Origin of the sequence: Shivajiella indica, assembly GCF_042683085.1 — a bacterium.
In the GTDB taxonomy this organism is placed as follows: domain Bacteria; phylum Bacteroidota; class Bacteroidia; order Cytophagales; family Cyclobacteriaceae; genus Shivajiella; species Shivajiella indica.
Window position 1 is genome coordinate 656,699 of the sequence record NZ_JBHUIV010000010.1, and the last position, 42,863, is coordinate 699,561.

A 42,863-nucleotide genomic window follows, 5' to 3' on the forward strand; every position below is an offset into this window, starting at 1 on the left:
ACATGGGGACTGGATTCCATACTCAGCATGATGATATGAACATTTGGATTCATAGCAATCATTTCCTTTGCTACTTGCAGACCATTTCCATCCGGAAGAAAATAATCGAGTAAGACTACCTCTGGTTTGAGCTTTTTGGCCAATTTCAAGCCCTCATGCACTGTTGAAGCACTGCCCAACCATGATATTCCAGCTTCTTCACCGATTAGGGAAAATACCCCTTGAACAAACAGCAAATGATCGTCAATATGTAAAATGCGTACTTTTTTCTTCATAAATCAATCTTTTTTTACCGGGATGGTTATTATCACAGTGGTTCCTCCAGCATTTGAATCAATGTGCATTTCACCTTTAAGATAAGAAACCCTATCCTGCAGGTTTTTCAAACCTATCCCATTTATTTTTCTTGTTCCTGACATGCCTTTTCCATTATCTTCCACAATAATCTCCAAATTACTTTCCTGGAGTATCAATTGGACCATGACTTCTGAAGCCTGGGCGTGTTTGATCACATTGTGAAGCAATTCACTACAAATCCTGTAAACCATCAATTGCAATGCTTTTGGTAAATCTATAGGAATATCATAATAATAATTTACGGCCAGATGATGGTTTTCACTGATCATATTGACATGGTTCTGAAGTACTTTTTCCAAACCAAGATCATCCAAATGGGGTGGGGTAAGGTTATGGCTTAGGCTTCTAGCTTCCTGGATGCTGTTGGCCACCATTTCCTTTAATTTGCCAACTGATTGGGCATTTGGATGTTCGCCTGCAATTTTATCAGCCTGAATATGGATACTGGCCAACATCCCTCCGATACTGTCGTGAAGATCTCTACCAAGTCTGTTTCGTTCCTCTTCCTGCACCCTGATAATCTGATCGGCAATGTTCTTTTCTTTCTGAAGGATTTCAATGGCCAGTTTTTCTTTTTCCCTTTTATAAGTTCCGGCTCTTCTCGCAAACGCCAAGGTGATGAATGCCGTTTCACCCATAAGTCCAAAGGCACTTCCGAAATTAAAAAGAAATTGAGGAAGGCCTAATGAAATACCGGATTGATTCAATTGAATCACCACGTTAAAAAACAAAAGCACCATTATACCCGCTAAATAAAGGCCTACAAAAGGCACTTCAGCTTTCCATTGCAAGAACAAATAGTAGAGGATCAAAAAGGTAACAACAATGGAAATTATAATTGTCAAATAGAGGAAAATCATTTTATCCTGTGTTGTAATGCTGCTGGGTTCTGACATCATAAAGTTAATCAGCAGCATTATCTGCAAAATGATGATAGCCCACACAGCATAGCCAAGGTATTTACTTTTTCCTATGGGGGGAAAAAACTTTAAAACGACAACCAGAAAAAGGACATTGGTCATCAAATTAAAAAAAGGTCGCGAATTACTGGCCCAAACCGTACTTTGAGGCCATAGATATTGGAAACCCAGTCCCCAATGACTGATCAACCAAAATAAGAGGGAAACTATATATAAGGCATAGAATATGGCGGTGGAATCCTTGAGTTCCCAGGCAAAAAAACAGGTAAAGATCAGTATCATTAACATCCAGCCTGAGGTAATGCCAATAATGAGGTTTTCACCGGTCCGTATCTCATAAAAAGAATTAATGTCTACCAACTGGGGTTCAATCAGGAATGTCTCTCCCCTTTTGTCGGCTAAAAGTAATAGTTCTATGGTACTTTTGGGTTTCAAATCCAAAGGTACCACCAGGCCTCTATCCAAAAATGGTCTTTGTTCAAAAGGGAAATAATCTCCTGTTATATACCTGGCTTTGTCTTCTCCATTAAAAAAAATTTCCAATTGATTGATATGGGGATTATTGAGCAATAAAACGTATTGTTTGGGAAAGGGGTTAGGGTTGGAAATGCTGGTTCGGATCCACCAGGCATAGGGTGTAATTCCCGCATTGAATTTTCCATTTGAAACATAAATGGAATCGGTGGTAGTCCAAGCTTCGGCAACAGATTGGCCAAGGGCCTTCTCTGTAAAATAGGTAAGCGTTTCCCTTTTTGGTAAATCACAGGAAAAGAAGAGGAAAAATATCAACCCAAGAGACAGATTGATGGAGTGAAAATATTCTCGAACAAAATTACCTTGCGTGTGCTTAATCATTGGTGAAAATAAGCAATATGGCACCTAAAATACCCAATTAAGCTTAACCCACAATCGCAAATAAAGTTTAATTAAAAAATCTTAATTTAACTTAATATTTGTAGCAGTGCTGATTAATATGGAGCTTATTCAATAAAATAAGAAAAAAATACCCTCTTTAGGGTATTTTTCATACCTGAATTTATTTTTAACTTGCTTAAAATTCTTAATATTGTTTTCTATTTCTAACAGCCCTTAGTGAATGTATACTGATGTATTGCTTCCGAACACCAAACTGTCTTCTTTTGTGTCGGGGTATTTTTTAGTAAATGCAGAGGACGAAAACCATGAGATTGTAGTCAAAACCTACGAGAGCGGTGTTTCTTTGGCTGTACCTCTGGGAAAACCCTTTGAGTTTTTTGTAGGTAAAAGTCACCTGGAAGAGGAGGAAGTAACTTTTAAATCTTTTGACAAACCATATTTATTCTGGGATGCAAAATCGGTGGAATGCTTCAGTGTAAAGGGAGATGCAAGGATTGTGTTTATTGTACTTACTGAACAGGGGCTGCAATTGCTATTGAATGAAAAAAATCCTAATTACGATGAACCTGTATTTCCGATAAGCAGATTGGGTGTACCTATTTTTAACCTGGTGGTGAAAAGGAAACTGAGATTTAATCAGGACGATCAGGCAGGTCTTCAGATTATTGAGGAAGAATTACTCCGATTTTTCAAAAAGTTTGAGATGGATGAAAGCCATCAATCAGAAATTGATTTGGATACCGATTTTCCTTTTATTCCATAGAAAAGATTGGACTTATTTTGACAATTTTTTTACCACACATAAACAAAGTTCAAATAGAATGGATTTGCCTCAAATAATGTACTTCTAAAATTAAAAACTATGTGGTCTATGTGACTATGTGGTAAAAATCAATTCTCCAAATTACCAATTCCGAAATCCGCCTTCCGACTTCTGCCTTTTTAAGGTTTCCCAATTTCCCCACTCGTTTTTTCAATCCGACTATAATATGTAACAATATGTAACAAACCTGATTTACGCAATTTTCCTTTTATTTTTTAGGACAAATGACTCTCTTAAATTCAAAATAACAAAGACTACTTCAGGTCAATCTGATTAGGGTTACTTCTAAAAGGGATTGACTATTTAAAACCAAGAAAAGTAAGGTTTTAATGTAAAAAAAATAATGGAATAATAACAGAATAAAAACTTGACCAAACAGAACTATGGTTTTAGCTTTTTTTGATTTTTATAAATAGGATTATGAACAACGACAAAAGCAAATCAACAATATTGGTACTTGATGAGCATGAAATTTTCGCAGAAGGTATCAAACTTATTCTGGAAAACAATTTGGATGTGGAAGTTAGATATCGGTTTTTAAATGGGGAAAATGTTTTAAATTATTTCAAGGAAGTGGGGCAAGCAGATCTTATACTTTTAGACCTCAATTTAACTCAAATGGACAGTTTGGAATTTATGGAGCTATTACAAGAGGAGAAGCCTGGTTTGAAAATTTTAGCAACCAGTAATCAGCAATCAGACGCCAAAATATTTCTTACAAGAAAACTTGGAGCAAAGGGTTTCATCGGAAAGGATAGTAATTTGAAAGACATGTTGATAGCAGTTAAAGAGGTACTTCAAGGGGATTTTTATTTCCCGGAGGAAGGGAAAAGTTTGGGGGGATCCTTGGACATAATGGAGGAGGTGATCAAGAATTTATGCAAGCGGTTTGAACTTTCTCGTTCCGAGATTAAAATTATGAATTTAATATTGGATAGGAAGAATAACAAAGAAATTGCCCATGAGCTGTATTTAAGTCCCTTAACAGTAAAAAACCACAGGAAAAACATTTACCGTAAATTCGGGGTTCAAAACCTTGCCGGTATTCTCATTATTTTGAAAGAAGAATTGGAAAAAGATAGGAAAGGTTAGGGGGTGAAAATTTATCTTTCAATTTTCAGGATTTTACACTCTTGAGTCTTTTTCTTTTTACTTTAGCCTTGGCTGATTTTACTTTTCCCTTAGCTTAATCCTTTCTAATCTCTCACCATATATTATCTATCAAAAAATCAGGAAATCCGTAATAAAAAACACCAAATACTGATTTTTTCAACCAGTTATTTGTTCGAAATACCAAAAAATACCCTGTACAGGGTATTTTTTATAAACCATTGGTACCATATTTTTAGAACAATGAGAAACCCATGAAAAATTCAGGTTGCTTTTTGATTTTGGCCCTATTAATTATAATTCCTTGGGATGCAAATTCCTTTACCTTTGACCTGCCATTTATTCAGATCGAAAATAGAGAAGATTACGAACTTGAGGGATATTTTTTTTCCCTTGAAGACCCACAAAACTCGGGCATTGACTGGGCCATAGAGTCTTTATCCAATGATGCTTTCCAACTATTGGATCATCCTTATCTATTCAACAAAGGCTTCAATAAATCCATTTGGTGGTTTGCTATGGCATTGGAAAACCAACTGGATCAGGAAAACACAGTGATTTTTAGTGCTGCAAGTTCAGCGCTTAAAAAGGCCAATTTATATTTATTAAATGAATCCGGGAAAATAGGTCAGATTTTGGTGAGCGGCTATGATATACCCAGTAAGGTCAGAGATATGGACAGCAGACTGAATTCATTCAGGGTGATTCTTGCCCCAAGAGAAAAAGTCATTTTATTGTTGGAGACTGATGCCAGGGGGAGAAATATCTACATGCCCTTTTTTCTGGATAATTCTGACTCCTATTGGGAATTTGAGGTCAATAGAGCAGCATTATATGGAGGAATCAGTACCACTTTGTTTTTTGCCTCTCTGTTTGCGCTTTTGCTATTTTTTTATCATAAAGAAAGGATTTACATTATTTTTATAGGATATGTTCTCGCCTGTCTTTTTTTGATTTTAGAGGAAGATGGATATGCTTATGATTGGTTTTACGGCAGCTATTTTCATCAATTGTCACAGATAGGGATTCCGCTTTTCGGATTGTTGACCTGTGCTTTATTCCTACGTTTCAACCTGATTTTTCTGGAAACCAAAACCTATAAACCTATCTTGTTCAATACGAGCAAGTCCATGTATTACATTGCAATTACCTGGTGCTTGGTTTTGGTTGGCAGTCTTTTCGTTATAGAAAATTACACCCTTCAATATGTCATTAACCGTACTGCCCATTATTTAGGGATAATTTGTGTGGTTTTGGTGATCATCACCAATGCTTTTCAACTCAATCAAAAATTGACCAGGTACATATTGGTAGCCAACCTATTTTTGGTTATTGGATTGACGATCTATTTCCTGAACAGTCAGGGGATGACTTCCTTAAATCCATTCTATCCCAACGGGATGGTGGTAGGAATATTGGTCAATGTCATTGCTTTTACTGGTGGAATTAGTTTCCGTAACTATCAGGATAGAAAGGAAAAAGATTCTCTGATACTCCAGCTTGCTGAAAATGAAAAACGACGTTTGGAAGAAAAATTCAAGATCCAGGAAGAAGAGAGACAAAAAATCGCAAAAGATCTCCATGATGACCTAGGTGCATTGATGGCTATGATAAGGCTAAAAGTGGAAGATGCTGAAATTAAATTGAACGGAATAGACGGGAGTGTTCAGGAAAACCTGGCTGAAACGGTAAAACTCATTGAAAAGGCAGGAAAGGATATCCGGTTTATCGCCCATGAGCTTATGCCTTCAGACATAGAACATACGAGGTTCAAACCCATGATCTCGGAATTGTTTGCCATGATGGAAAAGCAGGATAAACTTGATTTTAATTACCAAATAGGTGATTTACCCATTTTACCAAGACATTATAAAACCAATTTATTTCGGATCATTAAAGAAATGCTTAACAAAACCATTAAACATGCTAATGCCACAAAAGCAGATATCAAAATCTATTTTGATTATAATGACGCTGAAATTAAAGTAATCATGTCAGATAACGGAAAGGGATTTGATTATAAAAAAATTAAAGAAGTAAATAGAGGAATGGGACTTAAAAATCTGGAAAACAGGATAGCCTATCTTAAGGGAAAACACGAAATAAACAGTGGCCCTTTAGGAACAAAAATTTTAATCTGCATTCCATTAGAAATAGAAGAAAAATGAGTAGTAATTTCACAAAAGCCCGAATCATCATCGTAGAAGACAATGAAATTTTCAGCGATGGCATCAGGCGGATATTGGAGAGCAACTTAAACCTAGAGGTTAAAGCAAGTTTTGGAAACGGGGAAGATGCGTTGAACTATTTAAAAGCAGGAGAAAATCCAGACATGATTCTCCTGGATCTTTATATGCCCCAAATGAATGGTCTTGAATTTTTGGAATACGTGCAGGAAGAAAGACCAGGAATGAAAATTTTAGTAACCAGTATGCAACCTTCGGAAACCAATATATTTTTGACAAGAAAACTTGGAGCACATGGATTTATAGCAAAGGATAGTTCCCTGAAAAAAATGTTGCTGGCTGTAAAAGAGGTATTGAATGGAGATTTTTATTTCCCCGAGGAAGGAAAAAGTTTAGGTTCTTTTGATCGGGTAGATCTGACCATCAAGAAATTATGCAAGAAATTTGAAATTTCCAGGTCAGAAGTTAAAATTCTAGATATGCTATTGGATCAAAAGAAAAACAAAGAAATAGCCCAGGAACTTCATTTAAGCCCAATGACTGTCAAAACCCACAGAAAAAATATTTACCGCAAATTCGGTGTACACAGCCTTGCCGGGATTGTTTTTTTACTGAAAGAGGAGTTGGATAGGGGGTGAGTAGTGGCTGGGGGAATAGGGATGTTATTTTTTTGGTTGTCATTGTTGTCATTGTTGTCAGTTGGTCATGGCATAAATCCCTTTAGGGATTAACCACTTAGAAATCTTTCAAATTCGTGTTTCATCCCCCCCTTTTAGGGTATTGTAATTTCTGTTTAGAATAGCTTAATTGAAATATGAACACCAAACTGGTTATTTTTGAAGATAATGAAAACCTCAGGAAATCCTTGGTGGTGCTGCTGGGGAGCAGTGAAGAATACCAAATGGTCGGAGATTTTCCCAATGTCCTGCAGGCGGCAAAACAAGTAAAAGCTTTAGATCCTGATATGGTGATTTTGGATATTGATATGCCCGGAAAGGATGGTATTTCAGTTATTCCGGACATCAAGGAAACCAAACCGGAAATTTCTATCGTCATGTATACCCAGTTTGAGGATGATGACAAAATATTCCGCAGCCTTTGTGCAGGGGCAGATGGCTATATCCTTAAAAAGACTTCACCAAGTGTATTATTCCAGGCCTTAGAAGAGGTAAGAAAAGGAGGGGCGCCATTATCCCCAACTATAGCCAAAAAGGTATTGCAATCATTTCATCAGTCCCAAAACAATGCCCTAAAGTACAATTTGACACCAAGGGAAATCGAGGTATTGAAGCTATTGATCAAAGGATATAGCATCAAATACATCGCAGCAGAGTTGTTTATCGCTTATGATACCTGCAAGGCCCATCTGAAAAACATATATACCAAACTGCATGTCAATTGCGGAAAGGAAGCCATAGCCAAGGTCCTGGCCGAGCGGATTATTTTGGATTGATAATCAGTTTTTCATTTAATTCTTCATTCTACATTATTTATCCAACCTTGCAGGCTGGCCCTGGCCTAAAAATGTCCAAAGGGACATTTTCTAAACGGCCAGTCCCCCCCAAAAAAGGTGATTGACAAGTAATTATAATCAAAGTAAATTTCTTTTGAAATCTAATTATTTTCAAAAGACCAATTCTAGGTCTTATGGAATTAGAACCTTATTTTAAACTTAAACCTTTTATGTAATGTCTGCATTAAAAAATTTTCAGCTAAAAAAAACATTACCCATATGGGGGGTATTGGTGGTTTTAATGGTCTTTTCCTGTCAGGATATAAATATGGAAGACCAAAAATTGAATGATTTATCGCAATCGGACAATTCATTGTCAAATGTGGTGCCGGGAAGGTACATAGTCACTTTACACAGCAATGAGATCAATTTCCGAAAATCAGATAAGTATGAGGATGTACAGGCTGGAATGAGGAAAATGGCTCAGGACATCTTAATAAAATATGATGTTGAATATGATAAAATTAAGGCCGTATACGGACATGCCATTACCGGATTTACCTTGGAACTTACTGATGAAGAATTTAGGGGATTGAGCAGTGATCCTAAAGTGAAATCTATTGAACCAGACAATTATATATTGGAATCCTACAATCAAAGAAAAACTCCTCCTGGAAAAGATCAACCTGGTGATGATGGAGGAGGTGATGATGGTGGCGAACCTTCCGATCCAGGAACTGGGGGGACTATTCAAATTGATGCTCCCAAATATCTGGATAGAATAGATCAACGCCAATTACCATTCAGCGGTACTTACACCTACAATGAGACAGGTAGCGGGGTAACAGCCTATATTCCTGTTGGAGGAATTTGGGATATGCCAGAAGAGTTTGAGAATAGGGCAGTCACTATTGATTTGATAGGTGAAGGGGAGGAACTTAATGGATCCACAACTAATGTAGCATTGAATGTCGGGGGAACAACCTATGGCCCTGCCAAAGGAGTGAATTTGGTAGGAGTTAGGACAAATGATTCTTGTTGTGATGAAACAGGTTACTTGTCTTCCTTATTAGCTGGATATGATTGGATTTTGGCAAATGGTCAGAGGCCTGGTATTGTTCTAGTAGGGCTAGTTGGGCCTTTGGAAAATACAGCATATTTTACAGTAATTGAGAACTTGTATAATGCAGGTTTTTCCCTAATATCAAGTTCAGGAGCTTGGCAAGAAAATGCTTGTACCTGGGGAAGTTCTTATAAACCCTACATATTCACTGTGGGATTGGCCACCATAGAGGACAGAAAACAAGTATCAAGTAATTATGGTGATTGCATAGACTTGTTTACCACGACCACCGATTGGTTCGACGCAAATGGGGCATACGTAGAGATTTGGAGAGATGGATTTAATATGAATCCCAATTTTGTTGCAGCTGGAGTGGCTGCTGGTGTGGCCGCTAAATTTTTGGAAAATAATCCTATGGCTTCACCAGCTGAAGTATATCAATTTCTCAAAAACACCTCTACCAAGAATGTGGTAAGCTATTCTAATTCGGTAAATAATCATTTGCTGTATAGTGGAATGAGCATGGATGGAGCTGGAAGTATTGACCCTAATCGGGTAAATCATGTAATGGATTTAACTGGATTAGTCAGTCCAATGAAAAGAAATGAATATCAAATTCTTCTTAATTGGCAACCCATTAAAAATGAAAGTGGGACAGTGGATATTTATGAGAATGGATTGAAAATAACCTCAACAGATGATGGATACTTAATAGGCGATGGATATTGGTTTCGATTCATTTCTGGAAGAAATTTAGCTCCTAGAACTTATAAGATCTGTATTTCAGGGACAAATCAATGTTCAAATGAGGTGGTACTGACCTTTTAATTGAAGTTTAGTTGAAAAAAGCTGCTTTTTTTTCAAGAGCAGCTTTTTTTATATACCAGAATAATTAATTATTTTTAATCGTAACAGTTCCGGTTTTCATGATTGGAACAAAAATTCAACCCAACCAATCCTTGAAAAATGGAGTAAAGGGACTCCTGATAATTCAATTTCAGGCTAAGGAGAAAGTTTGACATGATGGACTTTTTATTTAAAGTGGATCTTTCGCGCCATGCTTTCGAATTCTTTGGTTTTATTTTTAATACAATTAGTGAGAAAGAATGAAATATACTTTCGTACTTCTGTTATCCATCAATTTATTTTTCTATTACAAAGCTTATTCTCAAGAAGAAGTGGAGTTTCTGATGAAGAACTATACTATCGAACAAGGGCTTCCTGAAAATACTATCCTGGATATTGTGGAAGATGAAATTGGCTTTTTATGGATAGCCAGTCCTAACTTTCTAACCCGTTTCAATGGAAATGATTTTAAGGTGTTCCGAAAATCATTTGATCATCAAGTGGATGAATCCAGTTTTAAGCTGGGCAAGCTATACATTGTGGATGATAAGCTCTGGATGATTGTGAAAGGGGGAAAACTGGAGTATATGGATCTGAAAACAGAAGAGTTTTATCCCATCACTCAATTTAGTGCTACTGGGGAAGAAATTGTAAATATTAAATCTCTATTTTTTGAACAGAATAGAATCTACTTAGGCACAGAAGCCAAAGGGTTATTTATTGTTGATCAAGATTTTAAAATGATCAGTCATTACCATGAGTCGAGTAGTCAAGCCCTCAGTTCAAATTCTGTCAATTATATATTCAAGCCAAATGATCAAGACCTTTGGGTACTTACAGATCAAGGAGCAAACAAAATTACCTGGGGTATTGTGTCTAAATATGGTGAAACAATGGAATTTACAGATGGAATAAGTTTTTCCAATGGAATTTTGGATCTCTCTACTTTTTCAGGTGGAATTTGGCGTAAATCACCTTCGGATAATTCTTTTTATTTGCCTTTCAAACAAGATTCTATAAGGCAAGGATTATTGAAAATTTCCAAAATCTTCCATGATAGAAGATATTCTACATATAAATGGGGATTTTGGATAGCAACGATTGGTAATGGGCTTCAAGTAGTTGATGAAATGGATTCCCGAATCGTAAAAGTTAAATTGGATCATGATCCTAAAGATATTTATTGCGTTTATGGATCAAAAAGTAGAAAAATTTGGGTAGGTACGAGAAAATATGGAGTTTATTCCCTTGATCCTGTCATACCTTTAGAGACTAGGTACTTACCTGAGGAATTGGATCCTGATGAAAAGCTGTCATTCAATCTAGCAGAAGATCAAGACTTTGTTTATATCTCTCAAAAAGAAGAAATATTTGTTTACGAACGGGACCTTTCCTTGAAAGGGAGAGCAAAAAGAACTGATTTTTTCAAAGAGGGAGAAACTTTAGAAATGGATAGGATTATTCCAATTCTAGGAATGGGTCGTTTTTTAGTTTCATCTCCACATCGGGGAAGTGTGATTTATAACCCAGCGAACCAAGAAATTTATCAACTGGATAAATCGATCAATCTTGCATTATCTAATTTTGGTGTAAATCAGGAAAGTACGGTTATTCTAGAAGTAAAAGAATTTCCAGGGCAACTAATTATCGGAATTGAGCAAGGATTGTTTAAACTGGATCTGAGCAATCAAACTTTTTTCAAAATTTCGGATCAGGCAGTTTCTCATCTATGGACAATTAATTCTAAGAAATTGGCAGTTCACTTCAGCAATGGGAATATCGGGGTATATGATTTCTCCAACGACCAACTCGAGCAGCAGGAATATTTGAAGGCTGTCATCCCCATGGATTTGGACATTAAGGCAATGAAGTATCAAAATGACTGGCTTTGGTTTGGGACCCTTGGCAATGGTTTGTTATTGTTGAATATTGAAAATGGGACCTTGGTAAACTTAACAAGTGAAACCGGCCTTCCCAACGATTTTATTATGGGAATGGAGTTTGCAGACACGCGAACACTTTGGTGCAGTACCAATAATGGCTTTTTCAAATTGAATTTTATCAAGTCAGATGGAACCATCAGCATTGAAGAAATATTATACTTAAACCACCGTAACGGAATTTCAATCAATGAGTTTCTCCCTGATTTTTCATATCAAAGCAAAGAGGGGAAAATATGCTTTGGTTCTGACAGGGGGATTCTATGTTTGGAAGGACAAAATTATCCATAGGATGAATACCAGCCTAAAATTTTATTTTCGCAGGTAAAAGTGAATAGCCAAGAAGTGGAATCACTTGCCGGCATACATTACCTGGACAACCTTGATTTGAAAAGTCATGAAAACTCCCTGGAGTTTTTCTTTACAGCTATTTCAAAAAACGTTCCTGATAATCTAAATTATAGTTATAAATTGTCAGGTTATGACAAAGACTGGGTAAAGGCAGGAAATAGGCGCTATGCTTCCTATACCAACCTGGACCCTGGGACCTATACTTTTAATGTCAAACTTACAAATGATAATTTTGAAGGAGCACCGGTAAAATCTTTTCAAATAACTATTCACGAGACTTTTTTTCAGACGATCTGGTTTAAATTATTAGTAGTAATAATTCTACTTTCCATTTTTTACTTTTATTACCGATTGAGAATTAATCACCTTTTGAAATTACAAAATATAAAAGAAGAAATTTCCGCTGACCTGCATGATGATTTAGGGGCAAGATTAACCACGATTCAACTGCTATCTGCAATAAACAAGACCAAGTTTAAGGATCAGCCGGAGGTGGAGAAGTTGCTTTTGAATATAGATCAAGAAATCCATGATTCATCAGAAGCGCTTCATGAACTTGTAGGAAACATTAAAATGAAAGAGGATGATTTGGAAGGTTATTTTTCCAAATTAAGAAGATATGCCAGTGAATCATTGGACCAGTCTAATCTTAGTTACCGGATCCATTTTTCAGAAAATTTCAATCAATTGACAATTTCACTATCTAAACGAAAAGATATTTTTCTGATTTTAAAGGAATTGATCAATAATATCAGGAAACATGCAAAGTCGAGTAAAGTAATTATCAGTATTGAAGAAAAACAAGATTTCCTCCTGATCAAGGTTAAAGATAATGGGATTGGCTTTGACCCGAATTCCCTATCTGTAAGGAATGGGATGAAAATTCTGAAGTACAGAGTAGATAAGTATAAAGGCAAAATTACTTTAAATTCATCGTTGATGGAAGGTACCACGGTGAAGATTTCAATTCCTTTGGATAAAGCTTCAGTCATGAAAAATTTTTGGTCTAATTTTTTTAAAAGGCTATCTAAGATTTGGACTTTTAATTAGTAGGACATGAAAAATAAAAAAACATCTACTATAAGTTCAAATGCTATTTTTTTAAATTTCATACTTGTTCTGTTGATTTTTTTGGGCTGTCAGGCAATGGTGCTTGCCCAGCGTACCTATTCAGTTAATACTACAGAAGACTTTGAAGATGTGGATTTGTCCGATAAGATATGCGCAGACAAAAATGGAAAATGTACGCTTAGAGCAGCTATTCAAAATGCAAATACCTCAAAGCTTCGTGATAAAATTTTATTTGAGCTAAACGAATATGAATCCAAAAGGATTGTATTACAAACTTTTCTACCTGCCATTATTTATCCTATTGAAATCTATGGAACGAATAACAGAAAGAAAATTGATCCTAGAGATGGGATAATTATAGATGGAAGTCGGATTGGGTTTGACCTTGAAATAATTCGAACAGTACCTGAAGCCAGTACAGGGCTTTTACTGGCCGAAAAAAGCAGTGGAAGTGTTATAAATGGACTTATATTTCAATCAATAAGAAATATGGCCATTAAGATAGATTCTCATAATTCAGTAATTCAAAACAATATTTTCGGATCACTTGAGAAAGATCCCAAAAAAGGAAACGGGGCAGGAGTTTCTGTTTGGGGGAAAAATAATCTAATTGGAGGTCAATCAGAGAATGAGGTCAACTATTTTTTTGGAAATTCTAATGGTGTAAGTTGTATAACCGGTATTTCGAATAAAATCATTGGAAACATTTTTGGATATGATTCAAAAAAAGATCAAATCCGTGGCAATGTCATAGCAGTCTTTTTGGGATTTCCCAGTCAGGACAATCTGATCCTTGGAAACTTGATATCTGGAAATACCATGGGAATGGAGATATGGGGAATTGGAAATAAAGTAGTTCAAAATAAGATAGGTACGGATTATTATGGTTCCAGAACTATAGGAAATAAAGTTGGGATTGTCGTAAACTCATCATCGCACTTAATCAGCATCGGAGGAATAAATCAGGGAAATTTAATTTCCGGAAATGAGGTGGGGATATTAATTGATACAAAAATTAGGTCTATGGCTAATTTTCAATCTGTTAGAGAAAGGTTTTTGAATATCGAAATAACAGGTAATTTGATTGGGACAGACTATTCAGGACAATTTCCATTGGGAAATGAAAATGGAATTGTTTTAAGAAATTCAGGAGGAATAATCATTGGAGGTGTTCAGGAAGGATTGGAAAATATAATTTCCGGTAATTTGAAAAATGGGATTTTGCTGATTGATTCATTTGAAAATCTGGTTTCCGGTAATAAAATCGGAACAGATATTTCAGGTAATTATGCCATTCCTAATGCAGTAGGAATCCGAATCTATGATGAAGAGAAGTTAAGTTTTTCGGATAATAATGTCATACATGGAAATCTGATCAGTGGAAATATAAATTCTGGAATTTATATTGGAAAAGAAGTGAAAAAACTAAATATTATTTCAAATATCTTTTGTGGAGGAGTGGATTTGGACTTTCCTTCTGAAAACCAAAACATTGGCATTGTTAACACCTCTTCAATTATAGGTATTTGTTTGGGAGATGAATATGGCCAAAATCAGAACATTTTTTCTAATCATAATATTGGCATTATAACAATAATGTCCTCTGATTTACAAGATCCTGTAATGAGGAAAAACAAATTTTTGAAGAATTCTAATAATGTAAAGGAATTAGATTCAGAGGATAGTATAGAATTTATTATGCAAAGTTTCATTAGTAATTATTTTAAAATAGCAGAAAAGGAGTATTTACAATTAGGAATAAACAAATTTCAATATGATTCAACTACGATATCTCAGTTACAAAGAGAGATAGATAAGTTGCCAGATTAAGAAAGTCTGAGTATCCGTAATCATACACGTAGTAGAATTTAATTTGGTTAAAGAACCCCTCGGCAAGCTCGGGGAACGGAATTTAGGTTTGGAAAATCGGGGGGAGGGAAGAAATGCGGCTTTGCCACATTTCTTCCCTCCCCCCGGAATTTAATTCAAGTTCCGGTGGCCGAGCTTGCCGAGGCCCTCCAATTGATACGTGCATGATTCCCAAGAGTCAGATTAAGAAAGAGACAAAATTGTAATTTATGAAAAGACCAGAGAAAACTTCTTTCAAAAGAATTAACCAATTCTTGAGGATTATAGGTATTCTGATACTTACTTTTTGTCTTCATGCTTTAGTATTTGCCCAAAGAACCTATACCGTAAATAGTATTGAAGACTTTGAAGATGTGGATTTATCTGATAAGAAATGTGCTGATAAAAATGGTAATTGCACACTGAGAGCGGCTATTCAAAATGCAAATGCCTCGAAACTCAAAGATATCATTCAATTTGATGTAAAGGATGGTACTACTAAAAGAATTGTACTTCAAGAGTCCTTGCCTGCAGTAATTTATCCTATTGAAATATACGGGACGAAGAATGAAGAAAAAATTGATCCTGTTAATGGGATTATCTTAGATGGAAACGAAATCGAAATATTTTATGAAAAAGATCGATATTCGGCTGAAAAAAGAGCTGGACTTTATTTGTCTGATCAAAGCAGTGGAAGTACCATAAACGGGCTTATATTTCAGTCTTTTGAGTTTAGAGCGCTTTACCTTGATTCAGAAAACAATACCATTCAAAATAATATTTTTGGGTCTGTCCAAGGTAATTTTCATGAAGGAAATAGGTTAGGGTTGTATGTATTTGGAGGGAATAATTTAATAGGTGGTCTGGTTGAAGGCGAATCAAATTATTTTTCAGGTAATTTAACAGCATTGGTAATTCAGACAAATGACAACAATAAAATAATCGGAAACGAGATTGGCTACTATTCCATTGACAACTGTATTGGAAAAAATAGTACCGGAATAGAAGTTCATGCCTTGGCTACCAACACCCTTATTTCGGGAAATATAATTTCCGGCAATACTGTAGGACTTTCTCTTAACGGTTCGGGAAATAGTGTTTACAATAACTTTATCGGCACTGACAAAACAGGTGAAAAAATAGTTGGGAATCATACTGGCATTTTGGTTGGTTTTTCTTGCAATAATTCTTCCATTGGAAAACCAGAATTGGGTAATTTAATTTCCGGAAATGAAGTTGGTATCATTATAGACCGGATGCGTGGGTCTGTTGCTACCGCGGAACAGATTAGAGATCGGTTATTAAACATTGAGATCCAATCTAATAAAATCGGGACTGATGTAACGGGAACTCATTCATTGGGGAATCAATATGGGGTTGTGGTCAAGAATACGGGAGGAGTGATCATTGGGGGAATGAAGCCAACAGAAGCCAACCTTATTTCAGGAAATCAGGAAGCTGGGATTTTGCTGCAAGATTGCTTCGAAACACTTATTCTCGGAAATAAAATAGGGGTTAATAGCTTTGGAAAAGGCGTTTTAACGAATACTATAGGTATTTTCCTTGATGATATCAAAAAGCATGGAGAATCGGAAAATATTTTGATCAAAGGTAATCAGATCAAGTCAGGCAGGGTGAATGGTATTTATATCGGAGAGGGTTGGAAAGATGTTACTATTCAGGCCAATTCCGTCACAGGATCAGGGGACACTAGCTCTTCTCATTTGACTGGGGCAGGAGTAGGATTTAAAAAATTTCATCCTTATTTCTGCTTTGGTGGTGAGGATTCCGTTCTAAGAAATGTTATTCTTTTTCATAAATATGGCCTATTGACTAATGAAAATCATTTATCTTCAATTTACATCGATAAGCTCAATGATGTTCAAAAAAATGAGCTGGATTATGGGGTAATTCCTTTGTTTTTTCTTCTTAATGAGAGTAGTACGCACCAATTTCCAAGTTATGAAAAATTACATTGGGAAGAGCTGATTTCTTTTTTTCTGGTCAGAGATTTTTTTATGGAAGGAGAACTAGAATTTTACCAAAACTATCTTGCCCGAATACCGGACTGATTTTTAAATACCCCCCAAAAAGGTGATTGACAATCATTTAAATCCTTCATAGCTTAATTCTTTTAAATTATTTCCTATTCGAAATAATGAAATCCCCAATGGGGATGCCATAGTTTCTGACTAACTAGATTATTGAAAGATAAATTCAAGAAATACATTTATTAAAAAAGGCTTAAGCAACAAAAACTAACATGAAAATACTTAATTTATTTATTTTTCTATTTTTGACTTTTGCAGCATTAAACAAAGCTTTTCCATTAGCGGATAGCGTTATTGTTAAAGAAAACCCAATGAAAATAGGTGTTCGGTTTTCTCCAAGCTTTAATTTTTTTGATTATGGAAATCTACCATTTGTGGGAATTAGGGATGATTATAAGATAGGAACAGCTTTTGGAATAGTTTTCGACTGGAATCTTTCCCCCTATAATAATATAAGGTTGGAACCTTATCTGGAACTACAAAATTTGGTAAATAATTCAACCACTTCAAATCTACCAATACAGACTAGGTTTAGAAATATTGGAATCGGATTGGATGCAATACCGTTAGTTTTAAAATTTGGGGGAAGAATTAAACCTCAAGTCTCTTTTGGAGGGCACATTAAGTATATCTTCAATTCCAAGCATGAAACTACACTTGATGAAGATCTAATTTACAATTTTTCTTTAAATACAAATAATTTACTTGTAGGCATAAATTACGGAATTGGGACATATTTTGGGAAGAGATTGATTGAAATAAGATACTATCAAGGGCTAAATGAATTTGTGTCCAATTCAAAAGTTCCCAACAGCATTAATCAAATTCAACTTATCCTGATATATTAAAATGAAAAATGTAATATTTCTTTCGGTTTTTGTAGTGTTACTTATTTTTAACTCTTGTATTACTGATAATGAAGTAGAGAATTCTTTTTATTTGAACCAAGTTGAAAAAATTGAACTTTCAATTGAAAACAAGTTTTTAATTGCTGATAATAATATAGAGAAGTTAAAATTAACGTTTAAATTCTTAGATAATGGAAATCGAGCAATTTTAACGGATACAAAATTAGAGTTACCTCTCCAAATATATTTGGGAGATTCAATTATTGAATCCTCACTGTTAGATCTTTCAAAAACCGGTAAATATAAAGTTAGAGCTTTTTTACCTTCAAGAGAAGGTATTTTCAGTAATGCCATTGAGGTAGAAGTGGTTGATCCAAGTATTATTTCAAATTTGGTTTTGGATTTTTCTGATGAAACGAGAAATGAATATGCTGTGGCAAAAAACGGAACGTTTGATTTTACAATAACGGCATATGGGGAAAATGGAGAGATTCCTGACATTAAAGATCAAATTTTAAGAAATCTTGAGCTTCAAATCGGAAACAGTAAAATTAATAAATTAGAGGATATTCAAATTGAAGAAATTGGTATATTAAAAGTTCAGGCTACTGCCTTTGGGATTAAAAGTAACATTTTAAGAATTAATTCCAGGAAAGAAAAAGCTTTTCCAATTAAAGAATTTCAAGTTATATTTCATGTTTTTGTTGAAGGCACTGACATTTCATCATCAGAAATAGAGAAGCAAATAATGCAAGCAAATATGGCATTTGGAGGGGGAGTTAATACAAATTTTAAAAGAAATATGAATGCAGTTAACGTTAACTTTAGATTTAAAGCTGCTAACAGAGATCCTGAAGGTAACTTTTTGACAATTTCAGGTTATAATAAGGTTAGCAAAAAGTTACTTCAGAATGAATTAGGACAAAATTGGTGGACTAAATTCGTTGAACTTTGGAATCCTACCGAATATATTAATGTTTTTATAGATGACGGTTTAACAGTTCTAGGGGTAATGGGTTCAGCATTCACTCCAGTTTTAAAAGATGCTGTTTTGGGAGGTTTACAATCTAATCCAGAATTAATTGAGTTGAATTTTCCATATTCAATATCATTGGCTCCTGAAGCTCTTGATGATGAATATTTTTCAAGATTTATTTTTGCACATGAATTAGGACATTATTTTGGTTTACACCATACGTTTTTAGGTTGTTCTGATGGAGATTATATTGAAGATACACGTGCACATACTGATTATTTAGGAAGTAATTTAAGATTTGACTGCAAAGGACAAGGATTTATATCTACTAATTTTATGGATTATATTGTTACTCCAGACAATTTTACTTTTGATCAAAGAGATCGAATGAATATTGTTTATGATAATGCACATTTTATGCCACGAGATTTAAAATCTCCGACAGGAAGATTAAAGAATTTTAAAAAAGGTAAACTAGATCATAGTATTAGACCAATCGTCTGCTATTCTAGATTCAACCAAATGAATTGAAATTTTATTTTATAAAAAAAACCGCCAAGGTTTCCTATCCCTCAGCGGTCAATCTTGGTACATTGTACTTGGTACTTGGTACTTTTTTTCCTCTACTTAAACGCCGCTATCCCCGTAATCTCATGCCCCAGGATCAACAAATGGATATCATGGGTTCCTTCATAAGTAACCACAGATTCCAGGTTCATCATATGGCGCATGATAGGATACTCACCCGTAATGCCCATTCCCCCATGGATCTGTCTTGCTTCACGGGCAATCTCTAATGCCATGGCCACATTATTGCGCTTGGCCAATGAAATGTGGGCAGTTGTAGCTTTTCCTTCATTCTTCATCACACCTAGTTTCCAGGTAATCAACTGGGCTTTGGTAATTTCAGTCAGCATTTCGGCCAGCTTCTTCTGGATCAACTGGAAAGAACCAATGGGTTTGTCAAACTGAATTCTTTCCAAAGCATATCTTCTCGCAGAATCATAGCAGTCCATGGCTGCCCCGATTGCTCCCCATGCGATGCCATATCGGGCAGAATCCAGGCACATCATCGGTGCTCCCAAGCCTGATTTTCCCGGTAAAAGGTTTTCTTTTGGTACTTTTACATTATCAAATACCAATTCACCTGTTGCCGAGGCTCTTAAAGACCATTTGCCATGGGTCTCCGGAGTGGAGAAACCTTCCATCCCTCTTTCCACGATCAGACCATGTATCCTGCCTGCTTCATTCTTTGCCCATACTACGGCGATATCCGCTTTTGGAGAATTGGAAATCCACATTTTGGCGCCGTTCAAGAGATAATGGTCACCCATATCTTTGAAATTGGTCACCATGCCGGATGGATTTGAACCAAAGTCAGGTTCGGTCAGGCCGAAGCAGCCCAGCATTTCACCGGATGCCAATTTGGGAAGGTATTTCTTCTTTTGATCCTCAGAGCCAAACTTATAAATTGGGTACATGACCAAGGAACCTTGTACAGATGCGGTGGAACGCATACCTGAGTCACCTCTTTCAATTTCCTGCATAATCAGTCCATAGGCGATGTAATCCAGTCCACCTCCTCCATATTCCTCAGGAATCTGAGGTCCAAAGGCACCTACTTCACCAAATTTTTTGACGATTTCATAGGGGAAATGGGCTTTCTGCGCCCAGTCTTCTATATAAGGGCTGATCTCTTTTTTAACAAAGTCCCTAATGGAAGAACGGATCAATTTATGTTCCTCCGTCAACAGGTCGTCAACCCCATAAAAATCCACTCCTTCGAAAAGGTCTTGTTTCATTGATTTCTGAATTGTGGAAGTATGCTCCATATCTGTTTTGGTTTATTGCTAATTAAAACGGAATTTTACAGCCGAAAACCCGGATTATGCTGTTTTCCTGCCCTGAAATAAATAAGAAGCGGGTTAAAAAACTACCTTATCGCACAAAAAATTAACACATGAGCCCAGCACAATACCCAAAAGACGTTTTAGAGAAAATAGAGCTACTTCAGGAAAAATTCAAGGCATCCGGACAGGACCTTTCTTCCTACCTCGAAGGCTTATTATATGCAGATTACATGACCTATTGGGATTATATCAATCTGGATATTCTACTTTCCCTTCAACAGCCCCGAACCTCCTTCAAAGACGAAAAAATCTTCATTATTTATCATCAGATCACAGAGCTATATTTTAAACTTATAATATGGGAACTGGAACAGATTGCAGATAAATCACCAATAGATGCCAAATTCTTCAAGGAAAGGTTGGAGAGAGTTAATATGTACTTCGACCAGTTGATCGCTTCATTTGCTGTGATGTGGAAAGGAATGGAAAAAGAGCAATTTCTGAAATTCCGTATGTCTTTATTGCCATCCAGTGGTTTTCAAAGTGCCCAATACAGAGTAATTGAACTACAGTCAACCGATGTGCATCATCTTGTCCAAATGGATAGGAGAGAAGCATTGAAGGAGGAGAAAGATAAAGATGTGATTTTTGACAACTTGTATTGGCAGCATGGGGCCAAAGAATTGGCCACCGGAGAAAAAACCCTGACGCTGAAGTCCTTTGAAAAAAAATATAGCAAAGAGCTTAAGGAATTGATTGAAGCTTACCAAAACAAAAATATTTGGAAAAAGTACCTGGATTGTAAAGATAAAGATGAAGAATTGAAACAATTGATGAGATCCTTGGACCTGAAAGCCAATGTATTCTGGCCCTTGGCCCATTACAAGAGTGCCGTCAGGTACTTACAGCGCGATCCGCAGGATATCGCTGCTACAGGAGGAACCAACTGGCAGAAATACCTGCCGCCCCGTTTCCAAAAAGTCATTTTCTTTCCCGAACTTTGGAGCCAGCAAGAAATGGATGAATGGGGCAAAGGTTGGGTGGTGAAGGAAGTGTTTGGGAGTGACGAATGAGGAATTAAGAATTTAGAATTAGGAATTATGAATTAATTCGGATTTCGAGAGGAGGATATTGGAGATTTTGAACCATTAAGAAATTAAGATATTAAGGTTTTCATTAAGGACTTAATGAATTCCTAAACTCCCTTAATTCCTTAATGGTGAAAACCCCGAAATCAAACTTCCGACATCAAAAGTCTTGAGTCTTGTATCTTGAGTCTTACATCTTAAGTCTAACCTCCCTATTCTCGCATTTACTTGGTACATCGTACTTGGTACTTGGTACAACAAAATATTTAAGGATAAATACCTTACCCAATGAAAAAAGAACTGCAATTACAACTGAGCCCCGAAGAGGCTTATGATGACCTATTGTTTCAGCAAGTCGCGCTGGAAAAAGCCGGATTCTCTTCTGAAAGCCCGGAGGCAATAGCCCGCCAGATCAGAAGGTCCATAGATGCCAGGGGAAGACAGGTAAGGGTCAATGTTACTGCTGAAGTTTTTATCAATGAGCCGCCAACACCTTTACTACAAACCCCAAAAGCTTATCAAAACGTCTCCAATAAAGAACAGCTCATCATCGTGGGGGCAGGTCCTGCAGGACTTTTTGCGGCCTTAAGAGCCATTGAACTGGGAATTAAACCCATTGTGATCGAAAGGGGCAAGGATGTTAGAGCAAGAAGAAGGGACCTAGCTGCTATCAACAAAGACCATATCGTCAATCCAGAATCCAATTATTGTTTTGGGGAGGGGGGGGCTGGTACCTATTCTGATGGAAAACTCTACACCCGCTCCAAAAAAAGGGGAGATATTAGAAGGATCATGGAGATCTTGGTGGCCCATGGAGCTACCGAAGAAATCCTGGTAGATGCCCATCCTCATATCGGAACCAACAAACTTCCCAAATTGGTAGCTGAATTACGGGAAAGTATCCTACAGGCAGGAGGGGAGGTTCTCTTTGAAACCAAAGTAGTTGACTTTATCCTTGAAGGAAATGAGATGAAAGGGGTAGTTACTCAAGATGGCGAAAAAATAAAAGGCATTGGCGTCATTCTGGCCACAGGTCATTCAGCAAGGGATATTTTCCATTTGTTACAAAATAAAAAAATCCTTATTGAAGCCAAACCCTTTGCTTTGGGTGTGAGGGTTGAACACAGTCAAAATTTGATTGACCGGATTCAATATCATTGTGAGGTGGATAGGGGCCCCTATTTACCGGCCTCTTCTTACGCCCTCGTAAATCAGACCTACCTGAATGGGAAGCAGCGGGGTGTTTTCTCTTTTTGTATGTGTCCTGGTGGGTTCATTGTTCCTGCCGCCACATCACCTGGAGAAATAGTGGTCAATGGCATGAGCCCAAGCCGAAGGGATAGCAAATTTGCCAATTCAGGAATGGTCGTAGCGGTGGAATTGGAGGATTTACCACAATATAAAAAATACGGTCCTTTGGCGGCCATGATGTTCCAGGCAGAAGTGGAACAAAGAGCATGGAAATTGGGAGGGGAGAGACAAACAGCTCCAGCCCAACGCTTGGTGGATTTTACCCAGAAAAAGGTAAGTTCCTCCCTTTTGGACACTTCATACCAACCTGGCTTGAAATCAGTAGATATGTATGAAGTTTTACCAAATTTCATCGCAGAGAGATTAAAACAAGGATTTTTGAACTTTGGTCAAAAAATGAAAGGTTACCTAACCAATGAAGCGCAAATCATTGGAGTAGAAAGTAGGACCTCCTCTCCGGTCAGAATACCCAGAGACAGGGAAAGTTTTGAGCATCCTATTGTGAAAAGGTTGTATCCATGTGCCGAAGGAGCCGGCTATGCAGGGGGAATTGTTTCAGCTGCCATGGACGGTGAGCGTTGTGCTGAGAAACTGATTGAAAAATATATCACTGTGAGGTAATTTACTAGCTACAATTTAAAAGCGAATTTTCTGCTATCAGCTGCTCCAACCATTGTGTACTTTGACATTTGATTTTATTATCATGTAACTGAAAAATACCACAAAAGTGGTATTTTAATTACTTCACTTTTTGGGGAAATTTGAAGCTGAATCAGATTATGATTTAAAAATATTTCTGATCCTTACTAAACTTAAACACTATGAATCCGGTATCCTGCTCTGTACCGGATTTTTTTCTTGGGATAAATGCAAAAGTGCTAACAACTTGCAAAATGTATTTCTCTTAATTTTATCACCACATAGCAACATAGTTCACATAGAATGGCCCAGTCTAAAGTAAAGTATTCAGAATTCACAAACTATATGGTCTATGTGACTATGTGGTAAAATGTATTTCCTTTCACAAATCAAACTCAGGTTTCCAGACCTGTTTTTCTCCGCTATAAAGGGATTGATTGGCCAAAGCGACAACAATGGCTGATTTACCACCATTGACCACATTGGAATGGGGAAGGTCTTTGGTTATCAAGCAACGGTAAAAATCCTCCAATGCATAATAGGAACCATCTTTTGTCGGCTCATTCAGAATTTTCACTCCCCGTTTATCCGAAGACCAAGATAAGCGGGTGGCTCCGGAAACCCCATCTACTTGTTCCAATTCCACTTTTACATCAGGTTCAGGATAAAAAACACCTTCATTGGTCAATAAGGAAACCATACCCTTACTTCCCTTTATTTTAAAGGAATAGCCATCAAATTGGTTGGAACAGGTGGCTCCAAAATTCCCTATCATATCATCTTTTTCGTAACGTAAGGTCACCTGTACATTGTCAAATGTTTCCCTGCCATCCTTGAAATGGTCTATGCCGCCCACCCCATAAACGGTACTTGGCTGGGTTTCAAAAGCCCAATGGATAAAATCCATTTGATGGGAAAGCAATTCCGCTACCAATCCACCGGAATATTCTTTGTACATACGCCAGTTGATCTGTCGCTCCAATTCCGGGGAGGGGAGAGGTCTTCTCCAGTTATGGTTTCTGTCCCATCTTGCTTCAACTTGCGTAACTTTACCGAGCCAGCCACTTTGGATCATTTCTTTCACTTTAAAATACAAGGGAGAATATCGATATTGGTGCCCGATCTGAATGACCTGGTTTGGATATTCTTTGCTGAGTTGATTCAGTTCAATGGCCTGATCAATGGAAAATACCATGGTTTTCTCCAAAAAAAGATGTTTCCCTGACTCCAATACTGCTTTGGCATGATCAAAATGGAGATATAAGGGAGTGGCAATCAAAATGACATCCAAATCCTTTTGGTCCAATAGGGAACGGTAATCCTGATGAAATTGGATGCCTGAAGGATATTTCTTCTTCGCAGACTCCAACCTCAGGGGTAAATTGTCACAGATACCTTTGACCTGAAATTGTTCCGGCATATTATTCAGAACCTGATGAAGTCCAGAACCCCTGTCACCATAGCCCAAAATTCCGATAGTAAATACCTGATCTTTTTGAACAAAGTTCAATCCTGAGGAAAAGGACAGCGGCATGATTGATCCAGCCGACAATAATGTGCCTAATTTTACAAAATCTCTTCTTTTCAATGGAATTGGTCATTTTTTGAGATTTCTAATATAAAAACTTTTAGATCAAAGCCTTAATAATATCATCCTCAATTGGATGATTATTTTAGAAAAATTGTTTTAAATCCGGACAATACATGACACTCAGTCAGGAAAGGAAATATATTTTTCCAAAATTTGATTAACATTGGATTATAATTAAAGAAATGGAATTTGTTATTGTTGATATTGAAACCACGGGTGGAAACCCAGGTCAGGGTGGCATCACCGAGATTGCTGCATTAGCTTTCGACGGCGGCAATATTATTGACAGGTTCCATACTTTGATCAATCCAGAGCGATATATACCCAATTTTATCACCGGTCTGACGGGTATTGACCAGAATATGGTTGCTGAGGCACCAACTTTTGGGGAAATAGCACAGGAATTATATGATTTTTTAGAAAACAGGGTTTTCGTAGCCCATAATGTCAATTTTGATTATTCATTTATCAAAGAGGCTTTTAAAACCAGGGGATTGGAATTTAATCAACCAAAATTATGCACGGTAAGGTTGAGCCGAAAAGTTTTTCCAGGATTCAAATCCTATGGTTTGGGCAGAATTTGTGAGCAATTGTCAATTAAAATTGAAAACAGGCACAGGGCATTTGGAGATGCAGAAGCCACAACTGTTTTATTTGATAAAATTTACCGAACCAAGCCAGAAGTTATTTTTGAGACCCTGAAAAAGAATAATGGAGAGACTTTTTTACCCCCCAATATTTCCAAAGAGAAATACCTTCAGATTCCTGAAAAAACAGGGATCTATTATTTCCACGACCAAAAAGGTCAGGTAATTTATGTGGGAAAAGCCATTAATATCAGAAGCAGGTTTAAAAGTCATTTTTCTGGTAACTCTCAGGAAAAACTAAAACTAAAATCCGAAATCCATGATATCAGTTGGGAATTGACAGGGTCAGAATTTCTCGCTTATTTATTGGAAGCTCTTGAAATCAAGCGTATTTGGCCCAAATTCAATAGAGCACTAAAATATAAAAGCAGTAATTGGGGTTTATTTCAATATGAAGACAATAACGGTTATATCCGCTTTCAGGTAAGCAAGAGTACAGGCTTACTCAAGCCGGTTTATGAATTTGACAACCATTCTGAAGCTTGGAAATTTATCACAGAGCAAACACAATCATTTCAGCTCTGCCCTAAATTGACCGGAATTCAAAAAACTCCTTCCCATTGCTATGACCATATGGTAAATAAATGTCTGGGAGCCTGTTGCGGAAAGGAATCTGTTACTGATTACAACTTACGGGTCAATGATTTCCTGGAATCTATCAACAACCAATCCGGTGCAATCCTTATCAAAGAGAAAGGGATCAGCCCGGAGGAAAGTTGTGCTTTATATTTTGAAAATGGAGTATTCAAAGCTTATGGTTTTTTTGATACCAGTTACTTTTTCTCCCATGAAGGTGAAGTCCTAGAAGCACTTACCAAGGTCAAGCATCTTCCCGAAACCAAATATATTTTGAGATCCTTTATTCCCAAGATTTCACCCCGAAATATTATCCCCATTTGATACCAGTGACATAAATAGGAGCACACGTCATCCTGAGTCGCCAACATTTCGAAAATGTTCAGAAAAGGTAATGACATCTTTTGGAACGTCATCCTGAACCGGAGCCTGCCTGTTCGTCAGACAGGCTTGCGGAGGTGAAGGATCTCCTCTTTTTCTGAGACCCTTCTCCCGAACCATCAGGATCAGGTTGACGGTTCCAATAATCTGTCAATGGTACGTAGAAAGCATCTCATTAGGATCAGTAAATTACAGATATAAATAGAAATTGAACCGCTGGAGATCCCTCGTGCCTCGGAAAGACGGGTAAACTGGTGCCATTCCCTGTCTGTCAAAACCAATTTTAATGACTCAAATTAATAAAACAAAAGTAGCCACAGCGCCTTGATTGAGTGTATACTCCCCAAATTTATCCCCATGTTTAAGCGAAAACTCTTTGGCTCCTTTACCCTCATTCAATACGATAAGCACAATTTTACCATCAGGCCTGAGAAACGCCACATTGGCCAATCCTTCAGGTTCATTGGTTTCAATCCTTAGAGAACCCGCATCCACAAATTTGGAGGCATGGGCTACGATGTAGTATGCAGGATTTCTGTAAACCGAATTGATTTTTATAGTTACAGCTCCCAGACAAAGACTACAGCCTCCACGGTCCGTGAAAGGTTTCAAATCAGGAGCCGAACTTAAATTCCATTCCAGTACGGTTTTGGCCCAGTTTCTACTGGCGCCGATGATAAGGTTCTTGGTATGCCAGGCCAGATCACCGGAAAGATCACCGGGAGAACCTATCCATTGTTCTGTAAAATACAGGTTTTTGTCCGGATGGGCTCTGTGTACTTCTGAAAGGGCTTCAATATTCCCTCCATACAGATGGAAGGCCGACCCATCTATATATTTCTTTGATTCGGGATCATCCAAAATACTGATCGGATAATCCGGCCTATCCGCATTATGGTCATAAATGATGATCTTGGTCTTGATTCCAAACTCTTCGAATTTAGGCCCCAAGTGATTCTTGATAAAATCCGCCTGTTCTTCCGGAAGCATCAGTAAACTTGGATTGTTTCCGGGATGTAAGGGTTCATTTTGGACCGTGACAGCATCAATCTCAAAGCCTTCTTCGGCCATTTGCTGTATATATTTCACAAAATATAGGGCGTAGGCATCATAGTTTTGTGGCAATAACTTACCACCTCTGGTATCCTTATTGTCCTTCATCCAGGCAGGTGGAGACCAGGGAGACCCCATCAGTTTGATATCAGGATTGATGGCCATGATTTCTTTCAAAACAGGAATAACATCTTGTCTATCAGGACCCAGATCAAATTTCGTTAAATCAGGATCTTCTTCTCCTTCCTGAAGATCATGGTAGGAAAATACAGTATCGTTGAGATCTGATGCGGCAATGGACAACCTTAAATAATTGATCCTAATGTCTTTTTCCCTATCACCAAACAGTTCCTGTAACAAATCAGCTCTCGATTCTGCAGTCATTCCCAATAAATGTTTGGCAGAACCTTGAGTCAAGGTAAATCCAAAGCCATCCATTTCCTGATACCTCATATCAGGATTGATTTCTATCACAGGCCCTGAAAAAGTCTTTTTTACAAAACTTATTTTTTCCTGTTCCTGGAATAAGATTTCGCCTGATGGATCGGTTAACCAGATTTGGGCATCAAATCCTTTTTCTGCACAGGCGGTAAACAAAAAAATGAATAAAGGAAGAAGTCGTTTTTTCATGTAGTTGTCCTAATAATAAAGCCAAGGAAAATTAATTAAAATTTCCTTGGCTTATTAATGCAATGTAAAAAATGTCTTGCAAGTCTATCTAAAATGCAAGGGCAGCAAGTCCAAGCTGTTTTTTAAATGGCTTGATGAGATTTGAAATATTGGTGTTATATTTTCCTAATAACTGTTGTCCCAATAATCCCATCAAAAAATTTTGTCTGGTATTTTTAAGGTCCAAGAATTGGTTTTTCTTTACCGCATCAGTTGCGGAACTGTTTAACACTTTAAAAATGTCATCGGTAAAACTTTGGTTATTGGCTTTTAGCTTACTTTCCTGATCGGAGGAAAGCCCTAATCCCTCAAAGGTATTCAGGGCACCAAGAACCTGTGTAGGTAAATCGATTTTGGGAATACTCGGTATTTGGGCTTTAACCTCCTGGGAAAAGAACGCTCCAAAAACAAATGCAGCAAGAATTAGTAGCTTTTTCATAAGATTTTATTTAAATGTTTCTAAAAATAATAAGATTATTTAAAAAAATTATCATTTATAAAAGATCAAAAACCTTCATGACACTCAGAGCTCCTAATAATAATGTAATCAGCCAAACAATTACACTCAGCAGGTTTAGAAACCAAGAGTTTTGAAATTCACCCATCAGGGATTTCTTATTGACCAACCAGATTACATATCCGGAAAGTAAGGGCAATAGGATTCCATTGGCCAATTGGGCGATGGTAATGAGCTGTACAGGCTTAATTCCCAATGAAGAGAACATCAATCCAAGCCCCAAAATAAGTCCAATACTCCATTTCATTGGTTTCCCATTAATCTTGGAGGACCATCCGAAACAACCTGTTACAACCAAAGAACCTGCTAAAGGTGCGGTGACCGCTGAGGTTATCCCTGCAGCAAAAAGTCCAAACGCTAAAAAATACTTGGCAACTGAACCCAGTAAAGGCTCCAGTCCTTTGGCTAAATCGGTGGCATTGCTTACTTCCATTGCTGAACCTGCCGCTCCCGTAATTACAATCGCCATGGAAACAATACCTCCTAAAATAACTGAAAGCATCGTATCAAATCTTACAAATTTCAGGTCCTGAATGCTTTTCCATTTTTCGGAGACCAAACTGGAATGCAAAAAAAGATTATAAGGAACAACAGTCGTACCGATCAAAGCCACAATGGTAATGATGTTCTCGGTTTTTATCCTTGGAACCATCCCTTTTAACAAATCCAATAGCATGGGTTTGACCATTAAGGCCCCAAGCAAAAATGCCAAACTCATCAGGATCACCAATAAGGTTAAAATTTTGGTAATCAGTTTATAACTACCACTAAAAAGCAAAAACAGAGCAATGCATCCAATTAAGAAATTCATCAGGTTGATTTCCAGTTTGAAAAAACTAATTGAACCTAATTCAAAAAATAATTCTGCTCCCAGTGATCCTCCACTGATATTGCCTGCCTCATAGGCGGCGTTTCCCAATACAATTGCCAAAAGTACCAGAGTAATGGAAAAATATCTCATTCCTGCTGTTCTAATTGTCTTGGAAATATTTGCAGCCAGGCCAACTTGGGTGACCAAACCAATTCTTGCAGCGGATTCCTGAAGGATAATCGTAGTGATGATGGAAAGAACCAAAGCCCAGAGCAAATCATAACCAAAATTCACCCCAGCTAGGGTGCAAACTGTAACCGTCCCAGGACCTATGAAAGCTGCTGCAATGAGTGGTCCAGGACCAAAATATTTAGACAAGCCTCTTTTCATGGAGCCTGCTGAAGGGCATAAACAGCAAATGAGCCTAACCAATGGGTTCCCTCATAATTATCATCCACTATAGATGGTAAAGAATATAAGATATGCTCATTTGCATTTTCAACCAGGTGCCCGTATTCTGTAGGAAAATCTTTGGCCAAACCATATAAAACCCAAGCCCTGCTGAAATTCAGGCCATCGAGATGCACCAATTTCCCATCGGTTCGATCACTCACTTTTCCAGGTTCAAGAGTAAAGTCCTTTGAAGCCAAATCTGGCAAAAATTGATTAACCCAATCTTTAAATGTATCCCTTGGCAAAACCTTTCGCATAATATCCAATTCCTGAAAACAGGGTGATAAAAAATCAAAACCGCTAGGTTCCCAGGACATAGGACAATTTGCATCTTGTTGAAACCAGTCAATGGCCCTCGTTCTGATGGTCTCTTCCAAAGCGATATGGTTCAGGGTTTTGGCATAATCATAGGCAAATGTCAGTCCGAAGGCAATATTGGAATGCTCCCCCACACGGATGGGATAGATCAGTTTGGGGAGAAAATCCAGGTATTTTTCTATCATCAGATCTGTTAAAGGCTGAAGGTTACTTTCAAGTTCTTTGGCAAAGGGATCATCCCAAAGATGTAATTCCTCTGCCAGTTTTAAAACCCATGCCCAACCATAGGTCCTTTCAAAACTACTTTCCTGAGGACTGAGAAAATAGGCTACTTCTGCTTCAATATTTTCCTTGCTTATGTTCTCCAATAGCTTCTTTTTTATTTCTTCCTTCTTGACCAGATCCGGAAATTGCCTTAACAAGCTGACCAACATCCAATGCCCATGCACACTTGAATGCCAGTCAAAACAACCATAAAATGCCGGATGCAGTTCTTTTGGACCCTTTAAATAAGCTTCATTTTCCAAGGTTTGGTTTAATTTATTGGGATATTCCACTTGCATACAATGGAGGGGCAAGGCAGCCAATCGGTTGGCTTCTTCAAGTGTAAGTTTCACAGGTTCTATTGAAGTCAGATTTTCAAAACCCTGGCTGCTGCAAGCAAAGAAGGCTAGGGAAAAGAAAACCGGTAAGAGATGATTTTTAAACATGTCCGGGAGAATTAATTTATTGAAGATAATGCGAAAATTCTTGAATCTAAAAATGGATTTAATTCTTTGGACTGAATATGTTTTATTATTTTGTGTACCAATTCAAATTCCACAATAATTTTTGTTATGTCCAAAGTAGAAGAATTCAAATCACATATTGACCTGGGATATACTTTCAAAGGTGATTCTATAATTTTAGGAACAGGCATGCTTGACCAGGAACCTGTCAAGCATGCCCAAATTAAAATCCCATTAAAAACACTTAATAGACATGGACTGATCGCTGGAGCAACCGGTACAGGGAAAACCGTTACTTTACAGGTACTTGCCGAGCAATTATCCCTTCATGGGATTCCATCTGTATTGATGGATCTCAAAGGGGATTTATCCGGAATTGCCCAACCCGGAACTTTGAACAGCCATATTGAAAGAAGGTCTGACCTGGCAGGGATTGAATATACGCCAATGGGTCTTCCGGTGGAACTGATGTCAATAAGCAATGAAAAAGGGGTGAAGTTAAAATCTACTGTGTCAGAATTTGGGCCGGTATTGATTTCACAGATTTTGGAACTGAATGATACCCAACGGGGAGTGATTGCTTTGGTATTCAGGTATTGTGATACCCATCATTTACCCTTGTTGGATCTCAAAGACCTGAAAAAAGTTCTTCAATACATCATGAATGAAGGTAAAGAGGAAATTACCAAGGAATTTGGGGCTGTATCTCCTGCTACGGTCAATACCATTATGAGGAAAATCATAGAATTGGAGCAACAGGGAGCCGAGGAATTTTTTGGAGAACTTTCCTTTGAAGTAGATGATTTTGTCAGGACCATAGATGGCAAAGGTGTTATTTCGATCATCAGGTTGACTGATATTCAAAACAGGCCTAAACTCTTTTCGACATTTATGTTGTCTTTATTGTCTGAAGTTTATGAAACTTTCCCTGAGCAGGGAGATTCGGATAAACCTAAACTTTGTCTTTTTATAGATGAGGCCCATTTGGTTTTTTCCAATGCATCTAAGGATCTGATTGACAGAATAGAGTCAATTGTAAAATTGATACGTTCCAAAGGGGTAGGGGTGTATTTTTGCACCCAAACACCAACAGATGTTCCGGAAAAGGTTTTAGGCCAATTGGGCTTAAAAATCCAACATGCCTTAAGGGCTTTTACTGCAAAAGATAGGGCTGCAATAAAAAAGACGGCTGAGAATTACCCCATTTCTACGTTTTATAATACTTCTGAAGTGCTTACTTCTATGGGTATTGGGGAAGCTTTGGTGACTGCACTGAATGAAAAAGGTATTCCAACTCCATTGGCCCATACCTTATTGAGGTCGCCCATAACCCGGATGAATATTCTTACCCCGGAAGAAATCGAATCACTGGTAAGTAAATCCTATCTGGTTAAAAAGTATAATACCGCTATAGACAGAAAAAGTGCCTTTGAAATATTGGATGAGAAAATCACCAAAGCTGAGCAGGCTGCAGCCCAACAGAGTACCCAAGCTTCCAATACACAGAGAAGAAGTGCTGGTAGGCCACCTAAGGAAACTTCATTGATAGAAGATCTGACTAAAAACACGATGGTCAGGCAGATTGGAAGGACTATTTTCAGGGAATTGACAAGGGGAATTTTGGGATCTGTCTCTGGAAAGAAAAGGTAATTCCAGTGAAAAAAATCAAAGTTGGGGTAATTGGGGCAGGAGCAGCCGGTTATTTTTCAGCCATTCTGGCGGCTAAGGAAAATGTTGATGTGACCATCCTTGAGAAAACTTCAAAACCACTTGCCAAGGTGAAAATTTCAGGAGGGGGAAGGTGCAATGTAACCCACGCTGCTTTTGAGAATTCAAAACTTGTCAAAAACTATCCGAGAGGGGAGAAGTTCCTCAAAAAGGTATTTACACACTTCTCCGTTAAAGATACCATTGACTGGTTTGAATCCAGAAATGTTCCTTTGAAGGTAGAAGAAGATGGCAGGATCTTTCCCGTAAGTGACAATTCCCAAAGCATTATTAATGCTTTGCAAAAAGAAGCAATTCGGCTGAATGTTAAAATTCAGTTAAATTTTTCAGTTGACAAGATTGAAAAAGCAGGAGATAGGTTCATCATATTCTCCAAGGATAGAAAGATTGATTTTGACCGATTGATTATTTGTTCAGGAGGAAATCCAAAAATGGAAGGTTTCAACTTTATCCATGGATTAGGACATACGATTGTACCTCCCATTCCTTCCCTCTTTACTTTCAATACGCCACATGAACCAATAAGGAAATTGATGGGAATATCGGTTCCTGAAGCATATGTAAGATTAGAAGGAACCAAATTGGCCTATCAAGGTCCACTTTTGATTACCCATTGGGGACTCAGTGGACCAGCTGTCCTCAAACTGTCTGCTTTTGGAGCCCAATGGTTGCATGAGCACAAATACAAAACAAAAGCCCATATCAGGTGGAATTCAGATTGGACGGAAGATTTCATTCTTCAGAATCTATTAAATTTCAAGAATCAGCATCCAAAGAAAAAGATCAGTACTAATTCTTTGTTCGGACTGCCTGCACGCTTATGGGAACACCTGACAGAAAATTCTGAAATTTCTGAAGAAAGTATTTGGCAAAACATAGCAAAAAAACAGTTGAATAAACTAGTTCAGAATCTTTTTTGCTATATTGTCACCGTGGAAGGAAAGACTACTTTCAAAGAAGAATTTGTAACAGCTGGTGGTGTTGATTTGGATGAAGTTGATCCTGAAACCATGCAAAGCAAACTGGTCAATGGTTTGTTTTTTGCCGGTGAGGTTTTAAATATTGATGGGATCACAGGTGGTTTTAATTTTCAGGCTGCTTGGAGTACCGGATATCTGGCTGGAAGGAATGCCGTTTACAAATTTTGAGCATGCAAAATACACCACCTGTAAATTTTGATAAGATTGATGAAATGACTGATGGCGATGCCGATTTTAAGGCAGAGTTGGTATCAGCGATTTTTAATTCTTTAGTGGAATTACGGGATGTCTATATACAAGGGGCATCACTGGAAAATGAAGATACCATACAGGAAATCCGGCATAAAGTAAAACCATCACTTGCCTTATTTGAAATCAATGAACTCAATGAGCTTTTGAATGAAGGGAAAGAATTAATTGAGGAAAAAGGCTTTGGCCCGGAATTTTTACAACATTTGGACCGGTTCCTGGATGTGGTTCAGGAAGTCATAGATTATGTTGAACCCCATGTACCAAAACCAGGGGAATAATAATTTATATCATTTTCGCAATCCAACCAATAAGGAAATTCGGAATGAATTATAGTTCATTTTTTCTGAAAATATCTATTAATATCCAATATCAATAAATACCTGACACAAAAAACCTACCGTATAATTTGTTTAGTAGCTTAAAAGCAGACTTAGGTATAATTTATAATTTTTTGACAAGGTCTACCAACCTATTGGAGTAACCTGCTTCATTGTCATACCAGCCAACAATTTTTACCAGATTGCCCTTTGCAGAAGTTAATCCTGCATCAAAAATACAGGAATGAGGGTTGCCAATAATATCAATCGAAACTATCGGATCTTCTGTATATTCCATGATTCCCTTCATTTCCTTCCTGGCGCTTTCTTTAAATACCTGATTAATTTCCTCTGTGGTAGTTTCCCTTTTCAGTTCCACGATCAAATCAGTTAGCGAGCCATCCGGAACAGGTACACGCATAGCAGAAGCTTCGATTTTCCCTTTCAGATGAGGCAAAACAATTTCCATAGCTTTTGCAGCATGGGTGGTAGTAGGTATTATGGAATAGGCAGCTGCCCTTGCCCTTCTCAAATCCCTATGGGGAGCATCATGCAGGTTTTGATCATTGGTATAGGAATGTACTGTTGACACAAACCCTTTTTCAATACCAAAATTATCCTCCAATACCTTCACCATTGGGGCCAAACAATTCGTAGTACAGGAAGCATTTGAAATGATGTCCTCATCACCTTTTAAAATATGTTCATTAACTCCCAGTACAATGGTGGGAACATGGTCATCCTTGGCAGGTGCAGTGATGATGACTTTTTTGGCACCGGCCTTCAAATGTCCTTCTGCCTGTTTTCTTTCCGTAAATCTTCCTGTGGATTCCAGCACAATATCAATATCCAAATCACGCCAGGGGATCAACTGAGGATCCTTTTCTGCAAAAATTTTAATTTTTTTGCCTTTGATCCAAATATCTCCCTCTACCACCTTGACCGGAAATGGATATTTCCCGTGAACGGAATCATATTGTATCAAATAGGCAAGTGTTTGTGGGTCAGTAAGGTCATTTACTGCCACCAGATCAATGCCTTCCTGTTCCAAGAGCAGTTTGATAGTCAATCTCCCGATCCTTCCACAGCCATTAATAGCCACGCGCTTATTTTTCATATTTGGTCCTTACTTCAAATGGAAAGCGAAATTACTAATTTGTCCCCCAAAGGCTAAAAATATTTCTCCACTAATTTTCAGACTTTTGAAAAGTTAAACCAAATATTTTTTGGTCATGTTTTGCATTGTAGAATTAACCCTCTATATTTGCATCACCGTTTAAAAACGGCTTCCCCAAACCAAAAATGGTCGATTCGTCTAGGGGTTAGGACGCATCCCTTTCACGGATGAAACACGGGTTCGATTCCCGTATCGACTACTGAAACACTGAAAAACTTTCAGTGTTTTCTTTTTGAAATAATGGTCGATTCGTCTAGGGGTTAGGACGTATCCCTTTCACGGATAAAACACGGGTTCGATTCCCGTATCGACTACAACAAATTGATGTTTTTCATCGTTCGGATTGCAATTAGCATGATGAATTTGTTTTATGGTTGTTAGTGGTTAAAGTGAGTGAAAACCCAGTCTTTTAGGCTGGGTTTTTCATTTTTAACCCGAATTATGAATTAGTTTTTGTTGTACTATCCCAGTATAGGTCCGAAAGGGCAGAAAACCTAATACATTCCTTGTGCTAAACCAAAACCAAACCTTCTTCGACCAAATTTGTCCAGGTAGGAGATTGCATGAATTTTTCAAAATCCGATAAACCTGCATCCTGATAATTTTCCTTTAGGGATTCCAAAGTAATTTCTTTTTGTCCATTTTGGGGTATAAGTTGATCCATGATCTTGAGCAACCAATTTCCTTCCAAAGGATTCACTTTGATTTCAGTTTTATGGATTTTATTCTCGAAGACCAATTTTGAAGCGGAAATCTTTTTTCCTTTTTTCATATAGGAATATTGGACCAACTCAGGTGAATTTCCTAACCAAACCACTTTGGTGGATGGCTTCAAAACAGATTTTGGATTCTCTAGAAGCGCTTTATAGATAAAATTAGGGGGAATGCTTGTGGCCGGAACTTTAAAATTAAACCATTCCTGAAGGTTATAATCAAAACAAATCCCATGCATATAATTAAACAGCGCTTTTTTAAGGCCATCGCTGAACTTTTCATGGTCAGCTCCCAAAGGATCCTCATGACTCAGGTCATTGTCTGCAAACAATCCTTTTTCAGGGCCGGTCTTTATTACTTTGAACGCAGCAGGATCAATACCGATAGGAGCATGGGAAGTCATGGCAAATAGATGCCAAAAACCGGATTGCAGCACATTGTTCATAAACAATTGCCTGACCATTTCCAGGCTGTCTATGGTTTCCTGTGCAGTCTGCGTTGGAAAACCATACATCAAATAAGCATGGACCATAATGCCTGATTCGGTAAAATTTCTCGCCACCCGGGCAACCTGGGATACGGTCACTCCCTTTTTCATCATATAAAGCAAGCGGTCAGAAGCTACTTCTAATCCTCCTGAAACAGCAATACAGCCGGATGCCTTTAACAATCGGCATAGGTCAAAGGTGAATCTCTCCTCAAACCGGATATTGGTCCACCAGGTGACCTTCAGTTTCCTTTTCAGAATCTCCAATGCTACCTCCCTCATGAGGGCAGGAGGGGCTGCTTCATCGACAAAGTGAAAGCCTGTTTCACCTGTTTGGGCAATTAATTCTTCCATTCTGTCACAAATCAAGGAAGCGCTGATGGGTTCATAATTCTTGATATAATCCAGCGTAATGTCACAGAAGGAACACTTTTTCCAATAGCAGCCATGGGCCATAGTCAGTTTGTTCCATCGGCCATCTGACCATAGACGGTGCATGGGATTGGCAATTTCAATCACAGAAAGGTATTGGTGAATCGGCAATCCTGAATAATCAGGTGTGCCTATTTTACTGAAAGGAATATCGGATTCTTTTGATCCATTCAGATATTTCACCTTGCCATCAATCAAGGAAAATGTCCTTTTTATGGAATCTATTGGTCTTTTCCCATCCAGGAATTCCAACAAACAGGTCAAAGGCCTTTCTCCATCATCTAAAGTAATGAAATCCAAATATTTAAATACTCTCGGTTCATTTAAAGATCTAAGCTCTGTATTGGGATATCCCCCACCCATGGCCACTTTGATATGAGGATGATTTTTTTTGATATAATCCCCGCAGCGTAGGGCTCCATAAAGGTTTCCGGGAAAAGGAGTGGAAATACAGACCAGGTAAGGTTGACTCAATTGTATTTCCTTCTCAAGTTCTTCCAACAAAAAATGATCGGTAAAGGATAAATCTCCTTCCAATGACTCATATAAGGGATCAAATGAAGTGGCTGACCTTCCCAGCCGCTCTGCATACCGACTAAAACCGAAATGAGGATCCAAGGCTTCCTGTATCAAGTCTCCTAGGTCTTCCAGGTACAAGGTGGCCAAATGCCTTGCCTTATCCTGAATCCCCATAGTTCCAAATGCCCATTCCAGATCGTCAAGCTGATCAAAACGGGAAGCTTGTGGGAGAAAATCCCCATCACAGATCGTGTAGGCTAGGGTAGGGTTGTCAAACTGAAGGAACCTGATAACCGGATCTATGGTGTTCAAGTATTCCTCCCTAAGTTTAAAAATCCTCTGACTATTTTGAGATAGATGGCCTTTTCCAGCTTGATTAATTGTGTCAAATACTTTTTTTAAACCCTCTTTTGAGAAAATCCTCAAGATAACCTTGATGCCTAGATCAGACTGAAAGGACTTCCTTTCCAATGTGTTCAAATATCCTTTGATATAAGCTGTTGCAGGATAGGGGGTATTGAGCTGAGTAAACGGAGGGATTAAAAGAAGGATTGATGACTTTGACACCGGATTTGAATTTGCTACAAATTTGGTGATTTTTTATAAAGATTCGGGAATTTAGATAAGGTATAAGGCAAAAGATGATAGGTGAAGGGCAAAAGGAGGAAATAAAAAGTCAAAATTGAAATATTTCCGTTTAATTTATCTTGCTGTAATTATAAGTTGGCAAATCCTTGAAACAGCATGGACCTGGATTGGACAATCTGTTATCTATGTAAAGAAATAATCTTTCTGTAGGGCCCCATCCGTAAACAAAGGATCCCAGGCTTGGACAAGTCCAACAAAATTCATCAGTTACATCTTCAAATTGCGAGGCAGCTGACCTTAACTCGGATAAATCAAAATTCAAACTGATTATAGCATGAATTTCTTTTACCTGAATTTCACTAGGTTCAATTATTTTATAAGTACCCCACAAAGTGGCATCTGTTTTGGAATTAAATTTTAAGAAAGTACCACCATTTAAGAAAATATAAGTTTCAGTGTAATCTATTTCATCTTTAAACAGCCTTGTTCCCTCCAAAGGGGAGACAATTTCTATTATTTCCCATGTACCATTAACTACGATTTCTGGACCCTTATCCTCTTGTTTATCACATGAAGTCAATACCAACAAGAAAAGAATAGCGTATAAAAATATTTTCATGGTGACTTCTTTTTTCTTTAAACGTTGAATTAAAGAATAAGTTATCATCCAATCAAATCCTATTTCAACTCATTTTCCGAAATAAAAAAAGGTAAAAGGGTGAACTTTTACCTTTTTACTTTTGCCTTGGCTCTTTTTCCTTACTTTTTTATCTACATTCTATCCCCGTAGAAAATGGCATTAAAGAACATCTTGTTTGTCCCAAACCAAGTACCCCTGAAATTAGGATTGTCGATAAAGTGAATCACCCTTCCCTGACCAACAGGCGATACCAGAACACTGGCACTTTGTTTTACTTTTTCAAGGTTAGCAGGGGAGATATAGCCTCCCAAAAGTGGGTTAGCCGTATACCGCACAGGGGTCTGGTATTTATTTTTGGAAGGTTTAAAGAAAATGGTACTGTTCCTGTAAACAGGAATTTCCTGATTTCGGTACCCAAATCCCAGAGGATGTGTATTATCCAATGTCGCTAGATAAATGCTTCCGCCGACAGCCTGGGCACCTTCAAAGTCTCTTCTGGAAGCAAAAGGTATAAAGTCAGGCCCTTTTGACGCTTCAGTGTTTAAGTATTCCTCTTTGACTATTTCTTGGGACTGTAACCATTGACTGGCGGTTCTTAAGGAAATGATGGTCCCACCACGGTTCAACCAATCCTTGAGGTGGTTGAGCTGCGGACCGGCAATAGAATTATAATTACCCGAGGTTAATATCAGGGTATTGTAATCATATAAGTTCACCCTGCCAATTAAACCAATGTCTACCTTGGAAATCGGCATGCCCACTTTGGTATCCAATAGGTGCCATATTTCTCCAGCTTCATATTGAGAAGTCCCTTGACCGACCAACATCAGCACTTTAGGTTTTTGGACAGCGCTGATATTGTTGCTGCCCAGGTCAATTCCTTTTAAACTGAACCCCGTGGTGCTTGCATACACATGTTGCCCACTGGCTTCAGCTGCTTTGTGAAGAACAGATCTTAACTCAGAAGCAGATAGTTTTTGGAAAGCCATGGGTATGATCAATGAACCTGCTGGAAATTCTTTGGATCCCACATCAGTATTGGAAGTAAAGGGCAGTGCATTGGCCTCTACATGAACCCCCGCTTCCAGAATATGATGCAGGAATTTTGGGGCAAAATAATCGGTCCAATCTACAAAGTAAGCCACATATTGATTTTCAACTGGAAAATGAAGTTCCTGGACAGGTAATGCTGTTACCTCTTTGCCATTTACCATTGCAGTTTGGGAGGCATAAGGCATTCCATAAGCCAAAGCCATGGTCCAGGAAGATGCATCATAAAAGATTGAGTCTGCAAATTCTGTTACCTTTTCAAACATACTCCGTACCATTCTGTACTGTGGTTGTGAGGTAGGAACAATCCATGATTTTCCTTTTTTGAAATTTTTTCCTTCAATACTTATATCTTTATCATTTTCAACGACTTTTATACTATGGTCTAACAATAGCTTTAAGAACAATCTGTTCCTAGATTCATCGTATTCATCCCCAAACACATATGCTTTTGTTCTGGACTGATTAGCCTCTGACAGGGCAGTTTGGAAAAACTCTCTAAGGTACCGATGCATATACTCCCTTTCCTTTACGCCTGCTTCCATAGTAGCGATGGAAGTTTTCAATTGATTGCGGATGGTAAAAGCAAAGGTAATGTCACCTCTTTGCGAGGATTGAATATGACCCCTGGAAGAACCCTGTTCGAAAACCAATCCTAAACCACCCTGAATGTCCGGATAGGTGGAGCCATATCCTGGGTAACTGTTATCAAACACTTCTTTTGTCCAATAGAGGCTTCCTATCTCATCTAGGGCTTTGGCAAAATAAGCCGCAAATTTGCTGTTGATATCTTCGTAATTTTTTCGGGGAACTACTGGGTTTTCACTTCCAAAAGGTTTGGTAGGCTCAAAGAAATAAGTACTGTTTGTGCCCATTTCATGAAAATCTCCCACCACATTCGGATACCAGGTATGGTACCAGGCAATCTTATTTTGCAATTCTACTTGGGCCAGTGGCAGCCAATCCCTGTTCAGGTCAAACCAGTAATGGTTTACCCTTCCTGAAGGCCAGATTTCATTGTGTTCCCTGTCCAAAGGATCCGCTACAGGAGGAGATCCCTTATGCATATTTGCCCAATTCGTATGCCTGTCCCTTCCATCAGGATTGATGGCCGGATCAATCAACACAACGGCATTTTCTCTGATTTCTTTGGCCAAGTCACTTTGGGAAGCAAGTAACCAATAGGCAGTCAAAATGGAAGCTTCACCACCAGAAGGTTCATTGCCATGGACGCTGTATGCCAGATTGATAACTGCCGGCATATTGGAGACATCCGGCAAAGGCTGGCTTGGATCAACCAATTTTATATGATTGGTTCTGATAGATTGAAGATTCTGAATATTGCTGCTATTGCTGATTACCAAGACTACCAGGGGCCTCTTTTGGTTGGTATAACCAATAGTATGCAGTTCTGCCATATCAGAAACCTCCGCCAGTTCCTCAAAATATGCAATCAATCTATCATATCGGGTATGCCATTCGCCAATTTCATAACCTAAAAATGATTCAGGGCTTGGAATTTGGGAATCAAAGGATTCCCCGGGAAAATAGTATTCTTTTTGGGCATTGGCCTGGAGAAAAAATAGGCATGCCATAAGCAGGGATAAGGTATTTTTAATCATTTTTCTATTTTTTTTGGAAATTACAGCTATGCTCTGGTTCTCAAAAAGGAAAATCCACCAATGGCTTTTGAAAGCTAGGGAATTGCTTTAATTTGGGATTTGAAATCAAATCCAATTTAACCTATGAAAAACATTTTAAAAAGCGCCTTTACCATTGCTGCAATTTTTGCAGTCTTGCCACTTATTGCACAGCAACAGGACATTAAACTCCCACCGGAAGCAACTGAATTTTGGGAACCCGTGATCAGAAAGGTTACACCTGGGGCACAGAACAACCTACCACCTTCTGATGCCATTGTTTTGTTTGACGGAAACAACCTGAATAATTTTGTCAGTGACCGAACCGGTGGTTTTCCGGAATGGAAAGTGGAGAATGGTGCATTTACCGTAACACCAAGAACAGGTGATATCAGGACAAAGCAGGCATTTGGTGACATGCAGCTTCATATAGAATGGTCTGCCCCCACAGTGATCAAGGGAGAAGGACAGGGCAGGGGTAACTCTGGTATTTTCCTGATGTCCCATTATGAGGTTCAGGTTTTGGATTCCTATGAAAGCAGAACCTATTCTAACGGTCAGGCAGCCAGTATTTACAAACAACATCCACCTTTGGTGAATGCCATGAAAGCTCCTGGGGAATGGAATGTTTACGACATCTTTTTTACCGCTCCCAAATTCAATGCTGATGGCATGTTGGTTTCACCGGCCAGGGTAACAGTAGTTCATAATGGGATTTTGGTGCAGAATAATGTGGAGATCAAAGGACCTACAGAATATATCGGAATTCCCAATTACAAGGCCCATCCAGCTGAAATGCCGATCAAACTACAGGACCATGGAGATTTGGTCAGCTATAGAAATATTTGGGTGAGAAAGCTGTGAGAATTTCCAATTATCAACTATTAATTTAAAATTATAAATTATTAAAAACATAAAAAGCTGATTTTCAATTGAAAATCAGCTTTTTGTTTAATTACTACTTTATGATTTTAACTTTAACTAAACTTCATTTTTAAATCCGCATTTCTTTCCTTTTGTTTTTTCGTACTGAACTGTAGAGATGTTT

32 protein-coding genes and 2 tRNA genes (1 of these 34 cut by a window edge) are annotated in these 42,863 nt (G+C 37.9%); 21 read left to right on the forward strand and 13 right to left on the reverse strand.

Annotation, left to right across the window (positions count from 1 at the left end; all coding sequences use genetic code 11):
• Together ACFSKV_RS06250 and ACFSKV_RS06255 are read right to left on the reverse strand one after the other, a co-directional pair.
• On the reverse strand, window positions 1-275 hold the 5' portion of the coding sequence (locus ACFSKV_RS06250; RefSeq protein WP_380801063.1) for a response regulator transcription factor. 370 nt of this gene lie to the left of the window's left edge; 275 of the gene's 645 nt are visible here — the first part of the coding sequence; it begins with the start codon at window positions 273-275; its stop codon lies beyond the left edge, outside the window.
• A gap of 3 nt (window positions 276-278) precedes the next feature.
• Window positions 279-2,132: a sensor histidine kinase gene (locus tag ACFSKV_RS06255; RefSeq protein WP_380801064.1), complete on the reverse strand. Its 1,854-nt coding sequence runs from the start codon at window positions 2,130-2,132 to the stop codon at window positions 279-281.
• Between the two features lie 241 nt (window positions 2,133-2,373).
• On the opposite strand from ACFSKV_RS06255, the gene ACFSKV_RS06260 reads away from it, so the two are divergent.
• The 12 genes from ACFSKV_RS06260 (at window position 2,374) to ACFSKV_RS06315 (ending at window position 19,250) form a co-directional block, all read left to right on the forward strand.
• Complete coding sequence (locus ACFSKV_RS06260) at window positions 2,374-2,916, forward strand: hypothetical protein (protein ID WP_380801065.1); 543 nt, start codon at window positions 2,374-2,376, stop codon at window positions 2,914-2,916.
• A gap of 480 nt (window positions 2,917-3,396) precedes the next feature.
• The gene (locus ACFSKV_RS06265) at window positions 3,397-4,068 is read left to right on the forward strand and encodes a response regulator (protein ID WP_380801066.1); all 672 of its coding nucleotides are present in this window, start codon (window positions 3,397-3,399) and stop codon (window positions 4,066-4,068) included.
• 272 nt (window positions 4,069-4,340) lie between these two features.
• Window positions 4,341-6,254: a sensor histidine kinase gene (locus ACFSKV_RS06270; protein WP_380801067.1), complete on the forward strand. Its 1,914-nt coding sequence runs from the start codon at window positions 4,341-4,343 to the stop codon at window positions 6,252-6,254.
• Window positions 6,251-6,910, forward strand: a complete 660-nt coding sequence (locus tag ACFSKV_RS06275) for a response regulator transcription factor (RefSeq protein ID WP_380801068.1) — start codon at window positions 6,251-6,253, stop codon at window positions 6,908-6,910. The genes ACFSKV_RS06270 and ACFSKV_RS06275 overlap by 4 nt, the downstream gene beginning before the upstream one ends.
• Before the next feature lie 176 nt (window positions 6,911-7,086).
• Window positions 7,087-7,725 carry a response regulator gene (locus ACFSKV_RS06280; RefSeq protein WP_380801069.1) on the forward strand — a complete coding sequence of 213 codons (639 nt, stop codon included), beginning with the start codon at window positions 7,087-7,089 and terminating at the stop codon, window positions 7,723-7,725.
• A 235-nt stretch (window positions 7,726-7,960) separates the two neighbouring features.
• Window positions 7,961-9,616, forward strand: a complete 1,656-nt coding sequence (locus ACFSKV_RS06285) for a S8 family serine peptidase (RefSeq protein WP_380801070.1) — start codon at window positions 7,961-7,963, stop codon at window positions 9,614-9,616.
• Between the two features lie 278 nt (window positions 9,617-9,894).
• Window positions 9,895-11,865 carry a ligand-binding sensor domain-containing protein gene (locus tag ACFSKV_RS06290; RefSeq protein WP_380801071.1) on the forward strand — a complete coding sequence of 657 codons (1,971 nt, stop codon included), beginning with the start codon at window positions 9,895-9,897 and terminating at the stop codon, window positions 11,863-11,865.
• Between the two features lie 39 nt (window positions 11,866-11,904).
• On the forward strand, window positions 11,905-12,975 hold the full coding sequence (locus tag ACFSKV_RS06295; RefSeq protein WP_380801073.1) for an ATP-binding protein: 1,071 nt from the start codon (window positions 11,905-11,907) through the stop codon (window positions 12,973-12,975).
• Window positions 12,976-12,981: 6 nt separating this feature from the next.
• A complete protein-coding gene (locus ACFSKV_RS06300) occupies window positions 12,982-14,826 on the forward strand; it encodes a NosD domain-containing protein (protein WP_380801074.1) in 1,845 nt (614 codons plus the stop codon).
• Between the two features lie 248 nt (window positions 14,827-15,074).
• On the forward strand, window positions 15,075-16,916 hold the full coding sequence (locus ACFSKV_RS06305) for a right-handed parallel beta-helix repeat-containing protein (RefSeq protein WP_380801075.1): 1,842 nt from the start codon (window positions 15,075-15,077) through the stop codon (window positions 16,914-16,916).
• A 191-nt stretch (window positions 16,917-17,107) separates the two neighbouring features.
• Window positions 17,108-17,743, forward strand: a complete 636-nt coding sequence (locus ACFSKV_RS06310; RefSeq protein ID WP_380801076.1) for a hypothetical protein — start codon at window positions 17,108-17,110, stop codon at window positions 17,741-17,743.
• Window position 17,744: 1 nt separating this feature from the next.
• Window positions 17,745-19,250, forward strand: a complete 1,506-nt coding sequence (locus ACFSKV_RS06315; protein WP_380801077.1) for a M43 family zinc metalloprotease — start codon at window positions 17,745-17,747, stop codon at window positions 19,248-19,250.
• A 92-nt stretch (window positions 19,251-19,342) separates the two neighbouring features.
• Here ACFSKV_RS06315 and ACFSKV_RS06320 read toward each other — a convergent pair whose 3' ends face one another.
• On the reverse strand, window positions 19,343-20,551 hold the full coding sequence (locus ACFSKV_RS06320; protein WP_380801078.1) for an acyl-CoA dehydrogenase family protein: 1,209 nt from the start codon (window positions 20,549-20,551) through the stop codon (window positions 19,343-19,345).
• 128 nt (window positions 20,552-20,679) lie between these two features.
• Between ACFSKV_RS06320 and ACFSKV_RS06325 the strand changes: the two genes are divergently transcribed.
• Window positions 20,680-21,642: a tryptophan 2,3-dioxygenase family protein gene (locus tag ACFSKV_RS06325; RefSeq protein ID WP_380801079.1), complete on the forward strand. Its 963-nt coding sequence runs from the start codon at window positions 20,680-20,682 to the stop codon at window positions 21,640-21,642.
• 303 nt (window positions 21,643-21,945) lie between these two features.
• A complete protein-coding gene (locus tag ACFSKV_RS06330; RefSeq protein WP_380801081.1) occupies window positions 21,946-23,529 on the forward strand; it encodes an NAD(P)/FAD-dependent oxidoreductase in 1,584 nt (527 codons plus the stop codon).
• Window positions 23,530-23,929: 400 nt separating this feature from the next.
• Here ACFSKV_RS06330 and ACFSKV_RS06335 read toward each other — a convergent pair whose 3' ends face one another.
• Window positions 23,930-25,081 (reverse strand): Gfo/Idh/MocA family protein, encoded by a 1,152-nt coding sequence (locus ACFSKV_RS06335; RefSeq protein ID WP_380801082.1) that lies wholly within the window; start codon window positions 25,079-25,081, stop codon window positions 23,930-23,932.
• A 239-nt stretch (window positions 25,082-25,320) separates the two neighbouring features.
• Here ACFSKV_RS06335 and ACFSKV_RS06340 point away from each other — a divergent pair, with 239 nt between their 5' ends.
• Entirely contained in the window at window positions 25,321-26,685 is a 1,365-nt protein-coding gene (locus tag ACFSKV_RS06340; protein ID WP_380801084.1) for an exonuclease domain-containing protein, read from the forward strand.
• Window positions 26,686-26,712: 27 nt separating this feature from the next.
• On the opposite strand, the gene ACFSKV_RS06345 is transcribed toward ACFSKV_RS06340, so the two are convergent.
• The 5 genes from ACFSKV_RS06345 to ACFSKV_RS06365 all read right to left on the reverse strand — a co-directional run bounded on the left by ACFSKV_RS06345 (window position 26,713) and on the right by ACFSKV_RS06365 (window position 31,273).
• A complete protein-coding gene (locus ACFSKV_RS06345) occupies window positions 26,713-26,862 on the reverse strand; it encodes a hypothetical protein (RefSeq protein ID WP_380801085.1) in 150 nt (49 codons plus the stop codon).
• A 171-nt stretch (window positions 26,863-27,033) separates the two neighbouring features.
• Window positions 27,034-28,425 carry a glycoside hydrolase family 30 protein gene (locus tag ACFSKV_RS06350; RefSeq protein ID WP_380801087.1) on the reverse strand — a complete coding sequence of 464 codons (1,392 nt, stop codon included), beginning with the start codon at window positions 28,423-28,425 and terminating at the stop codon, window positions 27,034-27,036.
• Window positions 28,426-28,513: 88 nt separating this feature from the next.
• On the reverse strand, window positions 28,514-28,903 hold the full coding sequence (locus ACFSKV_RS06355; protein WP_380801088.1) for a hypothetical protein: 390 nt from the start codon (window positions 28,901-28,903) through the stop codon (window positions 28,514-28,516).
• Between the two features lie 55 nt (window positions 28,904-28,958).
• Window positions 28,959-30,182, reverse strand: coding sequence for an Nramp family divalent metal transporter (locus ACFSKV_RS06360; protein WP_380801090.1), 1,224 nt, complete (start codon window positions 30,180-30,182; stop codon window positions 28,959-28,961).
• Entirely contained in the window at window positions 30,179-31,273 is a 1,095-nt protein-coding gene (locus ACFSKV_RS06365) for a DUF2891 domain-containing protein (RefSeq protein WP_380801092.1), read from the reverse strand. The genes ACFSKV_RS06360 and ACFSKV_RS06365 overlap by 4 nt, the downstream gene beginning before the upstream one ends.
• Window positions 31,274-31,399: 126 nt before the next feature.
• Between ACFSKV_RS06365 and ACFSKV_RS06370 the strand changes: the two genes are divergently transcribed.
• Genes ACFSKV_RS06370 through ACFSKV_RS06380 form a run of 3 tightly spaced genes read left to right on the forward strand, consistent with a single transcriptional unit; the run spans window position 31,400 to window position 34,529 of the window.
• Complete coding sequence (locus tag ACFSKV_RS06370) at window positions 31,400-32,941, forward strand: helicase HerA-like domain-containing protein (RefSeq protein WP_380801093.1); 1,542 nt, start codon at window positions 31,400-31,402, stop codon at window positions 32,939-32,941.
• A 14-nt stretch (window positions 32,942-32,955) separates the two neighbouring features.
• Entirely contained in the window at window positions 32,956-34,167 is a 1,212-nt protein-coding gene (locus tag ACFSKV_RS06375) for a BaiN/RdsA family NAD(P)/FAD-dependent oxidoreductase (RefSeq protein ID WP_380801381.1), read from the forward strand.
• A 2-nt stretch (window positions 34,168-34,169) separates the two neighbouring features.
• Window positions 34,170-34,529: a hypothetical protein gene (locus tag ACFSKV_RS06380; protein WP_380801094.1), complete on the forward strand. Its 360-nt coding sequence runs from the start codon at window positions 34,170-34,172 to the stop codon at window positions 34,527-34,529.
• Between the two features lie 163 nt (window positions 34,530-34,692).
• Here ACFSKV_RS06380 and gap read toward each other — a convergent pair whose 3' ends face one another.
• Complete coding sequence (gap, locus tag ACFSKV_RS06385) at window positions 34,693-35,685, reverse strand: type I glyceraldehyde-3-phosphate dehydrogenase (RefSeq protein WP_380801095.1); 993 nt, start codon at window positions 35,683-35,685, stop codon at window positions 34,693-34,695.
• A gap of 187 nt (window positions 35,686-35,872) precedes the next feature.
• Between gap and ACFSKV_RS06390 the strand changes: the two genes are divergently transcribed.
• Together ACFSKV_RS06390 and ACFSKV_RS06395 are read left to right on the forward strand one after the other, a co-directional pair.
• Window positions 35,873-35,944, forward strand: a tRNA-Glu gene (locus ACFSKV_RS06390).
• A gap of 43 nt (window positions 35,945-35,987) precedes the next feature.
• Window positions 35,988-36,059 (forward strand) — tRNA-Glu (locus ACFSKV_RS06395).
• Between the two features lie 197 nt (window positions 36,060-36,256).
• Here ACFSKV_RS06395 and ACFSKV_RS06400 read toward each other — a convergent pair.
• The 3 genes from ACFSKV_RS06400 to ACFSKV_RS06410 all read right to left on the reverse strand — a co-directional run bounded on the left by ACFSKV_RS06400 (window position 36,257) and on the right by ACFSKV_RS06410 (window position 41,797).
• Window positions 36,257-38,464 carry a B12-binding domain-containing radical SAM protein gene (locus ACFSKV_RS06400; protein ID WP_380801096.1) on the reverse strand — a complete coding sequence of 736 codons (2,208 nt, stop codon included), beginning with the start codon at window positions 38,462-38,464 and terminating at the stop codon, window positions 36,257-36,259.
• Between the two features lie 130 nt (window positions 38,465-38,594).
• Window positions 38,595-39,104, reverse strand: a complete 510-nt coding sequence (locus ACFSKV_RS06405; RefSeq protein WP_380801097.1) for a hypothetical protein — start codon at window positions 39,102-39,104, stop codon at window positions 38,595-38,597.
• Window positions 39,105-39,256: 152 nt separating this feature from the next.
• Window positions 39,257-41,797 carry a M14 family zinc carboxypeptidase gene (locus ACFSKV_RS06410; RefSeq protein WP_380801099.1) on the reverse strand — a complete coding sequence of 847 codons (2,541 nt, stop codon included), beginning with the start codon at window positions 41,795-41,797 and terminating at the stop codon, window positions 39,257-39,259.
• A gap of 123 nt (window positions 41,798-41,920) precedes the next feature.
• On the opposite strand from ACFSKV_RS06410, the gene ACFSKV_RS06415 reads away from it, so the two are divergent.
• Complete coding sequence (locus tag ACFSKV_RS06415) at window positions 41,921-42,679, forward strand: 3-keto-disaccharide hydrolase (protein WP_380801100.1); 759 nt, start codon at window positions 41,921-41,923, stop codon at window positions 42,677-42,679.
• Window positions 42,680-42,863: the final 184 nt, after the last annotated feature.

Coding starts and splice junctions, on each gene's coding strand:
- ACFSKV_RS06405 (WP_380801097.1), bottom strand. CDS start 39,104: ATGAAAATATTTTTATACGCTATTCTTTTCTTGTTGGTATTGACTTCA.
- ACFSKV_RS06310 (WP_380801076.1), top strand. CDS start 17,108: ATGAAAATACTTAATTTATTTATTTTTCTATTTTTGACTTTTGCAGCA.
- gap (WP_380801095.1), bottom strand. CDS start 35,685: ATGAAAAATAAGCGCGTGGCTATTAATGGCTGTGGAAGGATCGGGAGA.
- ACFSKV_RS06335 (WP_380801082.1), bottom strand. CDS start 25,081: ATGCCGCTGTCCTTTTCCTCAGGATTGAACTTTGTTCAAAAAGATCAG.
- ACFSKV_RS06325 (WP_380801079.1), top strand. CDS start 20,680: ATGAGCCCAGCACAATACCCAAAAGACGTTTTAGAGAAAATAGAGCTA.
- ACFSKV_RS06415 (WP_380801100.1), top strand. CDS start 41,921: ATGAAAAACATTTTAAAAAGCGCCTTTACCATTGCTGCAATTTTTGCA.
- ACFSKV_RS06285 (WP_380801070.1), top strand. CDS start 7,961: ATGTCTGCATTAAAAAATTTTCAGCTAAAAAAAACATTACCCATATGG.
- ACFSKV_RS06360 (WP_380801090.1), bottom strand. CDS start 30,182: ATGAAAAGAGGCTTGTCTAAATATTTTGGTCCTGGACCACTCATTGCA.
- ACFSKV_RS06330 (WP_380801081.1), top strand. CDS start 21,946: ATGAAAAAAGAACTGCAATTACAACTGAGCCCCGAAGAGGCTTATGAT.
- ACFSKV_RS06355 (WP_380801088.1), bottom strand. CDS start 28,903: ATGAAAAAGCTACTAATTCTTGCTGCATTTGTTTTTGGAGCGTTCTTT.
- ACFSKV_RS06275 (WP_380801068.1), top strand. CDS start 6,251: ATGAGTAGTAATTTCACAAAAGCCCGAATCATCATCGTAGAAGACAAT.
- ACFSKV_RS06290 (WP_380801071.1), top strand. CDS start 9,895: ATGAAATATACTTTCGTACTTCTGTTATCCATCAATTTATTTTTCTAT.
- ACFSKV_RS06410 (WP_380801099.1), bottom strand. CDS start 41,797: ATGATTAAAAATACCTTATCCCTGCTTATGGCATGCCTATTTTTTCTC.
- ACFSKV_RS06280 (WP_380801069.1), top strand. CDS start 7,087: ATGAACACCAAACTGGTTATTTTTGAAGATAATGAAAACCTCAGGAAA.
- ACFSKV_RS06255 (WP_380801064.1), bottom strand. CDS start 2,132: ATGATTAAGCACACGCAAGGTAATTTTGTTCGAGAATATTTTCACTCC.
- ACFSKV_RS06380 (WP_380801094.1), top strand. CDS start 34,170: ATGCAAAATACACCACCTGTAAATTTTGATAAGATTGATGAAATGACT.
- ACFSKV_RS06260 (WP_380801065.1), top strand. CDS start 2,374: ATGTATACTGATGTATTGCTTCCGAACACCAAACTGTCTTCTTTTGTG.
- ACFSKV_RS06265 (WP_380801066.1), top strand. CDS start 3,397: ATGAACAACGACAAAAGCAAATCAACAATATTGGTACTTGATGAGCAT.
- ACFSKV_RS06370 (WP_380801093.1), top strand. CDS start 31,400: ATGTCCAAAGTAGAAGAATTCAAATCACATATTGACCTGGGATATACT.
- ACFSKV_RS06270 (WP_380801067.1), top strand. CDS start 4,341: ATGAAAAATTCAGGTTGCTTTTTGATTTTGGCCCTATTAATTATAATT.
- ACFSKV_RS06315 (WP_380801077.1), top strand. CDS start 17,745: ATGAAAAATGTAATATTTCTTTCGGTTTTTGTAGTGTTACTTATTTTT.
- ACFSKV_RS06365 (WP_380801092.1), bottom strand. CDS start 31,273: ATGTTTAAAAATCATCTCTTACCGGTTTTCTTTTCCCTAGCCTTCTTT.
- ACFSKV_RS06305 (WP_380801075.1), top strand. CDS start 15,075: ATGAAAAGACCAGAGAAAACTTCTTTCAAAAGAATTAACCAATTCTTG.
- ACFSKV_RS06345 (WP_380801085.1), bottom strand. CDS start 26,862: ATGGTTCGGGAGAAGGGTCTCAGAAAAAGAGGAGATCCTTCACCTCCG.
- ACFSKV_RS06340 (WP_380801084.1), top strand. CDS start 25,321: ATGGAATTTGTTATTGTTGATATTGAAACCACGGGTGGAAACCCAGGT.
- ACFSKV_RS06350 (WP_380801087.1), bottom strand. CDS start 28,425: ATGAAAAAACGACTTCTTCCTTTATTCATTTTTTTGTTTACCGCCTGT.
- ACFSKV_RS06320 (WP_380801078.1), bottom strand. CDS start 20,551: ATGGAGCATACTTCCACAATTCAGAAATCAATGAAACAAGACCTTTTC.
- ACFSKV_RS06300 (WP_380801074.1), top strand. CDS start 12,982: ATGAAAAATAAAAAAACATCTACTATAAGTTCAAATGCTATTTTTTTA.